Origin of the sequence: Streptomyces cinnabarinus (genome assembly GCF_027270315.1) — a bacterium.
Classification (GTDB): domain Bacteria; phylum Actinomycetota; class Actinomycetes; order Streptomycetales; family Streptomycetaceae; genus Streptomyces; species Streptomyces cinnabarinus.
This window is the reverse complement of record NZ_CP114413.1, coordinates 7,062,386-7,119,586: the sequence shown is the minus strand read 5'-3', so window position 1 is coordinate 7,119,586 and position 57,201 is coordinate 7,062,386. Positions and strand designations below refer to the sequence as shown.

Genomic DNA, 57,201 nt, shown 5'->3' with positions numbered 1-57,201 from the left:
GCGACCGCCTCGTGCTCCAGCAGGGCGCTCTCCAGCTCGAAGGGGCTGATCTTGTAGTCGGAGGCCTTGAAGACGTCGTCGCTGCGCCCGATGTACGTCAGATAGCCCTCCTCGTCCCGCGACGCGACGTCTCCGGTGCGGTAGTAGCCGCCCGCCATCGCCTCCGCCGTACGGTCCGCGTCGCCGTGGTAACCGGTCATCAGGCCGACCGGGCGGGCCGACAGGTCGAGCGCGATCTCGCCCTCGCCGGCGCCGGGCGCGCCGGAGACCGGGTCCAGGAGTTCGACCCGGTAGCCGGGGCTGGGGCGGCCCATGGACCCGGTCTTCAGCGGCTGGCCGGGGCTGTTGGAGACCTGGACGGCGGTCTCGGTCTGCCCGAAGCCGTCCCGGATGGTCACGCCCCAGGCCCGTCGGACCTGCTCGATGACCTCGGGGTTCAGCGGCTCCCCCGCCGCCACGGCCTCGCGGGGCGGGGTGGCGAGCGCGGACAGGTCGGCCTGGATGAGCATGCGCCAGACCGTCGGCGGGGCGCAGAACGTGGTCACGCCCGCGCGGTCCATCTCCGCCATCAGCCGGGCCGCGTCGAAGCGCGTGTAGTTGTGCAGGAAGACGGTCGCCCCGGCGTTCCACGGCGCGAACAGGTTCGACCAGGCGTGCTTGGCCCAGCCCGGGGAGGAGATGTTCAGGTGCACATCGCCGGGCTTGAGGCCGATCCAGTACATGGTGGCGAGGTGGCCGACCGGGTACGACAGATGGGTGTGCTCGACCAGCTTGGGCCGGGCGGTGGTCCCGGAGGTGAAGTAGAGCATCAGCGGGTCGTCGGCGCGGGTCGGGCCGTCGGGCGTGAACCCGGCGGGCGCGTCGTAGGAGTCCTCGTACGACAGCCAGCCCTCGCGCGCGCCGCCCACGACCACCCGGGTGTAGTCGCCGGGCACCTCGTCGAACTTCCCGGTGTCCTCGGCCCGCACGATCACCTGCCGGACCCGCCCGCGCGCCACCCGGTCGCGCAGATCGGCGGGCCCGAGCAGCGGGGTGGCCGGGATGACGACCGCGCGCAGCTTCATCGCGGCCAGCGCCGTCTCCCACAGCTCGGTCTGGTTGCCGAGCATCACCAGCACCCGGTCCTCGGCCCCGACGCCTCGCGCGCGCAGCCAGTTGGCGACGCGGTCGGAGCGGGCGGACAGCTCGGCGAAGGTGAGCCGGGCCTCGGTGCCGTCCTCCTCGACGATGTGCAGCGCCGTGCGGTCGTTGCCCTCCGCCATGACGTCGAACCAGTCGAGCGCCCAGTTGAACAGCTCGGGCCGGGGCCAGTCGAAGCCGGCATAGGCCGTGGCATAGTCCTCGCGGTGCTCCAGCAGGAAGTCCCGTGCCCTGCGGAATTCCTCGGTGGCCGTCATGTGTCCTCCTCGGTTCCGGACCATTGCCCGGCGGCTCCCTGCCATCGTGTAATCCGTGATGCAGGTCTCACTACCCCCAAATGGGGGTGTACGCCGCAGAGGAAGGGCGGGCAGTTGACGGCAGATGGCACCGGAGCGGTGGAGATCCGCGGCGCGCTGGTCCGGCTGCGGCGCACGACCGGGCTCCCGGTCGCGTTCGGCGGCCTGGTGGAGTCCGTCCGCCCGCAGATGCTCATCAGCGAACTCAACGGCACCGCCACGCACTCGCTGAGCCGTCTCGCGGTCACCTCCGGCACCGGCCTCGGCGGCCGCGCGGTCGCCCTGGCCCGCCCCTGCGCGGTGACCGACTACTCCTCCTCGCGGCAGATCAGCCACGAGTACGACAGCGCCGTCGCCACGGAGGGCCTGCGCTCCGTGCTCGCGGTCCCGGTCGTCGTACGGCGGCGGGTCCGCGGAGTCCTCTACGGCGCCCTGCGCACCGCGCAGCCGCTCGGTGACCGGACGCTGTCCGCGGCGGTGGCCGCGGCGCGGGACGTGGAGCAGGCGCTGGTGGTGCAGGAGGCGGCGCGTGACCTGCTGGCCGTGGCTGCTCGGCCGGAGCCGGAAAGGGGTGGCGCCGGGTGGGAGCAGGTCCGCGAGGCGCATGCGGCGCTGCGGGCGCTGGTGCCGAGGATCTCCGATCCGGGGCTGCGTTCGGAGTTGCTGTCGGTGTGTGGGCTGCTCACCGCCGAGGGGCGGGCGTCGTCGGTCTGTCTCGCGCCTCGGGAACTCGATGTGCTGGCCTGTGTGGCGGCGGGGGCGACGAATGTGGTGGCCGGCGAGCGGTTGGGGTTGCGGGCCGAGACGGTGAAGGGGTACCTGCGTTCAGCCATGCGGAAGCTGGGGGCGCGTACGCGGGGGGAGGCTGTGGTCGCCGCGCGGCGGGCCGGGCTGTTGCCGTGACGCTCCGCTGGAAGTGCCACGCGAGGCCGTCGATCGACTGCTGCGCCGTCGTGGCTGGTCGCGCAGTTCCCCGCGCCCCTGGGTGGGTTGCACTTGCCCTTTCATTCATCCATCCCCTGAGCTGTTATTTGCCTCACTCGACAGGCACTCCGTAATTCAAAGACCCATTGCCTAATATTGGCCCGGACACGACACAGGGAGGGGAGCGGTGACCGTGCCACGGGAGTTCAGCGAGCCTGCCAGATCCCGCTCCGACCTGGTCATCGGCCGGGACGAGCCGTTCACCGCCGCGCGTGCGCAGCTCGCCCGGGGCGGCAGCGTCCTGCTCCACGGGCCCGCCGGAATAGGAAAGTCGACCGTCCTGCGGGCATTGGCCGTCGAATACGGCGAAGCGGCACGGACCGTGTTGCGCTGCTCGGCCACCGAGTCCGAATCCCATCTCCCCTTCCTCGCCCTCGCCGACCTCCTCGGCCTGGTCCTGGACGAGGTCTGCGACAAGCTGCCCGCCGCGCAGCGCACCGCCCTGGAGTCGGCGCTCACCGGCCGCGGCGAGTCCACCCTCCAGCGCGACGGACTCGCCCTGCGCCTGGCCGTGCTCTCGGCCCTGCGCGCGCTGGCCGCCGAGGGCCCCGTCCTGATCGTCGCGGACGACCTCCAGTGGCTGGATCCGGCCAGCGCCGAACTCCTCGGCTTCGCCGCCCGGCGGCTCGGCGACACCCAGGTCCGGATGCTGTGCGCGGCCAGAACCGAGGACCAGGAGTACGACAGCCATCTACGCGCGTCCCCGCCGGACACCCTCGCCCTCCGGCTCGGCCCGCTCTCCCGCACCCAGACCGCGGCCCTGCTCGACCACCGCGGCTACACCGGCCTGCCCCGCACCACGGTCCGCGACATCCACCGCACCAGCGGCGGCAATCCGCTCTTCGCCCTGGAACTCGGCCGCGCGCTCGCCGAGAACCCCACCCCGCCCCGGCCCGGCGAGCCGCTGCCGGTGCCGACCTCGCTGCGCGCCCTGGTCCTCAACCGGCTGGAGATGCTCTCGCCCGCCGCCCGCCACACCCTCCTCGTGGCCAGCGCCGGGGCCCGCCCCACCCTGGCCCTGCTGCACGCGGCGGGCCGCACCGACGCCGAGGCGGAGACCGCGCGGGCGGCCGGACTCGGGCTGCTGGCGACGGACTCGGAGGGTCCCGCCGTACGCTTCGCGCATCCGCTGATCTCGGCCGCGCTGTACGCGGAGGCGCCCGCGCAGGAGCGGCGGGCCGCGCATGCCGCGCTGTCCAGGGCGGCCTCGGACCCCATCGAGCGGGCCCGGCATCTGGCGCTCGCGACCACCGGCACCGATCCGGCGGTGGCCGCCTCGCTGGCGGAGGCCGCCGCGCTGGCCCGGGATCGCGGGGCGCCCTCGGTGGCAGCCTCGCTGGGCCGGCTCGCCGCCCGGCACACCCCGGCGGAGGACGGCCCGCAGGCGCTGCTGCTCCAGGCCGCCGAGGACGCCATCACCGCCGGTGAGCTGGACCTCGCCCGGGACATCGCCCGCGAGGTGCTCTCCGGTTCGACGGTGCCCGCGGAGCGGGTGCGGGCCTGGATCGTGGTGATCGAGACCGCCGGTCACGCGATGACCGAGGTCGACGCGGTCTTCCCGCAGGCGCTGGCCGACGCGGGCGACGACCCGAGACTGCTCGCCCGGATCCACTACCAGCTGGGCTGGCGGGCGCTGCTGGTGGACGGCGACTTCGATCCGGCGCGGGAGGAGACGGCGTACTCGGCGGAGCTGGCGGCGCGCGGCGGCGACCGGTACACCGAGCTGATGGCGCTCGCCTTCCAGGCGCAGATCGAGACCCTGATGGGCCACCCGGACGCGCCCCGGACCATCAAGCGCGCGCTGAAGGAGCCCCAGGACCCGCGGGTGGCCAGCCATCACAACGGCGCCGGGTACGCCCGGTTCCGCTGGCTGATGATGAGCGACCAGCTGCCCGACGCACGGGCCACCGTCACCGCCCTGCTGCGGGAGGTGCGGCGGCGCGGCTCGGTGGAGAGCGAGGTGCACTTCCTGCGCGGACTGGCCGAGACCGAGCTGCGCACCGGGCACTGCGCCCGCGCCCTGGACCTCGCCCGGGAGAGTCTGCGGCTGGCCCGGGACACCGGGATCGGCGAGGTCGCCTCCGCCGTGCTCACCTCGCTCGCGGAGGCGGCGGGCGGCGAGCTGGACCGGGCGCTGGCCCTGGCCCGGGAGGCCCTGGACCACTCCGAGCAGGACGGCGACCAGATGTATGTCTCCCGCGCCCTGGCCGCCCTCGGGCACGCCCAGTTGGTGGCCGGGGACGCGCCCGCCGCGGTGGCCTCGCTGCGCCGGGTGCGCGAGCTGGAGCAGGGGCTCGGCATCACCGACCCGGCGCGCGGGCGCTGGCACGGCGATCTCGCCGAGGCGCTGGTGCGGATCGGGGAGACCGAGGAGGCGCAGGACGTCATCGACACCGCCCGCGCCCGCGCGCTGCGGCTGGGCCGGGAGAGCGTGCTGGCGGTGCTGGACCGCGCGGAGGCCATGGTGCGCGCGGCGCGCGGCGAACGGGACTCCGCCGCCGTCCAGTTGACGTCCGTGCAGGACCGGCTGGCCAAGCTCGGCTACGGCCTTGAGGAGGCGCGGGCCGCCTTCGCGCTGGCGGCCCTGCGGACGCACCGGCCGGGGCCGACCTCGTACGACGAGGCGGCCCGGCTGTTCCGGCGGTGCCGGGCGCTGCCCTGGCTGAGCCAGGTGGAGTCGGCCGCGACGATGCCGCAGCCCGCGGAACCGGCCCCGGCCCCGGCCGCCGCGCTCGACGCGCTGGACTCGCTCGCCTCGATGGAGCGTCAGGTCGCGGCGCTGGTCATGGAGGGCGCGACGAACCGGGAGATCGCGGCCCGGCTGTTCATCAGCGTCAAGACCGTGGAGGCGACGCTGACCCGGGTCTACCGCAAGCTGGGGATCCGATCGCGCGTCGACATCGTCAGACTGGCGGCGGGCCGTCCCGGCAGCTGAGATCCGCGCGATTCACCGGCAGCGGGGGTTTGGCGGGGGCCGACCGAGGGTTTTCCCTGCCCAACTCCCTTAGGGGGTTCCCTCCTTGGGAAGGGGATTCAACCAGTTCTAGCGTATGCCCTGTGCCGCTCGCCGGGCACACGGGAGTCGGTCCCGCGACTCCCGTGCTTCACCCCCACACCCGCGCGACCCCCCACCGGCCATCAATGAGGAGACTCATGTTCGGGCTCACCCGTGCCAAGAAGACCGCGGCCGCGCTCGCGGCCACCGCCGCAGCGGCCACCGCGCTGATCGGCGTCGCCCCCACCGCCGCCGCGGCTCCCCAGCCCATCGTGGGCGGGTCGACGACCACGACCACCGCGTACCCGTTCATGATGCAGATCACGGACTCCTCGCAGAACCAGTTCTGCGGCGGCACGCTCGTCTCCGCCACGAAGGTCGTCACCGCGGCCCACTGCATGGTCGGCGAGAGCACCAGCAGCGTCAGAGTCGTCGGCGGCCGCACCTATCGCAACGGCACCAACGGCACGGTCAGCCGGGTCAGCAGGATCTGGATCCACCCGAGCTACACGGACGCCACCAACGGCGACGACGTGGCCGTGCTGACCCTGTCGACGTCGATGCCGTACACCACGGCGCCGTACGTCTCCTCGACCCAGACGGGCGTGTACGCGGCCGGCACCACCGCCCGGATCATCGGCTGGGGCACCACCTCGGCGGGCGGCAGCTCCTCCAACCAGCTGCGCACGGCGACTGTGCCGATCGTCTCCAACTCCAGCTGTGCGAACTCCTACGGTTCGGACTTCATCTCGTCCGACATGGTCTGCGCCGGATACACCTCCGGCGGCGTGGACACCTGCCAGGGCGACAGCGGCGGTCCCCTGCTTGTCGGGGGCGTCCTGGCAGGGATCACTTCCTGGGGCGAGGGCTGCGCGGCGGCTGGTTACCCGGGTGTCTACACCCGGCTGACCACCTTCTCCAGCCTGGTGACCGCGCAGGTCAACTCGTAACCCGGAAAGACTCCTGAGTATCCCTCAGGTGCAATACCAGGGGGCGTTGCGGGCCTCCACGAGCGGCCCGCAACGCCCTCTATCCATGTCCTGCCGTCTTATGAGGGCAGGACGGTCCCGAAGCGGATGTCGTACGACGACTCCGGGTGCATGACCTGAAGCATGTGCGCCCCTTCCGTCAGGACCTCCGCGCGCTGGGCCTTGGTGAGGTCACCGAAGGGCTCGATGACGAGGGCGCCGTCGATGATCCGCCAGACGCCCGCGAGGAAGCCGTCGACGAGGAACGGGCAGTAGACGGTGTTCACCTGCCAGGTGCGGCCCCGGTTCGCGGGCGGGATCACCCGGGTGCGGTCGGCGTGGGAGAGCAGCAGGTTGTCGAACTCGGGCAGGAAGCGGGGCGGGGCCGGGGTGGCCGGGTCGGGCCTGGGGGCGTCGGGGAGGTCGAACAGCTCTACGCCGTTCTCGTCCCGGAAGGTGATCAGCTCCGGGCGCAGCCGCTCGAAGGCGGGGCGGGTCCGGGTCAGCCCGCACCAGGTCTGGAAGTCCTTGACCGAGGCGGGCCCGAAGGCGGCGAGATAGCGCAGGACGGTGGCGTCGACCGACGCGGCGGGCTCCTCGGCGCGGCCGAGCCAGTGCTCGACGGTGGTCAGGGAGACCTGGGCGCTGCGGCCCCACACTCCGCGCGGGGTGACCTGGACCAGCGGCAGCTTGCAGCGGGCGGCGACGGCCAGGGACTGCGGATCGGCGTCCGGCCACTCGGCCCCGAGCGCCTCCCGCAGTTGCTTCATGGTGCGCGGCGCCTCCTCGACGAGGTCGCGGGCGAGGACCGCGAGCCGGTCCAGGTCGACACCGACGAGGCCCTTGCGGAAGAGGTTGATCTCCCGGGTGCGGGCGGGCTGCACCAGGGGCCGCAGGATGAGGCTGTCGTCGGCGCTGTGCAGATGGATGGTCGAGCGCATGGTGACGATCCGCACGGTCTCGCGCCGTTCCAGCGACCCGGCGAGCTCCTCGGGCCGGAAGCCGTCGAGGCGGGCGGCGAGCGCGTAGTACGGCGGCTTGACCTCCTGCGCCTGGAGGCCGACCAGGTGCTCCACGGCGGCCTGCGCGGACATCGGGGTGCGGCGCAGCAGCAGTTGCCGGTCCAGGGTGGCGCGGTTGAGGGCGCGGGTGCCGAGAACGGGGCCCTGGGCGGTCGTCGTCTTCGTCATGTCCCGCACGCTAGTACCGGTTGCGGACAGATACGGTCCGCGATGCCACGTTCCGTCCGCGCTCGCTCGGCCGGGTCCGCCGTATAGCCTGCTAGGGCCTGTCGTTTGGATCAGGCCGGCTGCAGGAAACGGTGCAGGTCGGCCGAGCCGAGCGGGGTCTGGTGCGTGCAGCTGCAAGGCGGAGGAGGGCGTCGACGCGGAGCGTCGGCAACCGACGACAACGCCGCAGCTGTGCGTGCCAGACCCCGCGACGCCGGACTGATCCAAACGACAGGCCCTAGCTGGGAGATCACCGGGCGTCGGCCGAGAGGCAGCCACGATGGCGAAGAACCACCGGAAGTCCGTCTGGCGCCGCGCCCTGACACCCCCGGCCGGCGCCCCGGAGCCCACGACGCCCCCGGACGGGCCCGCGCCCGCCGAGCCGGAGCCGGCGAGCATCGTGCAGGCGGCCCTGTACCGGGACGGGGTGCGGGTCTCCTCCCCCGCCACGCTCGCCGAGACCTACCGCGAGCTGCGCGAACAGCCGTCCGGTATGGCCTGGATCGGGCTCGCCCGGCCGCCGGAGTCCGAACTGAAGTCGCTGGCCGCCGAGTTCGACCTGCATCCGCTGTCGGTCGAGGACGCGCTGGAGGCCCATCAGCGCCCGAAGCTGGAGCGGTACGGCGACACCCTGTTCGTGGTCCTGCGCGCGGCCCGCTATCTGGACGCCCCGGAGGAGGTCGACTTCGGCGAGCTGCACGTGTTCGTCGGGCCGGACTTCGTCATCACGGTCCGCCATGGCGCGGCGCCCGATCTGTCGGCGGTGCGCCGCCGCATGGAGGAGACTCCGGAGCTGCTGAAGCTGGGCCCGGAGGCGGTGCTGTACGCGATCCTCGACGCGGTGGTCGACGGGTACGTCCCGGTCGTCGCGGGCGTCCAGAACGACGTCGACGAGATCGAGACGGAGGTCTTCCGCGGCGACCCCGCCGTCTCCCGCCGCATCTACGAACTCTCCCGCGAGATGGTCGAGTTCCAGCGCGCCACCCGCCCCCTGGTCGGGATGCTGCACGGCCTGATGGCGGGCTTCGCAAAGTACGGCACGGACGAGGAGCTCCAGCGCTATCTCCGTGACGTCGCCGACCACGTCACCCACACCAGCGAGCGCGTCGACTCCTTCCGCCAGGCCCTGACCGACATCCTCACCGTCAACGCCACCCTGGTCACCCAGCAACAGAACGCGGAGATGCGGGCGTTGGCGGAGGCGGGGTTCGCCCAGAACGAGGAGATCAAGCGGATCTCCTCCTGGGCGGCGATCCTGTTCGCCCCGACGCTGGTCGGGACGATCTACGGCATGAACTTCACGCACATGCCGGAGCTGCACTGGGTGCTCGGATACCCCTTCGCGATCGCCCTGATGGGGATCATCTGTGTGAGTCTGTACGTCATCTTCAAGCAGCGGGACTGGCTCTAGCCGCCGGGCCGGAAAGTGACCGAGGTGCCGGTGAAGCGGGCCTCGATTCCGGCCGGGGTGGGGGTGACCGAGCGGAGGTGCAGGCCCTCGGGGATGTTGCGCAGGGGGACGGGGGTCTCCAGGGCCTTGTCCAGCAGCGTCCTGAGGGGCGGGAGCAGCTCGCCGTCGACCGCCTGGACGTCCTTGAAGGCGATGCGGTTTCCCGGTGCCGCCGAGACCGCCGCGCTCACGGTGACGTCACCGGCGAGCGGCAGCGTGGCCGTCGCGTTGACGCGGCCCGGTTCGTCGCCCCGCGACACGGTGACGCCCAGCGCGGCCGATACGTCCTCGTACGACAGGAACGCGGTCGCGTCCACACTGTCGGCGTGTGCTTCGTCGGCGTCGCCGGAGGTCCGCAACTCGTCGAGGGCGACGGTGAGTTGGGTGACCGGGAGCGGGCGGTCCGCTCCGTCGGCGGGGATGTCATGGGCGGTGAGGTCGACGTGCCGCAGACTGCCCCCGGCCAGTTGGGGCAGCACCGGGAAGCCGCTGACCCGTACCGAGGGCCGTTCGGCGGTCCCCATGCCGTCCTGGAACGCCTCGGCCGTACGGCTCTCCGCGCGGGCCGCGGCGAACCGGTCGGCCACGACGGCGCCCAGCAGGACGGCCACCAGGGACGCGGCGACGACGATCCCGCGCCGCCGCCTCGCGCTCGGCGGGCTCGCGTGGACGGCCTCGGTGCAGCGGGGGTCATCGGGGTGGGGCATGAGGTTCCTCTCCGGGGCGGCTCAGCAGGTCTCGTACACGGGTGACGGCGAGGTCGTGGTCCACGCCCATCGCGATCAGCGCGGCGGTCGCGGCACCCGTGCCCTCGTCGGCCCAGGTGCCGTCGTTCACGCACTCCAGGAGCCCGAGCAGATACCCCTCCAGGGCCCGGCTCAGCGGGCCGGGCGGCACGGATGTGTGGAACAGGCCCTGCCGCCGGCCGCGGGTGATGATCGCCTCCGCCGTCGCGCGCGCCGGGGCGAGGACCTCCTCGACCCGCTCGGGCCCGAGGTCCTGGGGCGCGAGCCGGAGGAGCATGCGGTAGCGGTCCCCGACGGGCCACACGGCGAGGACGAAGCGCGCCAGGGCCCGGGCGGCGTCCGGCTCGGGTTCGGCCGGGGCGTCGAGCGCCTGTCGCAGGGCCGCCGCGGCCTCCGCCACCAGCCCCTCGACCAGGGCGGACCGGCCGTCGAAGTGGCCGTAGACCGTGCGCCGCACCACGCCCGCCACCTCGGCGATGTCACCGAGGCTGCTGTCGGGGTCGCGGCCGAGTGCCTCTCGGGCCGCCTCCAGGATGCGGGCCCTGGTGCGACGGGGTGCGCGCCTCATGAGCCGATAGTTGCACACCGATGAGCAATAAACTAGCCTGCACATCAGTGGGCAATTAACTTCCCGTCCTGCCCCGTCCCACCCCGCCCTGTCCTGCCCAGGAGCTTGCGATGCCTCTCGTTGCCGACACCCCCGTGGAGAAGATGCCGGGCCCCTACCCGCGCCGCTGGTGGGCCCTGCTGGTGCTCTGCCTGAGCCTGCTGATCGTCGTCATGGCGAACACCTCGCTGATCGTGGCCGCGCCCGACATGACCCAGGACCTGGGCCTGTCCAGCAGTGACCTCCAGTGGGTCATCGACGGTTACACCGTCCCGTACGCGGCGCTGATGCTCGTGCTCGGCGCGATCGGCGACAAGTACAGCCGCCGCGGCGCGCTGGTCCTCGGGCTGCTGGTCTTCGCCGCGGGTTCGGTGATGGGCGGTCTCGTCGAGGAGACCGCCCTGGTCATCACCGCCCGCGCGATCATGGGCGTCGGCGCCGCAGTCGTCATGCCGGCCACCCTGTCGCTGCTGGTCGCGATGTTCCCGCGGGCCGAGCGCGCCAAGGCCATCACGGCCTGGTCCGCGACCTCCGGACTCGCCATCGCCGCCGGTCCGCTGACCGCGGGCTGGCTGCTGGAGAGCCACGCCTGGGGCTCCACCTTCCTTGTGAACGTCCCCGTCGCGCTGCTCGGCGTCGTCGGCGCGCTGCTGCTGGTACCGCCGTCGAAGGCCGCGGGCATGGGCCGGATCGACTACGTCGGCGGTCTGCTGTCGATCGTCTCGGTCGGCTCCCTGGTCTACGCGACCATCGAGGGCCCGCACTTCGGCTGGGGCGCGGGACCGGTCACCGCGGCCGTGGTCGCCGGCGCCGGCCTGCTCGCCTTCGTCGCCTGGGAGCTGCGCCACCCCAACCCCATGCTGGACGTACGGAAGTTCACCGAGCGCCCCTTCAGCGGCTCGATGCTGGCCGTGCTGTTCTTCTTCTTCGGCACCTTCGGCGCGATCTACTACTCCACCCAGTTCCTCCAGTTCGTGCTCGGCCACAACGCCCTGGAGACCGGCGTACGGCTGCTGCCGCTGGCGGGTGCGGTGTTCGTCGGCGCCGCGGTCACCGGGCGGCTGGCCCCGAAGCTGGGCGTGAAGGCGGTCGTGGGAACCGGCATGGTGATCGGCACCGCGGGCCTCTTCCTGCTCACGCAGATCGAGTCGGGCTCCACCTACACCGCCTTCGTGGCGCCGCTGGTGCTGCTCGGGTTCGCCATCGGGCTGAGCCTGTCCCCCGCCACCGACACGATCATGGGCTCCTTCCCCGAGTCGGAGCTGGGAGTCGGCGGCGGCGCCAACGACACGGCACTGGAGCTGGGCGGCTCCCTGGGCATCGCGGTCCTCGGCTCGCTCCTCGCCACCGCCTACAAGGACAAGCTGACCGAACTGGTCGGCGGCCAGCTCCCCGCCCCGGCGCTGGACACCGCCAAGGACTCGGTGGGCGGCGGACTCGCGGTCGCCGAGCAGGTCGGCCGGAACCCCCAGGGCGGCGCCGAGCAGGCCCATGCCCTGCTGGGCGCGGTGCACGAGTCCTTCGCCCACGCCATCGCGCAGACCAGCCTGATCGGCGGGATCATCATGGCCGTCGGCACGGTGATCGTCTTCGTGGTGCTGCCCGGCCGCAAGGCCACGGGGAAGCGGCACCAGGAGACGGCGGCTACGGAGGACGCGCGGAACTCCGAGACCGCGGGCGTGCGTTGAGCCCGCCTCCCAGGAACGGCCGTGCCTGAGCGGCGCACGGCCCTGGGGACGGTGCCGGGAGGGACGCCCGGTACCGTCCCTTCTATGTCCGTTCTGCCGCTACGTCCTCGACCACGAGGCGTGCGTGCTTCTCAGGTACCCCGGCCGCGATGAGCAGGACGACGGCGGCCCGGGTGCCGTCGTCCTCCAGCGCCCCGGAGTTGACCTCCTCCAGCAGGGCCACGGTCATCGCCTCCAGAGCGGCGCTCAGCACCGCGGGCGGCAGATGGGTGTGGAAGACGCCGTCGCCCTGGCCCCGTTGCAGGATGGCGGTGGCCGCGGCACGGGCGGGCTCGATGATCTCGGTGACCCGCTCCCTGCCCAGATCCCGGTGGGCGAGCGCCAGCAGCATCCGGTAGCGGTCGCCCACCGGCCACATCGACAGCGCGAACCGCGCGAGTGCCCGCTCGGCGGGTTCCGCCCCCTCCCCGGTCGCCTGCGGTGCGCTCGCCACGGCGGCCCGCAGTGCCTCGCCCGCCTCCTCGGCCAGCGCCTCCAGGAGCGCGGCCCGGCCGGGGAAGTGGCCGAACAGGGTGCGCCGTACGACACCGGCGGCACGGGCCAGTTCCTCCAGGGTGATGTCGGGGTTGCGCCCCAGCTCCTGGCGCGCGGTGGCCAGGATGCGCGCCCGGTTGGACCGTGCGTTGCGTCGCTGGGGCACACGGCCTGCAGGCTGGGACACGGCTGGACCTCGATGGACATCGGAGGGGAACGAACTCTTGCATTCTGGCATGCGGGCCACCGGCGGTGGCCGGGCCGATCACCGCGGCGATCGGCCCGGCGCGCACTCCAGAGCTTCGGGAATCGAGGGTCCCGGCCGATCGGGCGTCAGCTCGGCGTTCAGCTCACCGCCTTGGCGACCAGCTCGCCGATCCGGGCCGCGTCGGCATCGGTGAGCCGGGGAAGGGCGAAGCCGGTCGGCCACATGGTGCCCTCGTCGAGGTGCGCGGTGTCGTTGAATCCGAAGGTGGCGTAGCGCGCGTTGAACTTCTGCGCGCTCTGGAAGAAGCAGACGATCTTGCCGTCGCGGGCGTAGGCGGGCATGCCGTACCAGAGCTTCGGGGCCAGTACGGGGGCGTTCTCCTTGACGACGGCGTGGATGCGCTCGGCCATCACGCGGTCCGAGTCCTGCATTTCGGCGATCTTGGCGAGCACGGCCGCCTCGTCCTCGGCCGCCTTCTCGGCGCGCGAGGCGCGGCGCGCGGACGCCTTCAGCTCCTTGGCGCGCTCCTTCATCGCGGCGCGCTCCTCGGCGGTCCACTGCTCGGCCGCGCTGTCGGTGGTCTTCTCCGCGGTGCGCTGGGTGTTCGTCATGGCCGGTTCCTTCCGGTTGTGTCGGTCAAGGGGGCGCTCTGCCGGGTCGTGGCGGCGAGCCGGTTGAGCAGGTTGGTGGTGCCGATCAGCAGGATCAGCGCGGCGAGCTGCCGCTCGTCGTAGTGGGTGGCGGCCCGGTCCCAGGTCGGGTCGCCGACCGCGTCGGGGCGGTCGGCGAGCCGGGTCGCGGCCTCGGCCAGTTCCAGGGCCGCCCGTTCCGCGGGGGTGAAGTGCGCGGTGTCCCGCCAGGCGGCGAGGGCGAGCAGTCGCTCGTCGCCCACCCCGGCCTCGCGGGCCGTCCGGACGCCGTCCTCGACGTCGGCGCCGCAGCCGTTGACCTGGCTGATCCGCACGTGCACCAGGGCCAGCGTCCGGGGGTCCACGCCGGCCGCGTGCACGGCCGCCATGATCTCCTTCAGGGGCCGGGCCGCGTCGGTGAGGACGTCGGCGGGGTTCCGCATACGGGACCGCACTGCGCTCTCCTTCGCTTCCGGTTCGGTGCCCCTCGCCTCGGGGCGTGACTCCATAACAGCCCGGCCCGTCCGTGCGGACCATGGCGATGGAACACCGTGGGACAGCACAACAGCCCTTGACCTGCGACGACTTGACTGGGAAGACTTCATGGCCAGTGGGACGAACAGGCGGGGGAACAACCATGAGCACGCACGAACCACAAGCGCAGGCGGATCCGCAGGAGGAGCTGGCGGCCCGGCTGCGCATGATCCAGGAGCTGTCCGGACTCGGGGTCCGGGCCCTCGCGCGGGACGCGGGGCTCAGCTCCTCGTCCCTGTCGCGGTACCTCAACGGGCAGACCGTGCCGCCGTGGCCCGCGGTGGTCGCGCTGTGCCGCCTGGTCAAGCGGGACCCCCGGCCGCTGCGCCCGCTGTGGGAGCGGATCTCCAATCCGCTTCCGGCGCCCCCGAAGAGCAGCCGCCAGGCCCAGCCGCACCCCCGCAACGACCTGCCGCGCGACATGCCCGACTTCACCGGGCGCGAGGAGGCGCTGGCCGCCGTGTTCGCCGCCGTGGACAGCCATCGCGCGGTCTCCGTCGACGGTATGGCGGGCGTCGGCAAGACCTCCCTCGCCGTGCACGCGGCGCACCGGCTCGCCGCCGGCTTCCCCGACGCGCAGCTCTATGTGGATCTGCACGGCTTCACCGAGGGCCGCCCTCCGCTCGATCCCGACTCCGCGCTGCGGATGCTGCTGGGCGCGCTGGACGTCCCCTCCGAGCGGGTCCCGCAGCAGGGTGTGGAGCAACTGGCCGCCTGCTGGCGGTCGGAGCTGGCGGGGCGCCGGGTCGTGGTGGTCCTCGACAACGCCGCCGACGCCGACCAGGTCCGCCCGCTGCTGCCCGGCGCCGGTGCCTCCGTCGCCCTGGTCACCAGCCGCAACCGGCTGCTGGGCCTGGACGAGGTGCCGCCGGTCTCGCTCGACGTACTGAGCCCCGCGGAGAGCGCACGGCTGCTGGCCCGGGCGAGCGGCGAGCCGGACGGCTCCGGCGGCAGGCTGGCCGGTGACCCGGAGTCCGCGGCCGAGGTGCTGCGGCTGTGCGGCCGGCTGCCCCTGGCCCTGCGCCTGGCCGGAGCCCGGCTGCGGCACCGGCCGGGCTGGACGGTGGGCATCCTGGTCGAGCGGCTGGCGGAGGGGAGCGACGAGTTCGACACCGCCTTCGCGATGTCGGTACGGCAACTGGACCGGCCGCACGCCCGGTTGTTCCGGCTGCTGGGCCTGCTGCCCGGGGAGTCGTTCGACGAGTACGTGGCGGCGGCGCTGGCGGACGTCCCGGTGCGCAGCGCGCGGGCGATGCTGGAGGACCTGGTCGACGCGCACCTCGTGCAGCAGCCGACGGCGACCCGCTACCGGCTGCACGACCTGGTGCACCAGCACGCGCGCCGCGCCTCGGCGGAGACGGACTCGCCGGCCGAGCGGGAGCGTGCCCTGGTCCGGGTGCTGGACTTCTACGTCCATACGGCGGCCGCCGCCGACGCCGCGATGCCGTTCGTGGCGCCCGGCCGTGCCGTCTCGGCGGGCCCGGCCCCGGCGGAACTCCCCCGGTTCGCGGACAAGAACGCCGCCTTCGCCTGGCTCACCTCGGAGTACGGCAACCTGATCGCCGTGTTCGAGACGGCCGCGGCGGTCGGCGCCGACGCCCACGTCTGCGAACTGCCGCGCTATCTGCGGGCGTACTTCGCGCGGCGCTGCGGCACGACGCATCTCAACGTCCTCTTCGAGCGCTCACTGGCCGCCGCCGAGCGGCTGGGCGATCCGCTGCACCTGGCGCAGGCGTACAGCGATCTGGGCTTCGCCCGGTACAACGCGGGGCGGACGGCGGAGGCGACCGAGGCGTACGAGGCGGCCGGGCTGCGGGTCGTGGAGGCGGGCGACACCCGGGCGGAGGCCGAACTGACGCTGCGCCGCGGCTACTTGAGCTGGGACGCGGGGCAGGTCGAGGAGCCGCTGGAGCTGTTCCGGCTGGCGGGAAAGCTGTACGCGAACGCGGACTGTCCCGAGGGCACGGCCCACGCGGCCGCCGCCGAGTCCTGGGCGCTGCTCCAACTGGGCCGGCGCGAGGAGGCGGCCCTGCTGGCCCGTCAGGTGCTGGACGTCCCGCACCCCGACGCCGCGTGGCCGCCCGCGCTGACGGCCCGGATCGTCCTCGGGGTGGCGCTGGCCCGGGAGACGCCGGACGCGGCGTCGGAACACCTCCGTGCGGCGCTGTCGCTGGCCCGCGAGGACGGCCATCTGCACAACCAGGCCTGGTGCCTGAACTGCCGGGGTGTCGCGCTGCGGCACATGGGCCGTTACGAGGAGGCGCTGGCCAGCCACCGGGAGGCGTTCGCGCTCCTGGACGAGCTGTTCGAGGAGCACTGGAAGATCCACTTCCTCAACGGCTACGCCGAGACCTGCCGCTTCGCGGGCCTGACCGACGAGGCGCTGCGGCTGCACCGGCAGGTGCTGGAGCTGGGCCCGCGGCTCGGCAACCGGTACGAGGAGGCCCTCGCCCACGAGGGGATCGCCGGCGTTCTGGAGGGGACGGACCCGGCGGGGGCCGCGGAACACCGGGCGGCCGGGCGGGCCGTACTGGAAGCGCTGAATAGCCGCTGACCTGCATGGATGCCGCGTGAGCGGCATCACCGGACCGACTATACATCTCGTGTATACGCGCGACGTATAGTCTCGGCATGCCTTCTCCGACCAAGAAGATGAAGAAAACGGGGGCCGCGTTCCTCGCCGCCACGATGTTGTCCGCCGCGATGGCATTGACGGGGTGCACCCGGCTGGAGACGACCTCCCCCGCCTCGGCCCGCGCCGACGCCAAGGCCGACGTCCAGGCCCGGGCGGGGACCGTCGACTGCCGTGAGGCCAAGTGCATAGCGCTGACCTTCGACGCGGGGCCCAGCGAGAACTCGCCGCGGCTGCTGGACATCCTGAAGGAGGAGCAGGTCCCGGCGACCTTCTTCCTCCTCGGCAAGCGGCACATCGAGAAGTACCCGGAGCTCGTCAAGCGGATGGCCGACGAGGGCCACGAGATAGCCAGCCACACCTGGGACCACAAGATCCTCACCGATCTGGACCGGGAGGAGATACGTGAGGAACTGGAGCGCCCGAACGAGGAGATAGAGCGCCTGACCGGGCGCCGCCCGACCCTGATGCGCCCGCCGCAGGGCCGCACCGACGACACCGTGCACGAGATCTGCCGGGAGCTGGGGCTCGCCGAGGTGCTCTGGAGCGTGACGGCGAAGGACTACAAGACCAATGACTCGGCGCTGATCAAGAAGCGCGTCCTGGACCAGTCGGACCGGGACGGGATCATCCTGCTGCACGACATCTACCGGGGCACGGTGCCCGCGGTGCCCGGGATCATCGACGCGCTGAAGAAGCAGGGGTATGTGTTCGTGACCGTGCCGCAGTTGCTCGCGCCGGGGAAGGCCGAGCCCGGCAAGGTCTACCGGTGAGGGGCTGGGGCCTGTCGTTTGGATCAGGCCCGGTGCAAGAAGCGGTGCATGGCAACTGAGCCGCGCGTGCCAGGGCCCGCGACGCCGGACTGATCCAAACGGCAGGCCCTAAGTGGTCACCAGGTCAGGCGGAGTCGGTACGGGGAGCGGTGGATCATCGTCGGCCGCATCGTGACCGGGTCGTCCTCCGCCAGCCTGAGGCCCGGCAGTCTCCGGGTCAGCGCCTCCAGGGTGATCCTCAGCTGTTCGCGGGCGAGTTGGGAGCCGGGGCAGCCGTGCGCGCCGAGCCCGAAGGCGAGGTGGCGGCCCGGGGCGCGGGTGATGTCGAAGGCGTCGGGCCGGGGATGGCGCTCGGGGTCCCGGTTGGCAGCGCCGAAGGCGACGAACAGGGCTGCCCCGGCCGGGAGTTCGGTGCCGGCCAGGGTGACCGGGCGGGTGGTGACCCGGCGGAAGCCCTGAAGGGCGCTGTCGTAGCGGGCGGCCTCCTCCACCGCCGCCGGGATGCGGTCCGGCTCGGCGCACAGCAGCGCCCACTGGTCCGGGTGGCGCAGCAGATGCAGCACGGTCGTGCCGAGCAGCGCGGTGGTCGTCAGATGCCCGGCGAGCAGCAGGTTCTGCAGGTGCGCGACGAGCTCGTGGCGCTGCTCCAGGGACACCTCGTCCGCGCCGGGCGGCAGGACGGAGGCGACGAGTTCGCTGCACAGGTCCTCGCGCGGCGCTGAGTGCCGCCGCCGTGCGTAGCCGTCTAGGACCTGCTGCATGGCGACCACGTCCTCGGCCGCGGCGACCTGCTCGGTCTCCTTCAGGGGCCGGAACAGCAGCTCCTCGGCGCGGTGTCCGCCGTGCACGACGGCGGGCACGTCCGCCGGGTCGATACCGACGATCCGGCCGATCACCTCACCGGGGAGCCGGTGGGCGTAGCCGGACATGAACTCCACCGAGCCGTCCGCGGCGAAGGAGTCGATCAGCGCCGCGGCCCGCTCGGCAGCGTACGGCAGCACCGTGCTGACCCGGGCCGGGGACAGACCGCGCACGATCGGGGTGCGCAGCCGCTGGTGCAACGCCCCGTCGGCGGTGACGACGACGGGGCGGCCGCCGAATCCGCGGCCGAGCACGGCGAGCGCGGCGGGCGCGGGCAGCACGTCCGGCCGTAGCGCGTTGGCCGAGGAGAAGTCCTCGGGGCGGCGCAGCACTTCACGCACGTCGGTGTCCCGGGCGACCAGCCAGGCGTCGAGTTCGGCGACATGGGTCAGGCCACCGGTATGCCGGGCGCGGGCGTAGTGCGGGTAGGGGTCGCGCTGCAACTCGTCCAGTCTTCCGTGCGGTCGACGGTCCACGAGACGCCCTCCGGGCCGGTGGTGGCGGTAGGGCTCATGGTGCCGTACGGGTGTGCGGCTGGGTAGGCGGTGATTCGGCCGCCGGGTCAGAACACCAGGGACCAGCCTTCCCGGGCCGCCTGTTCGGCGGTGTAGGAGACGCCGTGCACCTTCAGCCCCTCGGCGTCGAAGAGGTTGATCTCCCCTCCCCTGTTGCCGAGTCCGGCGTCCTCACCGAGGGCGACCAGCAGGCTCACGCCCGCGGCCAGCGGACCGGAGGGCACGGGGACGCGCTTGCCCTGGCGCCCGCCGACGGTCCAGCCGGTCAGGTCCACGGGGCCGGGCGAGGCGTTGATCAGGGTGACGGTCTCCGCCTCGGGCGCCGGACCGCGCGGGTTGACCAGCGCGGCGACGACCCGGACCGGACGCGTCCCCGGCTCGGGGCGGGAGCCGTCGACCACGTCGAGGGCGTGCCCGGTGAGGTCGTCGGTGTGCCAGGACTGGCTCTGGAAGGCGAGGAAGATCCCGACCCAGCGCTCCTGCGCGGGGAAGTGCAGCAGCATGCCGCCGTCCTGCCAGACCCCGTCGTCGCCGCGGAAGCGCCGGCTGTTGCCCTGGTTCATGTGGACGTCATGGACGCCGTTGCCGGGCCGGAAGTCGAACACCTTGTCCCGTACGCCGTTCTCGGGCCCCCAGCGCTCGCCGAAGACGTGCACCCGGGCCTGCGGGTCGTCGACCGCACGCCGCACGTAGTGGTCGAGGAGGTCGGCGAGGTCGTTGTCGGGCCCGGAGAGGTCCGGGGGCAGCTGGCGCATCCCGGCCGGGTCGAAGAGGTTGCCGCGGACGAAGTCCAGGTTGGCCCCGCCGGATCCGGAGGGCAGCGTGCTCCAGCCGCCCGGCAGCCCGGTGAGCCGGGCGGTGACCGGGTGGCGGAAATCGTCGGCGACGAAGTACAGCAGCTCCGAGGGCTGTTGCTGGGACAGGACGTTCACCGCGGCCCGGTAGTGCGTGCCGTGATCGTCCGTCAGGTGGATCTGGTAGTGCGGCGTGTCGGTGGCGCCCTCGCGCCGGGTGTCGACGGCCCGTGCGATCAGGACGCCGTAGGACTTCAGTGGCATGTCGACCAACTCCCCCTGTGGGCGGGCGGACTGCCCGTCCGATGAGGGAAGCCTAGGGCGGGCGGGCAGCCGTGCACCGGGGTTCGCGCGGGGCCACGTCACCTGTACGCCTGCCCGTCGACAGGGTGTTGGTCCATGTGTGTGAGCCGTATACGACAGGGCCGTTGAGCTGGCCGGATTCCTTAGGATCGGGCAGTGGTCAACTTTCAGCTCGAACGCACGGTGCCGCTTTCCCTCGACGAGGCCTGGCGCCGCCTCACCGACTGGCCCCGCCATGGGCGGGTGGTCCCGCTGACCCGGGTCACCGTCGTCACTCCGGGCCCGGACCGGAAGGGCACGGTCCTCGTGGCGCGTTCGGGCCTCGGCCCGCTCGCTTTCGACGACCGGATGGAGGTCACCGTGTGGCGTCCGCCGACCGAGGAGGCGCCCGGTCTGTGCCGGCTGGAGAAGCGGGGCCGGGTGGTGCTGGGCTGGGCGGAGATCGAGGTGCGCCCCGGACCCGGCGGACGGGCCCGGGTGGTGTGGCGCGAGGAGCTGCGGCTACGACTGCTGCCGGGACTGTTCGACGGGCCGCTGCGGTCGGCGGCGCGGTATGTGTTCGGGCGGGCGGTGAACAGCCTGCTGCGGATGCCCTGAGAGCGCCTGACAAACTGGACCGCATGATCCCAAAGCAAGTCGTGGAGACGGAAGTTGACGAGGTCGAGCAGCTCGCCGCGGACGCCCTGCGCTGGTTGACGGCGCAGGCACGCCCGACCGGGGACGGCGGCCTCGGCTGGCCGGTACGGCCCTCCGACGCGACGACCGAGGCCATGTTCTACGACGGCACCGCCGGGATCGTCCCCGCGCTGCTGGAAGGCTGGCGGCACTTCGGTGACGACGCCTACGCGGACACGGCGCTGCGCGCCGCCCGAGGTCTCGGGGCGGCCGTCGAGGAGACCGGGGACAGCTCCCTGTACTTCGGCCTCACCGGCATGGCGATCGCCCTGCGCGCCGTCCACGACGACCTTGGCGACGCCGCCTCCGGTGCCGCCGCGGACCGGGCGATGGAGCTGGTGCGCTCCCGCTTCGACGGGACGCGATGGGGCGAGCTGTTCGAGCTGATGGGCGGCAACGCCGGGATCGGCCTCGGGGCGCTGGCGCTCGGGGACGTGGAGTTCGCCGTACAGGCGGTGGAGCCGTACGCGGACGCGGCGGAGCGGACCGCGGCCGGGGTGCGGTGGGCCCACCGGCCCGGGGCGACCGGGCGGATGCACCACGTCTCGCACGGCACCCTCGGGATCGTGTGCGCGCTGGCCGCGATCGGTGCCACGGCCGGTCGCGCGGACCTCACCGAACTGGCGCTGGCGGGCGCGGCGGACGTCGTCTCCCGTGACGAGGCGGGGCCCGACGGGTTCCTGGTCCCCCATTCCGACCCGCGGCACGCGGGCGAGCGGACCGCCCGCCACAACTACGGCTGGTGCCACGGCCCGGCCGGTGACGCCCAGGTCTTCCGCCTGCTGCGGGACGCTCTGGACGACTCCTCCTGGCCGGAGTTGGCCGACCGCTGCTGGCACACCGTCGTCCACTCCGGGCTGCCCGCGCGGCTGACCCCCGGGTTCTGGGACAACAGCGGGCGCTGCTGCGGCACCGCGGGCGTGCTGGCGCTGGCCTGCGACCGGATCGCCGAGCAGGCGGAGTCACCGGAGTTCGCCCGGGTCCTGGTCGCGGATCTCGCCTCGCGGGCCACCCGGGACGCGGACGGTGCCCGCTGGTCGAACGTGGAGCACCGGGCCACGCCGAGCGAGCTGGAGGCGGAGACCGGCTGGGCGATGGGCAACGCGGGCATCGCGCGTGAACTGCTGCGCTGGGTACGGCTGAACAGGGGCGGCGCCCCGGACTACGCGTTCGCGTGGCCCGACCAGCCCGCGGTGCGGCGCGCCTCCGGTCAGGCCACCGAGCCGATCCGGCCGGCCGGGGTCGAGGCCGCCTCGTGATGGATCGGGGTGTGGGCGCCGGTCAGTGAGACCCCGCTGCCGCCCCGCCGGTTCGCCACGATCTCGGAGGCGATGGACAGGGCGGTCTCCTCGGGCGTACGGGCGCCGAGGTCGAGGCCGATCGGGGAGCGGAGCCGGGCGAGTTCCATTTCGGTGACGCCGACCTCGCGCAGTCGTTCGTTGCGGTCGAGGTGGGTGCGGCGCGAGCCCATCGCGCCGACGTAGGCGACGGGCAGCCGCAGGGCCAGTTGAAGCAGGGGTACGTCGAACTTGGCGTCGTGGGTGAGCACGCACAGGACCGTACGGGCGTCGACGTCGGTGCGCTCCAGGTACTTGTGCGGCCACTCGACGACGATCTCGTCGGCCTCGGGGAAGCGGGCCTCGGTGGCGAACACGGGCCGGGCGTCGCAGACCGTGACGCGGTAGCCGAGGAACTTGCCGATCCGCACCAGCGCCGACGCGAAGTCGATCGCGCCGAAGACGATCATCCGGGGCGGCGGTACGGACGCCTCCACCAGAACCGTGAGCGGTGCTCCGCAACGAGAGCCCTGCTCTCCGATCTCCAGGGTGCCGGTACGGCCCGCGTCCAGGAAGGCACCCGCCTCGGCGGCAACCGTGCGGTCCAGCTCGGGATGGGCCCCGAAGCCACCGTCGTAACCGGGGCCATCCTCGTAGCCGGGCCCACCGTCGTACGACTCCCCGTCCGGGCGGACCACCAGGGCGCGGCCCATCAGCTCCGCCGGGCCCGAGACGACCCGCGCCATCGCCGCCGCCTCACCACGGGCGGCGGCGGCCAGCGCGGCCCTGATCACCGGACGGGCCGGATCGGCGGCCCGTACCGGGGTGACCAGGATGTCGATGATGCCGCCGCAGGTCAGTCCGACCGCGAAGGCGTCCTCATCGCTGTAGCCGAACCGCTCCAGTACGGTTTCGCCGTCCTGGAGGGCCTGTTGGCACAGGTCGTAGACCGCGCCCTCCACACAGCCGCCGGAGACCGAGCCGATCGCCGTGCCGGCGGTGTCCACCGCGAGCGCGGCGCCCGGTCGGCGGGGCGCGCTGCCGCCGACGGCGACCACGGTCGCCACGGCGAAGTCACGCCCCTGCTCGACCCACCGGTGCAGCTCTTCGGCGATGTCCAGCATCTCTCGGTCTCCTTAGGGCAGTTGTGGAGGGCCGGCGGCTAGTGGACGCCGAGCCAGCTCTCTATGGGGTTGAGGGCGAAGAACACCACGAAGATCACCGTCAGGGCCCACATGAAGGCCCCGATCTCCCGGATCTTGCCCTGCGCGGTCTTGATGGCCACGTACGAGATGACGCCGGCGGCCACACCCGCGGTGATGGAGTAGGTGAACGGCATGATCACGACGGTGAGGAAGACGGGGATCGCGGTGGCGCGGTCGCCCCAGTCCACGTGCCGGGCGTTCATCATCATCATGGCGCCGATGACGACCAGGGCCGCGGCCGCGACCTCGCCGGGCACGATCGCCGTGAGCGGGGTGAAGAAGAGACAGGCCGCGAAGAACAGTCCGGTGACGACCGAGGACAGGCCCGTGCGGGCGCCCTCGCCGACGCCGGTGGCCGACTCGACGAAGACCGTCTGGCCCGAGGCGCCGGAGACACCGCCGATCGCACCGCCCGCGCCGTCGATGAACAGCGCCTTGGACAGGCCCGGCATCCGGCCCTTGTCGTCGGCGAGCTTCGCCTCGGTGCCGACGCCGATGATGGTGGCCATCGCGTCGAAGAACCCGGCGAGCACCAGGGTGAACACGATCATGCCGACGGTCATCGCGCCGACCTCGCCCCAGCCGCCGAACTCGACGTCACCGAAGATCGAGAAGTCCGGCATGGAGACCGCGCTGCCGTGCAGTTCGGGAGCGCCGGCCGCCCACTGCTTGGGGTCGATGGCGTCGAAGGCATTGAGGATGACGGCCAGTACAGTGCCGCCGACGATGCCGATCAGGATCGCGCCGGGGACGCCGCGGGCCTGGAGCATGAAGATGGCCAGCAGGGTCACGGCGAACAACAGCACCGGCCAGCCGGCCAGTTCGCCCGCCGGGCCGAGGGTGAGCGGGGTCGACTCGCCCTGATGGACGAAGCCGGCCTTGGAGAAGCCGATCAGGGCGACGAACAGGCCGATGCCCATGGTGATCGCGTGCTTCAGCGCGAGCGGGATCGCGTTCATGATCATCTCGCGCAGGCCGGTGACGACCAGCAGCATGATGACCACGCCGTACATCACACACATGCCCATGGCCTGCGGCCAGGTCATCTGCGGGGCGACCTGCGAGGCGAGCACGCCGGAGACGGAGAGGCCGGCGGCGAGGGCGAGCGGCACCTTGCCGAAGAAGCCCATGAGCAGCGTGGTGAGGGCCGCCGCGAACGCGGTCGCGGTGATCAGGGCCTTCTGCGCGAGGGTGTCCCCCGCCGCGTCCTTGCCGGACAGGATCAGGGGGTTGAGCAGGAGGATGTACGCCATCGCCATGAAGGTGGTGACGCCGCCGCGCACCTCGCGCGCGACCGTGGACTGTCTCCTGGATATGTGAAAGTACCGGTCGAGCCAAGACCGTCCGGCCGGGACGAGGGTGCCTTCACCCGCGTCGTCGGCAACGGTCTTCGGCTCCAGTGACTGCTGGGTCATGTGGGCCTACTCCCAAGGTTCACAGGGGCACCCGTATCGGGAACCGCAGGCGCGGTCACGGGATTTGGGAAGGTGCTTCGGCCGCACGACCCGGGGGACGGCCCGAGACGAACGAACTGGATCCTCCGGGCGGCGCGGCGAAGTGTGACGTTCCCGGCGCCGCCCGGAGAGACTTGCGTGGTGCCAGGACCTGTCGTGGCGACAGGCCCCTTACGCCGTACCCGTGAGGTGTTCGGGCCGTACCGGCGTCCTGTCCAGCTCCAGTCCCGTGGCGTTGCGGATCGCCGCGAGCACGGCCGGAGTCGAGGACAGGGTGGGGGCTTCGCCGATGCCACGCAGCCCGTACGGCGCGTGGTCGTCGGCGAGTTCGAGCACATCGACCGGGATGATCGGCGTGTCGAGAATCGTGGGGAGCAGATAGTCCGTGAAGGAGGGGTTCCTGACCTTCGCGGTCTTGGGGTCGACGATGATCTCCTCCATCACCGCGATGCCCATGCCCTGGAGGGTGCCGCCCTGGATCTGGCCGAGGACGGACAGCGGGTTGAGCGCCTTGCCGACGTCCTGGGCGCAGGCCAGCTCGATGACCTTGACCAGGCCGAGCTCGGTGTCCACCTCGACGACGGCGCGGTGCGCGGCGAAGGAGTACTGGACGTGGCCGTTGCCCTGGCCGGTGCGCAGATCGAAGGGCTCGGTCGGACGGTGCCGCCACTCGGCCTCGACCTCGACGGTCTCGCCCTCCAGCACGTCGACCAGGTCCCCGAGGACCTCACCGCCGTCGGTCACGACCTTGCCGCCCTCCAGGAGCAGCTCGGCGGTGGCCCAGGCGGGGTGGTAGGAGCCGAACTTGCGGCGCCCGATCTCCAGGACCTTCTCGCGGACCAGCTCGCAGGAGTTCTTGACGGCGCCACCGGTGACGTACGTCTGCCGGGAGGCCGAGGTCGAACCCGCCGAGCCCACCTGGGTGTCGGCCGGGTGGATCGTCACCTGGGTGACGCCCAGCTCGGTGCGGGCGATCTGCGCGTGCACGGTGACGCCGCCCTGGCCGACCTCCGCCATGGCGGTGTGCACGGTGGCGACGGGCTCACCGGCGATGACCTCCATGCGCACCTTGGCGGTGGAGTAGTCGTCGAAGCCCTCGGAGAAGCCGACGTTCTTGATGCCGACCGCGTAGCCGACCCCGCGCACGACGCCCTCGCCGTGCGTGGTGTTGGACAGACCGCCGGGCAGCTGTCGTACGTCGGAGCCCTCGCTGGACTCCCACTGGCGCTCCGGCGGCAGCGGCATCGCCTTGACGCGGCGCAGCAGTTCGGCGACCGGGGCCGGGGAGTCGACCGGCTGCCCGGTCGGCATGATCGTGCCCTGCTCCATGGCGTTGAGCTGCCGGAACTCCACCCGGTCCATGCCCACCGCGTCGGCGAGCTTGTCCATCTGCGCCTCGTAGGCGAAGCACGCCTGGACCGCGCCGAAGCCGCGCATGGCGCCGCAGGGCGGGTTGTTGGTGTAGAGGGCGATGGCCTCGATGTCGACGTCGTCGATGACGTACGGGCCGACCGACAGGGACGAGGCGTTGCCGACGACGGCCGGGGAGGCGGAGGCGTAGGCGCCGCCGTCCAGGACGATCCGGCACTTCATGTGGGTCAGCTTGCCGTCGCGCGTGGCGCCGTGCTCGTAGTAGAGCTTGGCGGGGTGGCGGTGGACGTGCCCGAAGAAGGACTCGAAGCGGTTGTAGACGATCTTGACCGGCTTGCCGGTGCGCAGCGCCAGCAGACAGGCGTGGATCTGCATCGAGATGTCCTCGCGACCGCCGAAGGCACCGCCGACACCGGCCAGCGTCATCCGGACCTTGCTCTCGGGCAGGCCGAGGACGGGGGCGATCTGCTTGAGGTCGCTGTGCAGCCACTGGGTGGCGATGTAGAGGTGGACGCCGCCGTCCTCCTCGGGCACCGCGAGGCCGGACTCGGGGCCGAGGAAGGCCTGGTCCTGCATGCCGAAGGTGTACTCGCCGCTGACGACGAAGTCGGCCTTCCTGGCGGCCTCTTCGGCGTTGCCGCGGACGATCGGCTGGCGGTGCACGATGTTCGGGTGCGGGACGTGGCCGATGTGGTGGTCGTCGCGGCCCTCGTGGACGAGGATCGCGTCGGGGGCGGTCGCGGAGGCCTCGTCGGTGATGACGGGCAGTTCGCGGTACTCGACCTTGATCTTGGCGGCCGCGCGGCGGGCGGTCTCCGGGTGGTCGGCGGCGACGATCGCGACCGGCTCGCCGTGGTGGCGTACCTTGCCGTGCGCGAGGACCGGGGTGTCCTGGATCTCCAGGCCGTAGTTCTTCATCGCGGCCGGCAGGTCGTCGTAGGTCATGACCGCGTAGACGCCGGCGGTCTTCAGCGCCTCGCTCGTGTCGATGGACACGATCTCGGCGTGGGCGACGGTGGAGCGCAGGATCTGGCCCCAGAGCATGTCCTCGTGCCACATGTCGGAGGAGTACGCGAACTCGCCGGTGACCTTGAGGGTGCCGTCCGGGCGGAGCGTGGACTCGCCGATGCCGCCCTTGGTCTGGGAACCCTGGGTGATTTTGGTGGGAGCGCCGTTGGTGGGCATCAGGCTCAGACCGCCTCTCCCTGCCGGGCGGCCGCGAGGCGGACCGCGTCCATGATCTTCTCGTAGCCCGTGCAGCGGCACAGGTTGCCCGAGAGGGCCTCGCGGATGTCCGCGTCGCTCGGGTTGGGGTTGCGCTCCAGCATCTCGTCAGCGGCGACCAGCAGCCCCGGGGTGCAGAAGCCGCACTGGACGGCGCCGGCGTCGATGAACGCCTGCTGGATCGGGGAGAGTTCGGCACCCTCACCGGTCTGCGAGTCCTGCCCCTTGGCGGACCAGTGCTGGGCGTCCTGGACGGACGTACCGCAGGCGCCGGAGGCGCAGCCGCCGTGCTCGGCACGCTGCTTGGCGTACTCGGCGAGCCCCTCGACGGTGACGACCTCGCGGCCCTCGACCTGACCGGCGGCGACGAGGCACGCACACACGGGCATGCCGTCCAGGCGCACCGTGCACGACCCGCACTCGCCCTGCTCGCAGGCGTTCTTCGAACCCGGCAGGCCGAGCCGCTCGCGCAGCACGTACAGCAGGGACTCGCCCTCCCAGACGTCGTCGGCTTCCTGCGGACGTCCGTTGACAGTGAAGTTGACACGCATCAGGCGACTCCCTCCGTGTGAGCGGCGGTGCCGCGGTAGGACTCCCAGGTCCAGGTCAGCGTGCGGCGGGCCATGACGCCGACCGCGTGGCGGCGATAGCTCGCGGTGCCCCGGACGTCGTCGATCGGGTTGCAGGCGGCGGCGCACAGGTCCGCGAACTGCTTGGCGACCGACGGGGTGATGATCTTGCCGTTGTCCCAGAAGCCGCCCTCTTCGAGCGCCGCGTTCAGGAATTCCTCGGCGGCCTTGGCCCGTACGGGGGTGGGCGCGGCGGAGCCGATGCCGGTGCGCACGGTCCGGGTGTCCGGGTGCAGGGCGAGCCCGAAGGCGCACACCGCGATCACCATGGCGTTGCGGGTGCCCACCTTGGAGTACTGCTGGGGCCCGTCCGCCTTGGCGATGTGCACGGCGCGGATCAGCTCGTCGGGCGCCAGCGCGTTGCGCTTCACGCCGGTGTAGAACTCATCGATCGGGATACGGCGGCTGCCGCGCACCGACTCGACCTCGACCTCGGCGCCGGCCGCCAGCAGGGCGGGGTGGGCGTCGCCGGCCGGGGAGGCGGTGCCGAGGTTGCCGCCGACGCCGCCGCGGTTACGGATCTGCGGGGAGGCGACCGTGTGCGAGGCGAGGGCGAGACCCGGCAACTCGGCGCGGAGGTTCTCCATGATGCTCGTGTAGGGCACGGAGGCGCCGAGCCGGACGCTCTCCTCGCCGACCTCCCACTCGTAGAGGTCGCCGACGCGGTTGAGGTCCAGGAGGTACTCGGGCCGGCGGTGGTCGAAGTTGATCTCGACCATCACATCGGTGCCACCCGCAATCGGCACAGCGGTGGGGTGCTCGGCCTTTGCGGCGAGCGCCTCCTCCCAGCTGGCGGGGCGAAGGAAGTCCATGACCGGCTCTCTTCTTCGTCTCGTGAGTCGTGCAGATTGAGCCAATCCGTGTGCGGCGGGCCAGGCTCGTTCATGTGCTGTTAACGCGGAGTGAGGTCAGTACACAGCGCTGTGCTCCACCGGGGTCAGTCACGGAAACCATGAAGGAGTTGGCTGGCCAGGCTGGTCATCTTGTAGATTCGTATGAACGGAGGGCATCAGTAACCTCCTGGTTTTCCTCTGGAAACGTGCGACGCACACCACGTGACCTGGGACACAGCCGAAACGCGAGCCACGGGACGGCGAGCGGCGCTCACCGGTCCGCCGGACGGGCCCCGGACCTCACCCATACCTAGATCCATCGTAGATTTCGAGACAAAGAACGGCGGCGACGAAATGCGGCTGCGCGCACTGCTGGACACGGACGCGCTGGGCCTCAAGCTGCTCGGCGGCGAAGAGGAACTGGACCGCACCGTCCGGGGCGTGATGACCACGGACCTGCGGGACCCCAGCCGCTATCTGGCGGGCGGCGAGCTGGTGCTCACGGGCCTCGCCTGGCGCCGCGACTCGGCGGACTCCGAGCCGTTCGTCCGGATCCTGGCGCAGGCCGGGGTGGCCGCCCTGGCGGCCGGCGAGGCCGAGCTGGGCGATGTCCCCGAGGACCTGGTGGCGGCCTGCGCCCAGCACCGGCTGCCGCTGTTCGCGGTGCACGAGTCGGTGGCCTTCGCCTCGATCACCGAGCATGTCGTACGGCAGGTCTCCGGCGAGCGCGCCGGGGACCTCGCGGCGGTCGTGGACCGGCACCGCCGCATGATGACCTCGGGCCCGGCGGGCGGCGGCCCGGACGTGGTCCTGGACCTGCTCGGCTCCGACCTGGACCTGCGGGCCTGGGTGCTCTCCCCCACCGGACGGCTGATCGCGGGCTCGAAGGTGGGCGGCCCGGCGCTCCCCGCCGACCTGTGCGCCAAGCTCGCCGCCGAGCACCTGGCCGCCGCCCGCACGGGCCGGCGCGGACCGCACCGGATGGTGCTCGGCTCGACGCCGTACTCCCTGTTCCCCATCCGCAGCACCGGCCGCTCCCCGCAGGCCGCGCGGGATGTGCGCGAGACGGTGCTGTCGGACTGGCTGCTGGCGGTGGAGGCGGACGCCGGGGACTGGCCCGAGGAGCGGCTCGACCTGCTGCAGGGCGTCACCCAGCTGATCGCGGTCGAGCGGGACCGCCGGGACGCGGCCCGCACGGTGCGCCGCCGGCTCGCCCAGGAGGTGCTGGAGCTGGTCCAGACGGGCGCCGCGCCCGCCGAGATCGCCGCCCGTCTCAGGGTGGCCGCCCCGGTGCTGCTGCCGGGCCTGGGAGCGGCCCCGCACTGGCAGGTCGTGGTGGCCCGGGTGGAGTGGGACGGCGGGGAGGTGGAGGGCGGTCCGGTGGCGCAGTCGCTGCTGGAGGAGATCCTGGTCGACCCGCTGACCACCGGCCCGGAGCCCTCGGACCGCATCGCCGTGGCGCACACCGGCGACGAGGCCATCGCGCTGGTCCCGCTGCCCGCGGTCTCCGCCGAGCACGACGGCTCGGAGGAGGGCATCCTCGCCGATCTGCTCCTGGAGTCGGTCCGGGACCCGCTCTCGGCCGGTCTCGACGACGACGGCCGGGTCACCCTCGGCGTCAGCGCGGCCGTTCACTCGGCGGAGGGGCTGCGCGGGGCGCTGGAGGAGGCGCGGCACGCCCGCCGGGTGGCGGCGGCGCGTCCCGGGCGGGTGTGCGCGGCGGGCCACCAGGAACTGGCCTCGCACGTACTGCTGCTGCCCTTCGTCCCCGACGACGTGCGGCGCGCCTTCACCGCGCGGCTGCTGGACCCGCTGCGGGACTACGACCGGCGTCACCGTGCCGAGTTGATCCCGACCCTGGAGGCGTTCCTGGACTGCGACGGTTCCTGGACGCGCTGTGCGACCCGGCTCCACCTCCACGTCAACACGCTGCGCTACCGGGTGGGGAGAATCGAGCAGTTGACGAGCCGGGACCTGTCCCGTCTTGAGGACAAGCTGGATTTCTTCCTGGCGTTGCGGATGAGTTGAACCGAGGTCATCCGGGCGGGCCCCGAGGTTAGTGGCTGTCCCATGACTTTGTGAAATCCTTCACCTACCCCCTTGGCCAGCATGGTCAACAGATGCTGGAATGCGCCCACCACCAAAGCTCAATGGCGTGCTCGGGGAGGGCAACGTGGCGCATTCCGCCATGTCTGGTTACGGAACGACCGCCGGTGACGATCCACTCCAGACCGCGGTATGGCGGCTGCGCTCACGCGCGTGCTGGGCCGACGCGGCGGCGCTGCTACGTCCGGACACCCCGGCGGCCTCCCTCCAGCGGGCCTCGCTGCTGGTGGAACGGTGCCTGTACACCGAGCAGGGCTGGGAGGACGCGGAGGACGCGCTGCGTACGGCGGAGGCCGTGGCGCACAGCGACGAGGAGCGCGGCGCGGCCGCTTGTGAACGAGGGCAACTTGCCTACGCGGCCACGCTGCACACGGTCCGGGACCGGGCCGACGAGGCGCGGGCGGCGCTGGGCCGGGCGGCGGCGCTGATCCCGCCGGGGGCGTCGGGGCGGGCGCTGCTGGACTACCGGCGGGGGCTGCTGGCGGAGAACCTGTCGCACTCCCCGCAGGCGGCGCGGGCGGCCTACCGCCGGGCGCACGCGGCGGCGACGGCGCACGCGGATCCCCTGCTGCTCTCCTTCACCTGGCGTCACCTGGCCGGACTGGCCCTGCGGGAAGGCGAGTTGGCGGAGGCGCGGCACGGCTTCGCCGAGTCCCTGCGGATCCGCGAGGAGTTGGGCTACCTGGTCGGCACGGCGCCGGCGCTGGCCTCCCTGGCGGACACCGAGCCGGAACCGGAGGCCTCCCGGCTCCGCGAGGAGGCGCGTCGGCTGTTCCGCCTTCTGGGCGGTGTACCGACGTGGCTGGCCCGCCACTTGGCGACCCAGGGGCCACCGGCGACGGGGGCGGCGACGGCCTGACCCGAGGGGGCGTCAGGACGCCCCGGCGAAGTGCTCCCCCACCAGCGCCCGCACGACATCCAGGTCCCGGGCGATCAACGCCTCCAGCAGGGCCGTGTGTTCGGCCGCGTCGGCGATCAGGTCGGCGCGGCCGCGGGTGGGCGGGGTGCCGACCAGGGGCCACTGGGAGCGGCGGTGCAAGTCCTCGGCGATGTGGACGAGTTGTTCGTTGCCCGCGAGGGACAGGACCGCCGAGTGGAAGGTCCGGTCGGTCTCGGCGTAGGTCGCGCGGCAGCCGCCGGCGGCGGCCCGTACCGACGCCTCGGCGAGGGGGCGCAGATCCGCCCAGCGCTCCGCCGGGACCGTGCGCGCCAGCCGGAGCATCACCGGCACCTCGATCAGGGCCCGCACCTCGGCCAGCTCAGCCAGTTCGCGCGCGCCCCGCACCACCACCCGGAAGCCCCGGTTCGGCACGACCTCCACGGCGCCTTCGAGGGCCAGTTGCTGCATGGCCTCGCGGACCGGGGTGGCGGAGACGCCGAAGCGGTCGCCGAGCACGGGGGCCGAGTAGACCTCGCCGGGCGTCAACTCCCCGGCCACCAGCGCGGTGCGCAGCGCGTCGAGGATCTGGCCGCGCACCGAGGACCGCTGCACGGCCACCCGGGGGCGCGGGATCGGCGCCTCGCTGTGGGTGTGCTCGCCGCGGACCCGGTCCACCTCGGCGGCGGCGGGCTGTACCGGCACCCGGGCCGCGCCCCTGACCTGCGCAAGCCCCGCGATCCGGGCGGCCCGTGCGTCGGTGGAGCCCTGCGCACCCTGGTTCACGGGCTCCTCCTGGGGACGTTTCGGTACTTGGGGTCATTACGGCGGGTTGTTACTTGTCCGTCAAGCACCATAAGCGCACCGGGCGTCAGTTCAAATCCAGGCGATCTTGGGTAAGGTAAGGCTTACCTCAAAACCGCATCACTTCAGGAGACCCGGATGCCCGTGCCCCGTTCGGCCACCGCGGACGCGTACATACGGCTCACCGAGGTCCTCCCGTCACTCGGGGTCACCGAGCTGGGCTCCGCGGACCCCATGCCCACCGGCTCCGGCTGGGTCTCCGCCGCCGAGCTCGCCGCCGCCGAGGGCCCGCTCGACGCCTTCCTGGCCTGGGACGACGCCCAGATCCTGCGCGACTACGAGCAGCGCGCCCGCCCGGACGTCACGGCCACCTTCGGCCTCCACCGCTACGCCTGGCCCGCCTGTCTGCTGATCACCGTCCCCTGGTTCCTGCACCGCCGCGTCCCACGCCTGCCCGTGACACATGTCTCCTACGACCGCACCGCCCCCGGCCTCGCCATCGGCCGGCTCGCCGTCCGCCCCACCGCCGGCTTCGCCTGTCTGCCCGGCGACCCGGCAGCGAGCCTGCCCGGCGCCCGGGTGGTCCCCGACGAGGAGGCCCTGCGCACCGAGGTCCGCGCGGCCGTCGCCGAGCACCTCGAACCCGTCCTCGCCGGATTCGGCCCCCGGATGCGCCGCCGGGGCCGCGCCCTGTGGGGCATGGCGACCGACGAGATCGTCGAGAGCCTGTGGTACGTCGCCCATCTGCTCGGCGAGGAGGAACGCGCCACGCGCGAGCTGGAGCTGCTGCTGCCCGGCTCGACCAAGCCGTACGCCGGTTCCGCCGCGTTCCGCGTGCTGACCGGCCCGAACGGCGAGTCGCTGCCCACCCGGGACCGGGTGAGCTGCTGCATGTTCTACACCCTGCGCCCCGAGGACGCCTGCGCCACCTGCCCGCGCACCTGCGACGCCGAACGCGTCACCAAGCTTCTGGCGACGGCGAGTTGAGCCACGCGCGCGGTCTTGAGCACCCCGCGCGCTCCCCTAGGATCGACTCCCCGCGACCCGTCGCAGGATTACGGGGGTTTCACAACTTCCTCACTTGTCGCGGGAACTTTCCGTGGAACCACCCGTACGGGTAGTCTTATTCGAACTCAACTCCCGCCCCTCACGCGGCAGTTCGAGCAGAACGCCGCCCTGGGCATCCCCTTGCACTTCCTTGGCGGCCTCTTGCCCCGAAACCCCCTGAGGGCCGGAGGGATTGGGCCACTATGGCGGGCGTTACGCCCTATCCCAATGCAAGGGACCCCAGATGAGACTTACCGACATATCGCTGAACTGGCTGCTTCCCGGCGCCGTACTGCTCCTGGGCACGCTGGCGGCGGTGGCGGTGCTCGCGCGCGGAAAGCGCTCCTCGGGGAAGGACACGAGTGCCGACGACTCGTGGGAGCGCAGCGAAGAGCGCCGCAGGCGCAAGGAGGCCGTATACGGCACGGTCTCCTATGTGCTCCTGTTCTGCTGTGCCGCGGTGGCGGCGGCGCTCTCCTTCCACGGACTGGTCGGATTCGGCGAGCAGAACCTCGGCCTCACCAACGGCTGGCAGTACCTGGTCCCGTTCGGCCTCGACGGGGCCGCGATGTTCTGCTCCGTGCTCGCGGTGCGCGAGGCGAGCCACGGTGACGCGGCGCTCGGCTCCCGGATACTCGTATGGACGTTCGCGTTCGCCGCGGCCTGGTTCAACTGGGTGCACGCGCCCAGGGGGCTCGGCCACGACGGCGCCCCGCACTTCTTCGCCGGCATGTCCCTGTCCGCGGCGGTGCTCTTCGACCGGGCGCTGAAGCAGACCCGCCGGGCCGCCCTGCGCGAGCAGGGCCTGGTCCCGAGGCCGCTGCCGCAGATCCGCATCGTCCGCTGGCTGCGGGCGCCCCGGGAGACCTACAGGGCCTGGTCCCTGATGCTCCTGGAGAACGTGCGCAGCCTGGACGAGGCGGTCGAGGAAGTGCGCGAGGAGAAGCTGAAGAAGGACGAGCAGCGGATGCGGCGCCGCGAGGCGCATCGCGTGGAGCGCGCCCAGCTGCGGGCGATCAGCCGCGGTCACCGCGGGTTCGTCGGCCGCGGCGGAGGCCGCCAGGTCGAGATACAGGCGGTGGAGCGCGGCTCGGACCGGGTCACCGCGGAGCCTGCCATATCGACGCCGGAGCAGCTGCCCGTACGTACGCGTCCCTCACTTCAGCCCGTACGCAAAGGTTCTGACCCGGTGACTGTCGATCTCACCGCGGAGGACGACACCATGGCCCTGCCGCGTCTTGACTCCCTGGAGCGCAAGCTCAAGGACCTGGAGCAGCAGTTCGGCTGAAAACCGCTCTCCGGAGGCGGGTCACGGGAGGGGAGTACGGCAGGCGCCGTACTCCCCTCCCGTCGTCATGCGGCCTCCGCGTCGAGCTCGAACCACACGGCCTTGCCCACCCCGTGCGGCCGTACCCCCCACGCGTCCGCGAGGGACTGCACCAGCACCAGGCCCCGGCCGTGCGTACCGTCGTCGGCGGTCGGTACGCACAGCCGGGGCCTGCGAGCCACGAAGTCCCGCACCTCCACCCGTAGTCCACGGGGTCCCACGGTGGCGGTCAGGACCGCGTCGCGGTCGGTGTGGACCAGTGCGTTGGTGACGAGTTCGCTGGTCAGCAGCTCGGCTATCTCGGAGCGTCCGGGCCTGCCCCAGTCGTGCAGCAGCTCCCTGAGCTCTTTGCGCGCCGCGGGCACCGCCCTGAGGTCGGCGCGCCCGAGTCTGCGCCTGAGCCCGCAGGTCGGCGCCCGTTCCGCGACGCCGTCCGCCGTATCCTCCGTGTCCGCCGAGAAGGCCCCGATCGCGATGGGACCGCCCCCTCGTGCCTGCCTCTTCATGACCCCCGCCCGCGTGCCGATGTCGTTCCCCTCCTCGAACACGTTCACGGGATCCATGCCCGCTCGGGCACGGGGCAGTCATGTCGAATCGTCAACTACCAGACGTTCGGCCACGAAGGGGTCGCGGGCGGATGAACGGCCGGGCGCACGACTGGGGAAGCGGAGGTTCCGCGTGCGGTTGAGTACAGGATTCACCCTGGTGGGCACGGGGACGGCGAACCCCGTGGAGACGGGACACGGCCGACAGGTGAAGCGCCGGCCCCACGGCCGACCAGGGGGCATCGGCCGAACTGCGCATCCCCGTCTGCCGATCCGGCCGTATCCGACCGCCGGGGCGGGATACGCGGGGCCGCCCTCCCGACCCCCGTGGCGAGAGGGCGGCCCTGGTGCCCCCCGGCGGTGCTGTGGTCAGTAGAGCTTGTTGACGGCCTTGGTGGTGGTCTTCTTGAAGGCGGCCACCGGAGCGTCCGAGAAGTCGCCCATCTGCGACCAGTCCACGACCGTGACGGTCCTGCCGTCCCGGCCGACCGAGAGCAGCCCGATGTCGGTGGCGCCCCAGGAGGTCTCGGTGTGCAGACCGTGCACGCGGGCGCCCTCCTCGACGGGCAGCGAGCCGTAGGACTTGTACCTGGCCTCGACCTCCGGGTCGGCGGCCTCGATCCGCCCCGCGCAGGACTTGATGTGCTTGTTGAGGCTGCTCGCGAGGGCCTTGGCCTTGGCGTTGGTGCCCACGACGACGGTCAGCTGCCGGGCGCTGGTGTCCAGGTCGGTGCGGAACGGGCGGTAGCTGGAGTCATGGGCGAGCAGCGCGTCCCCCAGGCAGAACCGCAGCTCGACCGGCACGCCGCCCTTGACCTTTCCGGCGGTCCAGGTGGACGAGGGGTGCGGCGGGAGTTCGGAGGCCGACAGGAAGCGGGGCGAGTTCGCCGCCTGCGGTGCGGCGCCGGCCGGTACGGTGAGTGCCGCGCCGACGGTGAGGCCGGCGAGGGCGCATACGGTGACCGCGCCTGCTCGGGTGCGCTTGGGCATGGGTGTCCCCCGTGGGTAAGTGTGGGTGCGGGTCGTCGTCACCGCGCCGCCGGCTGGTCGGTCCGCCGGTCGTCGGTGCGACACCAAGAGCATCAGCGGTCACAGGACCCGGACGCAACAGGGGATGCCGCTTCCCTGCCGGTGGAACCATCCCAGGCCGTCTGACGTGCAGGTATATGGGGTGCCTGGGATGCCGTCCCGGGCGGGAGCACACGGGGGAAGGGTGTCGGCACAGGACGAGGTAGCCGAGTTCGCGGCGCTGCTGCGGCAGTTCAAGGAACGGACCGATCGCAGTTACGGCTCGCTGGCCCGTCGGCTGGGCATGAACACCTCCACGCTGCACCGCTACTGCGCCGGGGACGCGGTCCCCCAGGACTTCGCCCCGGTGGAGCGCTTCGCCGCGCTGTGCGGGGCGACGGCGGAGGAACGCATGGAACTCCACCGGCGGTGGCTCCTGGCGGTGGCGGCTCGGCAGCGGCCCCGGGGGGCGGTGGCGGGGGCGGAGGAGACCGAGGGCGCTGGGGCGGAGCCGGAAGCCGAGGTCGCCGTCGAACCCGAACCCGAAGTCGGCGACGCGACGCCCGAACCGGTGTCCACCCCACCGCGCCCCCGCCCCTGGTACCGCCGCCGCAGGATCACCGTCGCCGCGGCCGTGGGCTCCGTGCTGCTCGCGACCCTGGGCACACTGACCGCGCTGGACACCGACCGGGGCGAGCGGGGCGGCGGGAAGGGCGGGGCCGCGGCGTCCCGGACGTCCGTGCCGGGCGTCACGAAGAGCCCCTCCCCCACCGCCTCCGCCTCGCCCTCAGCCACCAACCCGTCGCCTTCGAAGAGCGGTTCGGGGAAGCCCTCCTCGTCCACCACCGAGCCGGGCACCGGCGCGCCGCCCTCGAAGGGCGCGAACGCCGGCGGGACGCCGCTCACCTGGAGCGCCGACTCGCATATGTGGGCGCAGGGCTGCGGGCACGACTACGTCATCGACCGGCCCCCGGCGAAGGTGGCGCCGCCCCCGCCCCCGCAGGACGCCCGGACCTGGGCCGGGTCGCAGGGCGCGGTGCACGGGCGGAACACGATGGTGCGGATCTCGGTGCAGGGCAAGTCGTCCACGGCCGTGGTGCTGGAGGCGCTGCGGGTCCGGGTGGTCGGGCGCGCGGCGCCCGTCGAGGGCAACTCCTATGCCATGGATCAGGGTTGCGGCGGAGCGGTGACCCCGCGTTTCTTCGACGTCGACCTGGACAAGGACCGCCCGATCGCCCGCCCGGCCGACGGCAACGACTCCGGCACCACCATCCCGGCGATGCGCCTGCCCTACCGGGTCTCCGCCGAGGACCCCGAGGTCCTGCTGGTCACCGCCGGCACCGAGGGCTGCGACTGCCGCTGGTACCTCGAACTGGACTGGTCCTCCCAGGGCCGCACCGGCACGATCCGCATAGACGACGAGGGCCGCCCCTTCCGCACCACCGCGATCGAGGGCCTGCCCCGGTACATGTACGACACGCTGAACCGGAAGTGGGGGCCGTACAGCTAGGGCCGCGGCATGTTGCGGAGGTTGGAGCGGGCCATTTGGAGCATGCGGCCCACTCCGCCGTCGAGGACGATCTTCGAGGCGGACAGGGCGAAGCCGGTGACCATCTCGGCGCTGATCCTCGGTGGGATGGAGAGGGCGTTGGGGTCGGTGACGATGTCGACCAGGGCCGGGCCCTTGTGCCGGAAGGCGTCCTTGAGGGCGCCGGCCAGCTGCTTGGGCTTCTCCACCCGGACGCCGAAGGCACCGCAGGCGCGGGCGACGGCCGCGAAGTCGGGGTTCTTGTTACCGGTGCCGTACGAGGGCAGTCCCGCGACCAGCATCTCCAACTCCACCATGCTGAGCGAGGAGTTGTTGAACAGCACGACCTTCACCGGCAGGTCGTGCTGCACGAGGGTCAGGAAGTCGCCCATCAGCATGGCGAATCCACCGTCGCCGGACATCGACACGACCTGGCGGCGGCGGTCGGTGAACTGGGCGCCGATCGCCATGGGCAGCGCGTTCGCCATCGAGCCGTGAGAGAAGGAACCGATCACCCGGCGACGGCCGTTGGGCGTGATGTAGCGGGCGGCCCAGACATTGCACATCCCGGTGTCGACGGTGAACACCGCGTCGTCGTCGGCGAGTTCGTCCAACACCGAGGCGACGTACTCGGGGTGGATCGGGACATGCTTCTCGACCTTCCTGGTGTACGCCTTGACGACGCCCTCCAGCGCGTCGGCGTGCTTCTTCAGCATCTTGTCGAGGAAGCGCCGGTTCTCCTTGGCCCGCACCCGCGGGATCAGACAGCGCAGCGTCTCGCGCACATCGCCCCACACCGCGAGGTCCAGCTTGGAGCGGCGGCCGAGGTGTTCGGGCCGGACGTCGACCTGGGCGATCTGCACGTCGTCGGGCAGGAAGGCGTTGTACGGGAAGTCCGTGCCGAGCAGGATCAGCAGATCGCATTCGTGGGTGGCCTCGTAGGCCGCGCCGTAGCCGAGGAGGCCGCTCATCCCGACGTCATAGGGGTTGTCGTACTGGATGTGCTCCTTGCCCCGCAGCGCGTGTCCGACCGGGGACTTGATCTTCTCGGCGAACTCCATGACCTCCGCGTGCGCGCCCGCGGTGCCGCTGCCGCAGAAGAGGGTGACCTTGTCGGCCGCGTCGATCATCCGGACGAGCCGGTCGATCTCGGTGTCGCCGGGGCGGACCGTGGGCCGGGTGGTGACCAGGGCGGTCTCGACGGGCTTGGCGGGGGCGGGCCGGTCGGCGATGTCACCGGGGAGGGCGACCACGCTGACGCCGGAGCGGCCGACGGCGTGCTGGATGGCGGTCTGGAGCAGCCGCGGCATCTGCTGCGGGCTGGAGATCAGCTCGCTGTAGTGGCTGCACTCGGCGAACAGCCGGTCCGGATGGGTCTCCTGGAAGTAGCCGAGGCCGATCTCACTGGAGGGGATGTGCGAGGCGAGGGCGAGGACGGGGGCCATGGAGCGGTGGGCGTCGTAGAGGCCGTTGATGAGATGGAGGTTGCCGGGGCCGCAGGAGCCCGCGCAGGCCGTGAGCCTCCCGGTGATCTGCGCCTCCGCGCCGGCCGCGAAGGCGGCGGTCTCCTCGTGGCGGACGTGCACCCACTCGATGCCGGAGGTGCGGCGCACCGCGTCCACGACGGGGTTGAGGCTGTCGCCGACGACGCCGTAGAGGCGCTCGACCCCGGCGCGGACGAGGATGTCGACGAACTGTTCCGCGACGTTCTGCTTGGCCATGGCTGCGGGTGCCCCTTCGGTCGCCTCGGGTCGCCTTCGATCCCTTGGGTTCCATTGGAGGCACAGGGCCGGGCGCTTCGCTCGGTCAGCTCTCCCAGACGGCGGCGGCCGTACGGTCGTCGGCGTAGCCCTTGACCCGGACCTGGGTGTCGGCGAGGAAGGCGGCGAGGCCGGGCGGGGTGGGGCCGGACCAGCGGCCGGTGAGGTGGTGGGCGAGTTCCGCCTCACCGCGCAGGGGTTCGGCGAGCCCACCGGTGCACATCAGCAGCGTGTCACCCGGACGGGCCACCGAGGCGCGGAAGCGGAAGGGCTCGCGGGCCGGTTCGGGGGCGGGCTCGTAGGGGCTCGGCGGTGTGGGGATGCCCAGGTCCATGGTGAGCCGGTCGCCCTCCGGCGTCTCGGACGGCGGCGAGCCGAAGCCCACGACGGCCTCGCCGACGGCGTCCGTGACCCGGGGCTCGATGTCCTGCCACTCGCCGTCCCGCAGACGGAACAGGCCGCCCTCGCCGACGCCGAAGAAGACCCGGGTACGGCAGTCGGGGTCGGCGGGCAGCAGAAGACAGCGCAGGGTGGCCGCGTACTCCTCCGGGTCGATGCCCTGTTCGGTGGCGCTGGCGCGGAGTTTGCCGAGGCTGCGGTCGGTGAGGCGGTGCAGGCCGGACTTGAGGTCGCCGCGGCGGGCGGCGCGCAGGTCCTCGGCGAGCCGGGCGTGACTGCGGCCGACCGCCCTGCCGATCCAGAAGCAGGCCTCGGCCGCGGCGCGGTGGGCGCCCGGGGTGGCGCGGGCGCCGGTGGCCATGGCGACGAGCACCAGCGCGGTGTCGCCGGAGCCGAAGCGGGCGGTGAGGAGGGAGTCCCGGCGCGGTTCGCCCCGGTAGCGAGCGGAGTCGCCCCGGACGGAGGCGGCGCGGAGGGTGCAGGTGCCGTAGTGGGCGCCGTCGAGGACCGTGTCGGCGACGAGGTCGTCCAGGTCGTCGGGGTCCGCGGGAGGGAGGGCTGTGGGTTCGGCCGCGTAGGTGGGCGGGCCGGAGCCTACGTAGTCGACGAGGGACGGCTGCTCGGTACGCGGCGCCGGGATCGGCGTCGGGGGTGGATCGCTCGCCCGCGCCGGCGGGGTGCCGCCTTGCTTGGGGACGGGCGCCGCCCCAGTGGTCACCGTCGTCGCCGCCGAGGCGAACCTGTCGTCCAGGGAGTCCTCGGCCGCCGTAGGCCCCGTGTCCGCCCTGGTGTCGTCGTACAGCTGCGTCCACCAGTCGTCGTCCCGACCGGTGGGCCTTCCCCCCTGCTGGCTCATGCCCCTAATTGTCCACCGGCAGAGCCGGATGAAAACGGGGCAACCCGAAAATCGGGTGAGGGGGCGAACAGGGTGACGAAAAGGGGAGAAGTGAGTCGCCGCGTGGCCCGGCGCCGCTGACCTGCGGGGGTCCCGGGGCTCCGGCACTCTGGTCAGATGGGAGTGTGGGATCTCCTGCTGGTCGGCATGGTCATCCTGCTCGGCCTGTGCGGAGTGCTCGTGCCCGGTGTGCCGGGATCGTGGCTGGTGTGGGCCGCGGTCATGTGGTGGGCGCTGAAGGATCCGCGGCCGGAGGCGTGGGTGCTGCTGTGCGCGGCGACCGTCGCCCTGTTCCTCTCCCAGGTGGTCCGCTGGGCCCTGCCGCCCAGACGGCTGCGCGAGAGCGGCGCCACCCGCCGGATGGGCGTGTACGCGGGCGCGGGTGCCTTCCTCGGCTTCCTTCTGCTCCCGGTGATCGGCGCCATCCCCGGTTTCATGGGCGGCATCTATCTGGAGGAACGCCTGCGCCTGGGCCGCCACGCGGAGGCGCGGGCCGCCCTGCGCACGGCGATGCGCTCGGGCGGCTCCAGCGTGCTGGCGGAACTGTTCACCTGTCTGCTGATCGCGGGGGCGTGGCTGGGCCTGGTCATCTGGGGCTGACGGCCAGTCCCACTACAGCGCGTGTTCGAGCGTGAGCAGGGCCGTCTTGCGCTCCAGGCCGCCCGCGTACCCCGTCAGGGAGCCGTCCGCGCCGATCACCCGGTGGCAGGGGCGGACGATCAGCAGCGGGTTGGCGCCGATCGCGCCGCCGACGGCCCGGACGGCGGCGCGGGAGGCGCCGATCCGCGCGGCGATCTCGCCGTACGTGGTGGTGGCACCGTAGGGCACGGTGTCGAGCGCGGCCCACACCTTCCGGCGGAACTCGGTGCCCTCGGCGCGCAGCGGCAGCCGGAACTCCTTCAGCTCCCCCGCGAAGTAGGCGGCGAGCTGCTCCTCGACGTCCCGGAAGGCGCCGGGGTCGTGCAGCCAGCCTTCCTGGACCGTGCGGCCGCCTTTCTGGCCTGGCACGGACAGCGAGGTCAGCGCGCAGGTCTCCGGGTCGGCGGTGAGCAGGAGCGAGCCGACGGGGCTGTCCAGGCGCGTCCACTGCATGGTCATGACGGTCACTCCAACTCCCCTGCCACGCGCAGGTGTTGTACGGCGTAAGAGCGCCAGGGGCGCCAGTTGTCGGGGATGTCCATGCCGGGCGGGGCGACATCCGGGTCGCCGAGGGCGCGGGTGCGCACGACGGCGACGGTACGGGGGTCGAGGCCGGGCAGCGCGAGCAGCGCCGCCTCGGTGTCGTCCCGGTCGGCGCCCGCGTCCAGGCGTACGGCGCCGTCGGCGAGGGCGGCGGTGAGCGCGCCCAGGGTGCCGTGCGGCTCGGCCTCGGCGAGGACGGCCGGTTCCGGGAAGAGGTGGGTGAGGCTGCCGCAGGGCGAGTCCAGCGCCTTCCCGTAGGCCCGCACCAGCCGCTCGGCACCGGCGGGCCCGACCAGCGCCCGTACGGCGAGTTCCTCGGGGTCGGCGGCGCCGGGTGAGCGGAGTCCGGGGCGGGCGGCGACCAGCGGGGCGAGCCGGGGGTCGGCGCCGAGCCGCTCGTCCACGGCGTAGGGGTCGGCGTCCAGGTCGAACAGGCGGCGCAGGCGCTGGACGGCGGTGGTGAGGTCGCGGGGGTCGGTGAGGTGGAGGTGGGCGTCGAGCCAGCCGCCGGGGTGGGTGCCGGTGTCGGTCCTGGTGCTGCCGGGCAGCTCGTCGACGGCGACGATGCCGGTGCCGTGCGGCAGGCGCAGGGTGCGGCGGTAGGTGCGGCGGCCCGGGATGCCGCTGACGTCCTCCACGCCGGGTACCGCTTCGGCCTGGAGCAGGTCGAAGACGGCGCCGGAGCGGTAGGGGCCGCGGTGGGCGAGCCTCAGCGGGATACCGGCGGTCGGGGCGGCGGGCCGGCGGGAGGCCCCGGTGGCGGCGCGGCGCAGTTCGCTGGGGGTGCGGGCGTAGACGGTCCGGATGGTGTCGTTGAACTGCCTGACGCTGGCGAATCCGGCGGCGAACGCGATCTCGGTGATCGGCAGGCCGGTGGTCTGGAGCAGGACGCGCGCGGTGTGGGCCCGCTGGGCACGGGCCAGCGCGACGGGTCCGGCGCCCAGCTCGCCGGTCAGCTGCCGCTGCACCTGGCGGGGGCTGTAGCCGAGCCGTCCGGCGAGCCCGGCCACGCCCTCCCGGTCCACAACCCCGTCGCCGATCAGCCGCATGGCCCGGCCCACGACGTCCGCGCGGACGTTCCACGCGGCCGAGCCGGGCGCGGCGTCCGGGCGGCACCGCCGGCAGGCCCGGAATCCCGAGCCCTGCGCGGCGGCGGCGGTCGTGAAGAAGCGGACGTTACGGCGCTTGGGGGTGACGGCGGGGCAGCTCGGGCGGCAGTAGATGCCGGTGGTCTCGACGGCGAAGAAGAACTCGCCGTCGAACCGGGCGTCCCGGCTGCGCACCGCCTCGTACCTGGTGTCCTCGTCCATCACGCGTACCAGTCTCGGTCAGTTCCGAGGCCGGCGCTGGCGGGATTCGGACACCACGATGACCTCCCCGGGCTGCTTGGTGTCACAGCCGCCCGTTGCGCTTCACCTCCATGGCCGCCCGGCCCTCCGCGTGCTTGCGCTTCCAGTCCCGGCGGATCTCGGCGCGCAGCCGGGCGTCCGTCTTGGCGACGATGCGCTGGTTCTCCCGGATCAGCTTGCGATAGCTGTCGAGCCGTCGCTCCGGCAGCTCGCCGGAGTCGATGGCGGCGAGGACCGCGCACCCCGGCTCGCTCTCGTGGGCGCAGTCGTGGAACCGGCACCGCCCGGCCAGCTCCTCGATCTCGGCGAAGACCTGCCCGACCCCCGACTCGGCGTCCCACAGCCCGACGCCGCGCAGCCCCGGGGTGTCGATCAGCACCCCGCCGCCCGGCAGCGCCAGCAGGTTCCGGGTGGTCGTGGTGTGCCGCCCCTTGCCATCGACGTCCCGGGCGGCTTGGACGTCCATGACGTCGGCCCCGAGCAGCGCGTTGGCCAGGGTCGACTTGCCCGCGCCGGACTGGCCGAGCAGCACGGACGTACCGCCGCCGACGACGGCGGTGAGGACGTCGAGGCCCTCGTCGAGATGGGCGCTGACGGTCAGCACCGGCACCCCGGGCGCGGTCGTCTCGACGTCCTGCACGAGATGGGAGAGCGTCACCGCGTCCGGCACGAGGTCCGCCTTGGTCAGCACGACCACGGGCTGCGCGCCCGATTCCCAGGCCAGCGCGAGGAACCGTTCGATGCGCCCGAGGTCGAGTTCGACGGCGAGCGACACCGCCACGACGGCGTGGTCGACGTTGGCCGCGAGGATCTGCCCCTCGGAGCGCTGGGAGGAGGTGGAGCGCACGAAGGCGGTACGGCGCGGCAGATACGTCCGTACGTAGCGCGGGTTGCCGCCGGGTTCGACGGCGACCCAGTCACCGGTGCACACGACCCGCAGCGGATCGTGCGGTGTGACGAAGGCGGTGTCGGCGCGCAGCATCCCGTCGGCGGTGACCACGTCGCACTGCCCGCGGTCGACCCGGACGACCCGTCCGGGCAACAGCCCTTCGGCGTCGTGCGGGGTGAACGCGTCGGCCCATTCGGCGTCCCAGCCGTAGGGAGCCAACGCGGAGAAAACAGAGGTGGAAGTCAACGAGGTGACCCTTCACAAGGGTGGGCCCCGGCGGTGTGTGGTGGGTCAGCCGGTGGCCACGGAGGTGGACGTGATGGATTCCTGGATGCGGGCAGCGCCCATCGCAATGACAGCCATCGGTCGACACCTCCTTCACAGCACGCTCGTAACGAACTCCGTCACAGTACCCGGGGCCCACCACGGGCCGTCAATCGAATTAATCAGGCCGTGCCGCACTCCCGGCCGTTCAGCTCGAAGGCGTGCGGCGGGGCGTTCCTGCCCTGCCAGGACGCGATGAAGCCGAAGCTCAGAGTGCCGTCGGCGGGGACCGTCCGGTTGTACTCGGCCGCGGTCGCGGTGACCCGGGAGCCGTTCTGGCCGAAGCTCGCGTCCCACATCTGGCCGATGTGCTGGCCGTCGCGGAAGGACCAGGCCACGCGCCAGGTGTCCAGGGGCCGTTCGGTGGTGACGGTGACGGTGGCCTGGAAGCCGTCGGGCCACTGGTTGACCAGGTCGTAGCGGACCCGGCAGTCGGCGGGGGCGCTCGTCTCGGGGCCGGCGCCCGCCGTGGTGGTGGAGGTGCCCTGGGGCTCGGGGTCGGGGTCCTCGCTGGCCGTGGCGGACCCGGTGGCGTCGGCGGAGGCCGGCGGGGAGTCGCTCGCGCCGGTGTCCGTGTCCTCCGCGGAGGGCTCGAAGGACGCGCCGGGGTTGTCGGCCACCGGCTGACGGTCCCCGGGGTCACCGGCCGCGTCGCCGCCGGAGCCGGATCCGCCGAACGGCATCAGCGACACCCCGAGGGCGAGCAGGGACACCAGGACGGCCGCGACCAGGAGCCCGCCGCGCACCGCCTTCGCCTTCTGCGCGGCGAGGTCGGCGGCGCCGTCCGGGGCGGGAAGTTCGGGGCGTCCGGCACCGAGGCGGACCTCGGCGGCGCGGCGGCGGCGCTCCAGGTAGGCGAGGCCGCCCCAGCCGATGACGCCGCCGGCCAGGGCGGCGGGCAGTCCGAGGCCGTGCAGCCGCAGACAGGCGGCGGCCTCGGAACAGTCCACGCAGGTGGCGAGGTGGCGGGAGAGGTCGTCCGGGGTGTCGGCGATGGGTGAGCGGGTCACCGCGTCGAGCAGCCGGACATAGCCGCGGCACTGCGGGTCCTTCGGCGCGTCGAGATGGTTGCGGTGGCAGCGGTCCCGGAACAGGCCGCGCACCTGGGCGAGTTCGTCGGAGAGGGTGGCGGGGTCGAGGCCGAGCCGGCGGGCCACCACGGACAGCGGCAGCGCCTCCACCTCGGCCAGCCACAGCAGTTCGGCGTCCGGCTGCTGCATGTCGCGCAGACCGCGCAGGGCGAGCGGGCGGCTCTGCGGGGGTCCGGAGTAGCGGGCGGCCTTGGTGGAGTTGAGCCACAGCCGCAGATCGGGGTCGAGCCGGTTGCCCCGGCCCGAGACCTCCCAGTCGGCCGCCGTGGTGCGTACGGCGGTCAGCAGCAGGGGTATCCGGGGCAGTCGGGGGGAGCGGCGGCCGGCGTAGCGGGTGCCGTAAGACTCGGCGGCGCGGACCTCGCGCATACCGGTCGAGAACGCCTCCGTGGCCAGTTCATGGGCCGCGGTGGAGCCGGCCGTGCACAGGTCGGCGTACGAGAGCACGGCGTCCCAGCACTCGGAGAACAGCGCGGCCTCGGTGGCGTCCTGGGGGGTCGGCAGGTCGGGCATGGGTCTCCTGCATCCATAGCGAGGTCAACTCGCCATATTGGCAATGGAGTTGGGGGGAACCTCGCGGCAGAGCACGACCCTTTCACGTATTCGACACAACTGACAAGCGCGCTATTCAAATGTCACGGGCGCCCGTCCGGCCCCTCGGCTCCGAGGAGTTGTACAGATCCCGGGCGCCCCGTGCTCACCTTCCGTCACACAGGTGTCGGCTCCGCGGCGGGCAGACTATCCATGAAGGAGCTCACCGAGAAGACCGCGCGGCCAGGTCCGGGCGGGCCGTAGCCGGGAGGCGAGGAGAGACCGAACTCCTCCATCGTCTGCCGATACGCCTGGAGCAGCCGGATGTGGTACTCCAGCGGGGCGCCCTGCGGGTTGGCCTTGCCCAGCGGGGTCGTAGGCTCCGGGCACCAGGTGGTGAAGCGGGGCGTGATGCCCTGGGACATGAAGAACCGCAGGCCCTCGGTGGTCGACGCGATCGCCTCGTCGACCGTCTTGAACCCGAAGGGCTCGGCCATCTCCACGCCCGCCACGAAGTTGGGGATCACATTGCGCGCGCCGAAGATCTCCGCCGAGTCCAGGATCCGCTTGTGCCACTCGTCCCGGCCGACGTACCGCTCCTTGCCCGGGCAGTACATCTTGAACAGATACTCGTCCCACACCTCGTAGTTGGGGTGGTAGATCTGCACGCCGTAGTCCTTGAACCGCTGGACATCGTCACGCGGCAGCGCCTGCGCCACGACCTTGCCGATCCACCGCCCCGGGAACCGCTCCTCGATGGCCTTGGCGTACCGCCCGTAGAAGTCGGCCTCGTCACGGCCGCCGACGGTCTTGGTGATCGCGCCGCCGGTCAGCGTGTACGCGGTGGACGCCTTGGCGGTGTCGTACCGGTCGATGATCTCCAGCGCCTCCAGCACCTCCTCCACGTCCTTGACCCCGGTGTACGGCCGCCCGGCCGCCTTGTGCTGGCGCCAGTTGTGGTTGATGTCGCAGTACTGGCACTCCTCCTTGGCGCCGAAGTACTGGCAGACCCGGAAGACGGTGAGGTAGATCAGATAGCCCCACTGGATGGTCGGGGCGACCTCCATCACGGACTTCCCGTTGGAGAGCTTGTGCCGGTAGTACTCCGGCATCGGCGGCACACCGACGTCGGAGATCCGCTTGCCGTCGAGGTACAGCCCGAGCATGCCGTCCTCGTCGGCGGCGACGCGATAAGGCGACGACGGATTGACCCGCACGGACACCACGGTCCGCCGCAGGTCGTACGGCCCACCGGTGAGGATGATCTCCTCCGGCGGCCGGCGCAGCGCGGCCTCGCCCAGCTCGGGCAGGGTGCCGTGGTCGAAGGAGAAGATGAAGTACGACTTCGGCTTCACCTCGCCGGCCTCGTTGTCGCTCAGCGCGGACGCGTCGAAGGCGACACCGCCGCGGAGCAGGTCCTCCTTGAAAACGGCCTCCCGCGGCACATGCGGAAACCGCTCCATCAGATCCTCGACCAGCGCGGTACGGCTGCCCATCCCGTGTCTCCTCCCGGCTCAGGCGTTCGACTCCTCACGGTATGCCCCTGCGTGCCCGAGGCCGGTACCGGGTCCCTCGTCGGCCCGTCGCCGGGGGCCCGAGGTGTTTTGACGTTCCCACGCAAACGCGTCACCTCATCTGATATGCATCGCTACACGATGTGTCGCGGCAGCACCGCGGGGGGACGGGTGACGGCTTCGGGCAGCGCTCAGCTGCTCTTCGTGCACGGGATCGGCGGCCTGCGGGACGCCGATCGGGAACGGCGGGCGTGGCTGGATTCCCTGGCCGACGGGGCGCGCAGGGCTGGGCACAGCGACGCCGTCTCCCGGCTCACCCAGGGGTGGCCGGCCGATGTGCGGTTCGCCGACTACAGCGACCTGTTCCTGGACCGGGGGGCACAAGGGGACACCTTCGGGCCGTCACAGAACGACGAGGCCTTTCTGTCCCGCCTCGTCGCGGAGCTGACCGAGGAGCTCGCGCACCAGGCCTTGGAGCGACAGGCTCCGGATCTGCTGAGGATGGTGGAGAACGCCCGGCAGCAACTGTCGGACGAGCAGACACAGGGCATCGGCGAGCCCCTGCGGATCCTGGCCGGCGTCCTGACCACGCTGCTCCAGATACCGGGGCTGCGCCGGGCCGCCCAGTGGGCGAGCGGACGTTCCCTGCTGGGGCAGCTCTCCCAGGTGGGCCGCTATCTCGGGCGGGGCGAGCCGGACGGCGGCGGCCGGTGCCTGGACACACGGGTCCGGGATCGAGTGCTCCGGGGCCTGGATCCCGGGCGTCCGCTCGTGGTCGTCGCCCATTCGCTGGGCACCGTGGTGGCCTTCGAGGCCCTTCAGCACTACTCGGGACCGGTCCGGCTGCTGATCACGCTCGGCTCCCCGCTCGCCACGGCCACGGCGGTGCTGCACCGGATCCACCCACGTCCTCCGCGCACCCCGGAACCCGTCGAGCGGTGGCTGAACTTCTGGGACCGGGACGACATCGTCGTCTGCCGCCCCCGGATCCAGGACTGGATGCTGCCGAACCGGGCAGGCGTGCTGCCCGACAGCCACCGGGTCGACTCCGACGGGATCTGGGTGCACACGGCCACGAAATACCTGCGGCAGACCGCTGTCGCCGGGCCCGTCGTCGAGGCGCTGAAGCGATGACGGCGGCGAGAGCGCGGCATGTTCTGGTCGTCGCGGCCCAGTGCCGTTCCATGGGCCGGCTGACGGGGCTCGTGCGGGCGGCGCGGGATCTGCACACCGTCCTGACCGATCCGTCGCTCGGCGGCTGCACCCGGCGGATCGGCGACCACCGGTCCCTGCTGATCGGCGACGACCTCTCACCGGAGGACGTCCGCACGGCCATGACCGAGGCCCGCGCCCGGGCGCGGGCCGACTCGGCGGTGCTGGTGGTGGCCCTGCTCGGACACGGGTTCACCCCGCCGCAGGAGACCGACCTGTACTACATGGTCGGCGAGTCCACGACCGAGGACACCGGCTCCGCCGTACCCGTCGGGCAGTTGCTGTCCGACGCCGCCGACACGGTGGGCGTGGACGGCGTCATCGCCCTCGTCGACACCTGCCACGCCAGCGGCGCGATGCCGGACGCCCGCCGGCTCGCGGGCGGGGTGCGGGCGGGCCGGGCCCGGCTGGCCGTGCTGACCGCCGCGGTCGCCGGAGAGGCCGCCCGCGACTTGAAGCTGACCTTCGCCGTGACCGAGGTGATACGGGAAGGACTCGCCGACGCCGGCGGCGCGCTCTACGTGGACCGCACCCTCACCGAGACACTGCGCAGACGGGTCGGTCCCCAGACCGTGGGACGCGCCGAGTACGACAACGACCCCTGCGCCCTGCAGAGGCTGTGGCTGGCCCGCAACGCGCGGCACACCGCGGTCGCGTCCGGGGAGAGCGTAGGACCCCTCGGGCGCCAAGTGCTGCGGGAGGCGGTGGAGATGTGGCGGACACCGGCCGGCAGCCTCCCCGAGCGGCTGACCCCCACCGTGCTGGAGGAGCTGCGCGACTTCGCCGTCGCGGGCCGGGCCGAGGGCGAGGCGGACCCCGTATGGCGGGAACGGGTGGTCGAGGTGACCACGGCGCTGCGGGAGTGCGTGCGCCTGTCGGACCTCGTGGAGGACGCGGTGGGCGACACCCTCACCAGCGACCTGCTGCGCACCGCCGGGCGACTGGCCGGTCTCCCGCCCCTGCCGGAGGGCGGGCGGCTGCTGCCCGGCCTGCTGGAGTACGCCGCCCTCAGGGCCCAGCCGGCCGACGGCGAGCCCGGAGCGGGACTGGCCCGGTTCCTCGCGGCGGTCGCCGACCTCACCGGACTCGGCGGCGAGCACAGCCCGCTGCGCGCCTGGGCCCGCGAGCACCGGGTCACCACCTGGTTCAACGACGCGCTCAGGGACTTCGCTGCGGACCGCGAACAGCAGCGGCTGCGGCTGGTCATCAGCCTGGCCGGAGGGTGGACGGGCTGGCCGGAGGAGGTGGAGGCCCATCTCGTGCGCGGCGGCACCGAGCGCCCGGCACAGTGGACCTCTCCCCGGGTCTCCCCCGACCGCGCCGGGGCGGTCCGGGCCATCGAGCAGGCACTGTCCTGGGCACGCGGCCAACTGCCCGCCCCGGACCTGCTGGTGAACGTGGACGTGGCCGCGCCCGCCCACCTGGTGGCCGAGTGGTGGCCCGAGGAGGAGACGGTCGGTCACCACTTCCTGGGCGCCCATCACACCGTCGTGGTCCGCTGGAGCGGCCGGCTCGACCCCGCCAAGGGCAACGCGGAGGCCAACGACGCCGCGCGCAAGTCCCTCCAGGCCATGGCCGCCTGCGGGCAGGTCCCCGTGGAGTGGGTCGACGCGCGAATCCTGCACGACCGCGGCGGACTGGAGTTCGCGCTGCGCGCCGGGCAGTACGCCACGGCGGTGGGCGTGGACCACCACCCCGAGGACCTGCCGGACCTCCTGGACCTGTTCCTGCCCTACGCGCCCATCGTGCTGTGGCCCCGCCCGGACGTCCCCGCGGCGGACGACCGCATGCGGAGTGTGGTGCGGCAGCAGTGGCACACCCTGCCGGGGGGCTTCGCCGACGCCTACCGCGACCGCTGGAAGGCTCATCAGGACTGTCCGACGTGTCTGGGTGACGTCCGGGCTGTCTGGCACGACGAGCACTGGCTGGAGTTCTGCCGCCCGTTCGAACGACGTGTCGTCACCGCGCTGGAGGAAGAGTCGTGACCTGGAAGCCCTATTACCAAGGGGACGGGGTACAGCGACGGGCCGCGCTGGCCCCGCCCCCGCCGTGGCGGACCTTCCCACGCGCCTCCCAGCACCGCGAGTACCAGCCACCGGAAGGGCTCGCCGACGCTGTGAACGCGGCGCTGCACCTGCGCCGCCCGCTGCTCGTGACCGGGCCGGCCGGCTCCGGGAAGTCCACGGTCATCGAGCAGGTCGCGCACGAGCTGGCCCTCGGGCCGGTGCTGCGCTGGCACATCACCTCGCGCAGCACCCTTGCCGAGGCGCTCTACCGCTACGACGCCCTGGGCCGCATCCACGCCCAGAGTCTGCGCGGCGCCACCGGCCGGACCGCCCGCCAGCACCGCCTCGCGGGCCGGCACGGCGACGACATCGCCCCCTTCCTCCAGCTCGGCCCCCTGGGCACCGCCCTGCTCCCGGCGGAGCGCCCCTGTGCCCTGCTCATCGACGAGATCGACAAGAGCGACCTGGACCTGCCGGGCGACCTGCTCGACGTACTGGAGCGCGGCGAGTACGAGATCCCGGAACTCGTCCGCCACCGGCGGCACAAGGTCGCCGTCCGGCTCTGGGACAGCCGGGACACGGCGACCGTCGAGCGGGGCCGGATCCGCTGTACGGAGTTCCCGTTCATCGTGCTGACCAGCAACGGCGAGCGGGACTTCGCACCGGCCTTCCTGCGCCGCTGTGTCCGCTACACGATGCCACCGCTGACGGCGGACCTGTTGCGGGACATCCTGCGCGCGCACTTCGGCGAACTGCCCGACGACGACGCCCTGGAGCTGATCAGGGAGTTCGTCGCCCGCGCGAACAGCGGCCACCACCTCGCCGTCGACCAGCTGCTGAACGCGGTGGCCCTGCTCACCGGGGACTCGGCGCCCGAGGGCAGGCAACGCCAGGACCTGCACGACCTGTTGCTCACCGAGCTGTCCCGTGCCTGAGGGCGGCCTCGACCGGCTGCTCGCCGCGCTGGCGGCGTGCGCTCCGGCCGGCGCGGACGCCCGCACCCTGGCGGACGCCGTCTGGCTGGCCGCGGCCCGCTCGGCCGCCGACCGCCCCGGACCCGCGGCCCCCGCCGAGCACTCCTCCGCGCGGACGGCCGCAGCGCCGGCCGCGGCGCCGCGCCAGTCGCCCCCGCCGCCGGCCGCGCCTTCGAGCGACCCGGACGTCTCCGCGTACACCCCCGGCGGCGGTGCCCGGGTGCGCGGCACGCCGCTGTCGGTGGGCCGTGCGGAGGCGCTGCCCGAGACACTCGCCGTCGGCCGGGCGCTCCAGCCGTTCCGCCGGGCCTGGCGCGGCGGCAGCCGGTCCCGGCTGGACATCGACGCCACCGTCGACCACTACGCGCGCGGCGGTCCGCTCGTCCCGCTGTTCTCGCCCCGTGCGGAACGGTGGTTCGAGGTCGTCGCACTCGTGGACACTTCCCTGTCCATGACCATGTGGGAGGAGACGGCGCAGGCCCTCACCCGACTCCTGGACGGCCTCGGCGTCTTCCGGAAAGTGTCCACCTGGAAGTGGACCTGGGCCGACGGTCAGCCGGGCGTACGTGACCACGGGGGCGCCCGGGTTCCGCCGGACCGCGTACCGCACCACGGCAGCGGAGCCCACGGCCGACGACTGCTGCTGGTGTTCACCGACTGCGCGGACCGCGGCTGGCACGGCCCGGCACCCTGGCGGTTGCTCAGCGACTGGGGGCGGCGCGTCCCCGTGCTCCTGGTCGACCCGCTGCCGCCGCGCCTGTGGCGGCGCTCTGCCCTGGACCTGCCCGCCGTACGCGCCACCGCCGCCCACCCCGGCGGCCGCAACAGCACCCTGCGCCACCGGGTCCCCCTGCGCTGGCGTCCGCACTCCGGCGCGTCGGAGGGACTCGGTCCCTGGCAGGCGCTGCCGGTCGCCGCCTGCACCCCGCACTCCCTGGGCCGCTGGGCGAAGACCGTGATGGGCACCGACCCGGTCGGTTGTGACGCCGTCCTCGTCCCGGCCACCGGGCGTCCTCCGCAACCCAGGCCCGCCCACGGCGACCCCCCGGTCGACCCCGAGGCCCTCGCGGACGCCTTCGTCCGTACGGCCTCGGCGCCCGCCGTCCGGCTCGCGGTCCTCTGCTCCCATCTGCCCGAACTCACCCTGCCGTTGCTGCACGCCCTGCGCGAACAGGCGGTACCCGAAGCCCGGTTGGCCGATCTCGCCGAGGTCCTCACCAGCGGACTGCTCACCGTGACCCACGTCCCGGGGCACGATCCGGTGCTGACCTTCCGCGAGCCGGCCCGTGCCCGCTTGGGCGCACAGCTGACGACGCACGACGCCTGGGAGGTCCTGCGCGCCTTCACCCGGCATCTGGAAGCCCACCCGCACGCTCCGCACGGGATCGCCGCGGTCGTCCATCTGCCGGAGGCGGTGGCCCAACTCCCAGCTCAGCTACAGCCCTTCGCCCGGGCGTCGTTGGCGACGAGGCGGCGGCTCGGGGTGGGCGGGGGTGCGGAGGCGGCGGGTCCGGGGCGGAGTGAGGAACTCCCGGCGACGGTGCTCATCAGCAGGATCGGGCGGACGACCGAGCTGAGCGGGGGTACTCATCTGGAGCATGTCGGCACGGGTGTTCTTCTGGGGCCGCGGCTGATTCTGGCCGTGGCGCCACTGGATGGCGAGCTGATGGCGATCAGGGCCCGTGGTCGGCGGGTGGAGGAGTTCGACGAGGCCTGGTGCCAACCCATATGGCACAGCAAGGCCACCGGGGTCGGTGTCTTCCTCGCCAGTTCCGACCTCGTCGACCCCGGCAACTTCACCCCGCCTGCCTGGACCGAACCTCTCGGGGCGCCGTCGGCCACGCCGTGCCGCCTCATCGTCCCCCCACCTCCTGGAGGATCACCTGACGTCGTGCTCGGTGTCCTGCGCCGCGTCCCCTCGGGCGAGCTTGTCTTCGAATCCGCGAGTGGGCGGCGGCTGTCCGCGCCCATCGGGGCTCCCGTATTCCAGACGCGCGAGTTGGTGGGGCTTGCCAGGGCGCCCCTCCCACCGGACAAGTTCACCGTCGTCGGCATCAGCGAACTCGAGCATCAACCGGGCTTCCTGGACGCCGTGCGCTCGCACCTTCCCCTCGGCGGCGCCCCGAAGCGCCCCTCCCGCTTCCTGATCGGGGACCTCCCGCGCGCACCGCGGGGAGGGGCCGCCGTCCTCGCCGAGGAACTGGCCGACCAGGACTGGTCCGAACCGATCGTGCTGGGCGGCGAGTTGGCGGATCAGCGACGGTATGCCGCCTCGGGCCTTCTGCGCCGGGAATGGGACGAGCGCACCGTGGACCTGGCCGTCTGGGTCAGCGGCAGCACCGTGGCCGAGATCCGCACCCGGTACGCCGAGGCGGAGGCGGTGATCGCGGGGACCGCCACGGCCGACACCGATGCCGGTGTCCAAGCCTTCTTCGACCGGCTGCGCACCATGCGCCGACCCTGGATCGTCGTCGTGGACGGACTGGACGAGCCGGTGCTCCCCGAAGCGGTAAGGCCGCCGCTCACGTCGTTGGGACGGGTCCTGGTCACGGGGACGGGCCCGCGGTTGCGTGCCTTCGTCCCCCGGCCGTACCGCCCGTCACGGGTCCCCGCCGCAGGGTCCGTCCGGACCACGGAATCCCCGTACTTCTTCCTCAGCTGGGCGCGGACCGACGCTGAAGACCCTTACGTCAACCGCTTCTACAACGACCTGATGACCGAGCTGTCCGCCCGGGTCGAGGACTTCTTCGAGCAGCCGTCCTTCGAGGAACTCTCGCGGCTGAGCCGTACCGTCGGCTCCTGCCGGACCTTCGTGGCGCTGTACTCACCGGCGTACTTCAACAGCCCGCGCTGCGGAAGCGAGTTCGCGGCCTTCACCGAGAGACTGGGGCGGCATCAACGGTTCAGCGGGGTCGACGCCCGCGCGCTCGTCCCCGTCATGTGGGCGCCCCAGCCCGTGTCCCTCCCCGACAGCGCGGCACGGTACCAGTGGCTGGAGCCCGAGATGGGTGAGGAGTACGCCCAGCACGGGCTGCGGCACCTGCTGCGCACCGAGCCGAACGGCGAACCGTATCGCCGGGTCGTCGCAACCGTCGCGCGCGCGGTCCGCACCGCGGCGGAACACTATCGCCTGCCCACCACGCCCGACCTCGACCTGGCCTCCGTCCTCCCGGCCTTCCGTGCCCAGCCGGTGCCCAGACCGTCCGCACACGCCCAGGTGTTCCTTTCGCCCGGTGCCACACCCCTCGTGCGGCGCGCTGAGCGGGTCATCGTTGAGCAGGGGCTGACCATGTCCGTCGGCAGGATCGACGGCTCACTCGCCGACCGCCTCGACGAAGCCGAGCGCCTCTCCGGGATCAGCATCCTGATCATCGACCCGCGGGACCTTCGCGCCATCGAACTCCAGGAGGCCCTCGACGACTTCGCCCGCGCGAATCGCCCGCTCACCGGGGTGATCGTTCTCCGGGAGGACGATGAGGTCGACCTCCCGGACGAGCTGAGGAGGGTGTTCTCGGATAGGCGGGCGCGCCGCAAGTACCCGCTCTTCGTCGGCGTGACCAGCGACGGGTTCGACCATCGGCTCACCGACCTGGTCGCGGTCGCCACCAACCAGCTCATGGACGTGGCGCCCCCGCGCCGGCTGCCGAGCGGTCCTCCGGCCCCGCCCCTGCTGGGCATGCCCGACTTCCTTGCGCCCCCGCCGAGAGACCGCGAAGCCCATGACGACTGAGACCGGCACCAGGGGCAGAATCGTCACCTTCTACTCGTTCAAGGGCGGTGTGGGCCGCACCATGGCGCTGGCCAATGTCGGCTGGATCCTTGCCTCGGGCGGGTACCGGGTCCTCGTCGTGGACTTCGACCTGGAAGCCCCCGGCCTGCACCGCTACCTTCAACCGTTGCTGATCGACGCCGACCTGAGGTCGACCGACGGCATCCTGGAACTGGTCCAGGGGTACGTCCGGGAGGTGCTCAGGCCGCCGTCCGAGGACGAGCCGGACGACGAGGACTGGCTCCGCACCTGGCTCCGGCCCAGCCGGTATGTCACCGGGACCGGCCTGCGCCTGCCCTCCGGTGGCCGCCTGGACCTGATGCCCGCCGGACGGCAGCAGGTGAGCTACGCGGCAGCCCTCACCACCTTCAACTGGTCCCGTTTCTACGAGGCACTCGGCGGCGGCGTGTTCCTCCAGGCGCTGCGCGGGCGGTTGGCCGAGGCCTACGACTACGTCCTGATCGACAGCCGGACCGGAGTCGCGGACACCGCTGCCATCTGCACGGTCGCGCTGCCGGACGTCCTCGTCGCGTGCTTCGCCTACAACGCACAGAGCATCGAAGGCACAGCCACGAGGGCGCAGGCCGTCCGACGGTCGGCTCCGCGGCCGGTACGAGTGCTGCCGACGCCCATGCCGGTCGAGGACCACGAACTGGAGCGGCTCGAACGAGCGCGCGACCTCGCCCGCGAGACCTTCGCTCCCTGTCTGTCCTGGCTCGACCCGGACGACCGCGAGCGCTACTGGGGCGAGGTCGAGATCCCGTTCCGAAGCTTTCACGCCTACGGAGAGATCCCCGCGACGGTGTCGGATCGCCCACGCGACCCCCACACCCTGCTCGCCGCCTACGAACGGCTCGCCTCCTGGATCAGCGACGGCGCCGTCACCTCACTGGCTCCGCTCCCGCCGGAGGAGCGCCAACGGCTGATGGCGGCCTACCGCACCCGGACCCCGTACCCGGACTACCCGTCGAGGTAGGTTCCAGGCAGCGTGACCGCGGATCTTCGAACCTCGGGAAGGGGCCGCATGACCGGGACCGTGACCAACTGGGCCGGCAACATCACCTACGCCGCCAAGGAGCTGCACCGGCCGCGCTCGCTCGATGCGCTCAGGGCGCTGGTGGCCGGGAGTGGGCGGGTGCGGGTGCTGGGGAGTGGGCACTCGTTCAACGAGATCGCCGAGCCGGGGGCGGATGGGGTTCTCGTGTCGCTCGCCGGGCTGCCCGCACCGCTCGACGTCGACACGGCCGCCCGGACCGTGCGGGTCGGTGGCGGGGTGCGGTACGCGGAGCTGGCGCGGGTCGTGGACGGGCAGGGGCTCGCGTTGCCGAACATGGCGTCACTGCCGCACATCTCCGTTGCCGGGTCGGTCGCCACCGGTACGCATGGGTCGGGGGTGGCCAATGGCTCGCTCGCCGCGCCTGTGCGGGAGGTGGAGCTGGTCACAGCCGAGGGGGACAGCATGCGGATCGGGCGGGACGATGCCCGTTTCGGCGGTGCCGTCACCTCCCTC

At 72.5% G+C, this 57,201-nt stretch carries 45 protein-coding genes (2 of these 45 only partly in view); 21 read left to right on the top strand and 24 right to left on the bottom strand.

Going from position 1 to position 57,201, the window contains the following annotated elements; all coding sequences use genetic code 11:
- Positions 1-1,397 carry the 5' portion of an AMP-binding protein gene (locus STRCI_RS32220; protein ID WP_269662474.1) on the bottom strand. 271 nt of this gene lie to the left of the window's left edge, so only the first 1,397 of its 1,668 coding nucleotides appear in the window; its start codon is at positions 1,395-1,397; the stop codon falls past the left edge of the window.
- Between the two features lie 114 nt (positions 1,398-1,511).
- On the opposite strand from STRCI_RS32220, the gene STRCI_RS32215 reads away from it, so the two are divergent.
- The 3 genes from STRCI_RS32215 to STRCI_RS32205 all read left to right on the top strand — a co-directional run bounded on the left by STRCI_RS32215 (position 1,512) and on the right by STRCI_RS32205 (position 6,365).
- Positions 1,512-2,339 carry a helix-turn-helix transcriptional regulator gene (locus STRCI_RS32215; protein ID WP_269662473.1) on the top strand — a complete coding sequence of 276 codons (828 nt, stop codon included), beginning with the start codon at positions 1,512-1,514 and terminating at the stop codon, positions 2,337-2,339.
- 208 nt (positions 2,340-2,547) lie between these two features.
- Positions 2,548-5,355 (top strand): ATP-binding protein, encoded by a 2,808-nt coding sequence (locus tag STRCI_RS32210; protein ID WP_269662472.1) that lies wholly within the window; start codon positions 2,548-2,550, stop codon positions 5,353-5,355.
- 218 nt (positions 5,356-5,573) lie between these two features.
- The gene (locus STRCI_RS32205) at positions 5,574-6,365 is read left to right on the top strand and encodes a S1 family peptidase (RefSeq protein ID WP_269662471.1); all 792 of its coding nucleotides are present in this window, start codon (positions 5,574-5,576) and stop codon (positions 6,363-6,365) included.
- Between the two features lie 98 nt (positions 6,366-6,463).
- Here the strand turns inward: STRCI_RS32205 and STRCI_RS32200 are convergent, their stop codons facing one another.
- Positions 6,464-7,573, bottom strand: a complete 1,110-nt coding sequence (locus STRCI_RS32200; protein WP_269662470.1) for a winged helix DNA-binding domain-containing protein — start codon at positions 7,571-7,573, stop codon at positions 6,464-6,466.
- Positions 7,574-7,892: 319 nt separating this feature from the next.
- Here STRCI_RS32200 and STRCI_RS32195 point away from each other — a divergent pair, with 319 nt between their 5' ends.
- Complete coding sequence (locus STRCI_RS32195; protein WP_269662469.1) at positions 7,893-9,023, top strand: magnesium and cobalt transport protein CorA; 1,131 nt, start codon at positions 7,893-7,895, stop codon at positions 9,021-9,023.
- Here STRCI_RS32195 and STRCI_RS32190 read toward each other — a convergent pair.
- Entirely contained in the window at positions 9,020-9,769 is a 750-nt protein-coding gene (locus STRCI_RS32190; protein ID WP_269662468.1) for an LmeA family phospholipid-binding protein, read from the bottom strand. The genes STRCI_RS32195 and STRCI_RS32190 overlap by 4 nt on opposite strands.
- A complete protein-coding gene (locus STRCI_RS32185; RefSeq protein ID WP_269662467.1) occupies positions 9,753-10,376 on the bottom strand; it encodes a TetR/AcrR family transcriptional regulator in 624 nt (207 codons plus the stop codon). Before STRCI_RS32185 ends, STRCI_RS32190 begins: the two co-directional genes overlap by 17 nt.
- A gap of 110 nt (positions 10,377-10,486) precedes the next feature.
- Here STRCI_RS32185 and STRCI_RS32180 point away from each other — a divergent pair, with 110 nt between their 5' ends.
- Entirely contained in the window at positions 10,487-12,103 is a 1,617-nt protein-coding gene (locus tag STRCI_RS32180; protein ID WP_269662466.1) for an MFS transporter, read from the top strand.
- Positions 12,104-12,185: 82 nt separating this feature from the next.
- Here the strand turns inward: STRCI_RS32180 and STRCI_RS32175 are convergent, their stop codons facing one another.
- The 3 genes from STRCI_RS32175 to STRCI_RS32165 all read right to left on the bottom strand — a co-directional run bounded on the left by STRCI_RS32175 (position 12,186) and on the right by STRCI_RS32165 (position 13,929).
- Positions 12,186-12,875: a TetR family transcriptional regulator gene (locus tag STRCI_RS32175; protein ID WP_418953396.1), complete on the bottom strand. Its 690-nt coding sequence runs from the start codon at positions 12,873-12,875 to the stop codon at positions 12,186-12,188.
- 107 nt (positions 12,876-12,982) lie between these two features.
- Complete coding sequence (locus STRCI_RS32170) at positions 12,983-13,456, bottom strand: iron chaperone (protein ID WP_269662464.1); 474 nt, start codon at positions 13,454-13,456, stop codon at positions 12,983-12,985.
- A complete protein-coding gene (locus STRCI_RS32165) occupies positions 13,453-13,929 on the bottom strand; it encodes a carboxymuconolactone decarboxylase family protein (RefSeq protein ID WP_269662463.1) in 477 nt (158 codons plus the stop codon). The genes STRCI_RS32170 and STRCI_RS32165 overlap by 4 nt, the downstream gene beginning before the upstream one ends.
- A gap of 182 nt (positions 13,930-14,111) precedes the next feature.
- On the opposite strand from STRCI_RS32165, the gene STRCI_RS32160 reads away from it, so the two are divergent.
- Positions 14,112-16,562, top strand: a complete 2,451-nt coding sequence (locus STRCI_RS32160) for an ATP-binding protein (RefSeq protein ID WP_269662462.1) — start codon at positions 14,112-14,114, stop codon at positions 16,560-16,562.
- Positions 16,563-16,639: 77 nt separating this feature from the next.
- Positions 16,640-17,413, top strand: coding sequence for a polysaccharide deacetylase family protein (locus STRCI_RS32155; RefSeq protein ID WP_269662461.1), 774 nt, complete (start codon positions 16,640-16,642; stop codon positions 17,411-17,413).
- A 116-nt stretch (positions 17,414-17,529) separates the two neighbouring features.
- On the opposite strand, the gene STRCI_RS32150 is transcribed toward STRCI_RS32155, so the two are convergent.
- Both STRCI_RS32150 and STRCI_RS32145 read right to left on the bottom strand, forming a co-directional pair.
- A complete protein-coding gene (locus STRCI_RS32150) occupies positions 17,530-18,750 on the bottom strand; it encodes a cytochrome P450 (RefSeq protein ID WP_269662460.1) in 1,221 nt (406 codons plus the stop codon).
- 86 nt (positions 18,751-18,836) lie between these two features.
- Positions 18,837-19,847 carry a DUF2278 family protein gene (locus tag STRCI_RS32145; RefSeq protein ID WP_269662459.1) on the bottom strand — a complete coding sequence of 337 codons (1,011 nt, stop codon included), beginning with the start codon at positions 19,845-19,847 and terminating at the stop codon, positions 18,837-18,839.
- Positions 19,848-20,042: 195 nt separating this feature from the next.
- Between STRCI_RS32145 and STRCI_RS32140 the strand changes: the two genes are divergently transcribed.
- Positions 20,043-20,483: an SRPBCC family protein gene (locus tag STRCI_RS32140; RefSeq protein ID WP_269662458.1), complete on the top strand. Its 441-nt coding sequence runs from the start codon at positions 20,043-20,045 to the stop codon at positions 20,481-20,483.
- Between the two features lie 23 nt (positions 20,484-20,506).
- Positions 20,507-21,820, top strand: coding sequence for a lanthionine synthetase LanC family protein (locus STRCI_RS32135; RefSeq protein WP_269662457.1), 1,314 nt, complete (start codon positions 20,507-20,509; stop codon positions 21,818-21,820).
- On the opposite strand, the gene STRCI_RS32130 is transcribed toward STRCI_RS32135, so the two are convergent.
- The 5 genes from STRCI_RS32130 to STRCI_RS32110 all read right to left on the bottom strand — a co-directional run bounded on the left by STRCI_RS32130 (position 21,772) and on the right by STRCI_RS32110 (position 28,533).
- Entirely contained in the window at positions 21,772-22,962 is a 1,191-nt protein-coding gene (locus STRCI_RS32130; protein ID WP_269662456.1) for an XdhC family protein, read from the bottom strand. The two genes, STRCI_RS32135 and STRCI_RS32130, sit on opposite strands and share 49 nt — an antisense overlap.
- Positions 22,963-23,000: 38 nt before the next feature.
- Positions 23,001-24,458, bottom strand: a complete 1,458-nt coding sequence (locus STRCI_RS32125) for an NCS2 family permease (RefSeq protein ID WP_269662455.1) — start codon at positions 24,456-24,458, stop codon at positions 23,001-23,003.
- Between the two features lie 210 nt (positions 24,459-24,668).
- On the bottom strand, positions 24,669-27,053 hold the full coding sequence (locus STRCI_RS32120) for a xanthine dehydrogenase family protein molybdopterin-binding subunit (RefSeq protein ID WP_269662454.1): 2,385 nt from the start codon (positions 27,051-27,053) through the stop codon (positions 24,669-24,671).
- Positions 27,054-27,058: 5 nt separating this feature from the next.
- A complete protein-coding gene (locus STRCI_RS32115) occupies positions 27,059-27,643 on the bottom strand; it encodes a (2Fe-2S)-binding protein (protein ID WP_269662453.1) in 585 nt (194 codons plus the stop codon).
- The gene (locus STRCI_RS32110; RefSeq protein WP_269662452.1) at positions 27,643-28,533 is read right to left on the bottom strand and encodes an FAD binding domain-containing protein; all 891 of its coding nucleotides are present in this window, start codon (positions 28,531-28,533) and stop codon (positions 27,643-27,645) included. The genes STRCI_RS32115 and STRCI_RS32110 overlap by 1 nt, the downstream gene beginning before the upstream one ends.
- Positions 28,534-28,908: 375 nt before the next feature.
- Between STRCI_RS32110 and STRCI_RS32105 the strand changes: the two genes are divergently transcribed.
- Positions 28,909-30,582, top strand: a complete 1,674-nt coding sequence (locus tag STRCI_RS32105; RefSeq protein WP_269662451.1) for a PucR family transcriptional regulator — start codon at positions 28,909-28,911, stop codon at positions 30,580-30,582.
- A 160-nt stretch (positions 30,583-30,742) separates the two neighbouring features.
- The gene (locus STRCI_RS32100; RefSeq protein WP_269662450.1) at positions 30,743-31,519 is read left to right on the top strand and encodes a hypothetical protein; all 777 of its coding nucleotides are present in this window, start codon (positions 30,743-30,745) and stop codon (positions 31,517-31,519) included.
- A gap of 12 nt (positions 31,520-31,531) precedes the next feature.
- Here the strand turns inward: STRCI_RS32100 and STRCI_RS32095 are convergent, their stop codons facing one another.
- Positions 31,532-32,323, bottom strand: a complete 792-nt coding sequence (locus STRCI_RS32095; RefSeq protein WP_269662449.1) for a GntR family transcriptional regulator — start codon at positions 32,321-32,323, stop codon at positions 31,532-31,534.
- Between the two features lie 156 nt (positions 32,324-32,479).
- Between STRCI_RS32095 and STRCI_RS32090 the strand changes: the two genes are divergently transcribed.
- Both STRCI_RS32090 and STRCI_RS32085 read left to right on the top strand, forming a co-directional pair.
- Entirely contained in the window at positions 32,480-33,328 is an 849-nt protein-coding gene (locus STRCI_RS32090; RefSeq protein ID WP_269662448.1) for a (2Fe-2S)-binding protein, read from the top strand.
- A 304-nt stretch (positions 33,329-33,632) separates the two neighbouring features.
- Complete coding sequence (locus tag STRCI_RS32085; RefSeq protein ID WP_269662447.1) at positions 33,633-34,676, top strand: DUF2637 domain-containing protein; 1,044 nt, start codon at positions 33,633-33,635, stop codon at positions 34,674-34,676.
- A 65-nt stretch (positions 34,677-34,741) separates the two neighbouring features.
- Here the strand turns inward: STRCI_RS32085 and STRCI_RS32080 are convergent, their stop codons facing one another.
- Positions 34,742-35,221, bottom strand: a complete 480-nt coding sequence (locus STRCI_RS32080; RefSeq protein WP_269664701.1) for an ATP-binding protein — start codon at positions 35,219-35,221, stop codon at positions 34,742-34,744.
- A gap of 408 nt (positions 35,222-35,629) precedes the next feature.
- Positions 35,630-36,250 (bottom strand): hypothetical protein, encoded by a 621-nt coding sequence (locus STRCI_RS32075; protein ID WP_269662446.1) that lies wholly within the window; start codon positions 36,248-36,250, stop codon positions 35,630-35,632.
- Between the two features lie 190 nt (positions 36,251-36,440).
- Here STRCI_RS32075 and STRCI_RS32070 point away from each other — a divergent pair, with 190 nt between their 5' ends.
- Positions 36,441-37,778 (top strand): helix-turn-helix domain-containing protein, encoded by a 1,338-nt coding sequence (locus tag STRCI_RS32070; protein WP_418953395.1) that lies wholly within the window; start codon positions 36,441-36,443, stop codon positions 37,776-37,778.
- Here the strand turns inward: STRCI_RS32070 and STRCI_RS32065 are convergent.
- Both STRCI_RS32065 and STRCI_RS32060 read right to left on the bottom strand, forming a co-directional pair.
- On the bottom strand, positions 37,775-39,517 hold the full coding sequence (locus STRCI_RS32065; protein ID WP_269662444.1) for a pyruvate dehydrogenase: 1,743 nt from the start codon (positions 39,515-39,517) through the stop codon (positions 37,775-37,777). The genes STRCI_RS32070 and STRCI_RS32065 overlap by 4 nt on opposite strands.
- An 85-nt stretch (positions 39,518-39,602) precedes the next feature.
- On the bottom strand, positions 39,603-40,811 hold the full coding sequence (locus tag STRCI_RS32060) for a protein phosphatase 2C domain-containing protein (protein ID WP_269662443.1): 1,209 nt from the start codon (positions 40,809-40,811) through the stop codon (positions 39,603-39,605).
- 156 nt (positions 40,812-40,967) lie between these two features.
- On the opposite strand from STRCI_RS32060, the gene STRCI_RS32055 reads away from it, so the two are divergent.
- Positions 40,968-41,450, top strand: coding sequence for a DUF456 domain-containing protein (locus STRCI_RS32055; protein WP_269662442.1), 483 nt, complete (start codon positions 40,968-40,970; stop codon positions 41,448-41,450).
- A 12-nt stretch (positions 41,451-41,462) separates the two neighbouring features.
- On the opposite strand, the gene STRCI_RS32050 is transcribed toward STRCI_RS32055, so the two are convergent.
- The 5 genes from STRCI_RS32050 to STRCI_RS32030 all read right to left on the bottom strand — a co-directional run bounded on the left by STRCI_RS32050 (position 41,463) and on the right by STRCI_RS32030 (position 47,712).
- A complete protein-coding gene (locus STRCI_RS32050) occupies positions 41,463-41,948 on the bottom strand; it encodes a methylated-DNA--[protein]-cysteine S-methyltransferase (protein WP_269664700.1) in 486 nt (161 codons plus the stop codon).
- Between the two features lie 5 nt (positions 41,949-41,953).
- Complete coding sequence (locus tag STRCI_RS32045) at positions 41,954-43,342, bottom strand: DNA-3-methyladenine glycosylase 2 family protein (protein ID WP_269664699.1); 1,389 nt, start codon at positions 43,340-43,342, stop codon at positions 41,954-41,956.
- 82 nt (positions 43,343-43,424) lie between these two features.
- Positions 43,425-44,516 carry a ribosome small subunit-dependent GTPase A gene (rsgA, locus tag STRCI_RS32040; protein WP_269662441.1) on the bottom strand — a complete coding sequence of 364 codons (1,092 nt, stop codon included), beginning with the start codon at positions 44,514-44,516 and terminating at the stop codon, positions 43,425-43,427.
- A gap of 200 nt (positions 44,517-44,716) precedes the next feature.
- Positions 44,717-46,198: a cellulose-binding domain-containing protein gene (locus STRCI_RS32035; RefSeq protein ID WP_269662440.1), complete on the bottom strand. Its 1,482-nt coding sequence runs from the start codon at positions 46,196-46,198 to the stop codon at positions 44,717-44,719.
- A gap of 194 nt (positions 46,199-46,392) precedes the next feature.
- Complete coding sequence (locus tag STRCI_RS32030) at positions 46,393-47,712, bottom strand: radical SAM protein (protein WP_269662439.1); 1,320 nt, start codon at positions 47,710-47,712, stop codon at positions 46,393-46,395.
- A 189-nt stretch (positions 47,713-47,901) separates the two neighbouring features.
- Here STRCI_RS32030 and STRCI_RS32025 point away from each other — a divergent pair, with 189 nt between their 5' ends.
- The 6 genes in view from STRCI_RS32025 to STRCI_RS32000 are tightly spaced (at most 48 nt apart) and all read left to right on the top strand, a layout consistent with a single transcriptional unit that may run on beyond the window.
- Complete coding sequence (locus STRCI_RS32025) at positions 47,902-48,864, top strand: lipase family protein (protein ID WP_269662438.1); 963 nt, start codon at positions 47,902-47,904, stop codon at positions 48,862-48,864.
- Positions 48,861-50,927, top strand: a complete 2,067-nt coding sequence (locus tag STRCI_RS32020) for a vWA-MoxR associated conflict system protein (RefSeq protein ID WP_269662437.1) — start codon at positions 48,861-48,863, stop codon at positions 50,925-50,927. The genes STRCI_RS32025 and STRCI_RS32020 overlap by 4 nt, the downstream gene beginning before the upstream one ends.
- Positions 50,924-51,883 carry an AAA family ATPase gene (locus tag STRCI_RS32015; RefSeq protein WP_269662436.1) on the top strand — a complete coding sequence of 320 codons (960 nt, stop codon included), beginning with the start codon at positions 50,924-50,926 and terminating at the stop codon, positions 51,881-51,883. The genes STRCI_RS32020 and STRCI_RS32015 overlap by 4 nt, the downstream gene beginning before the upstream one ends.
- Positions 51,876-55,652, top strand: coding sequence for a TIR-like protein FxsC (locus STRCI_RS32010; protein WP_269662435.1), 3,777 nt, complete (start codon positions 51,876-51,878; stop codon positions 55,650-55,652). The genes STRCI_RS32015 and STRCI_RS32010 overlap by 8 nt, the downstream gene beginning before the upstream one ends.
- Complete coding sequence (locus STRCI_RS32005; RefSeq protein ID WP_269662434.1) at positions 55,642-56,667, top strand: tyrosine-protein kinase family protein; 1,026 nt, start codon at positions 55,642-55,644, stop codon at positions 56,665-56,667. Before STRCI_RS32010 ends, STRCI_RS32005 begins: the two co-directional genes overlap by 11 nt.
- A gap of 48 nt (positions 56,668-56,715) precedes the next feature.
- A protein-coding gene (locus STRCI_RS32000) for a D-arabinono-1,4-lactone oxidase (RefSeq protein ID WP_269662433.1) crosses the window boundary here: on the top strand, positions 56,716-57,201 show its 5' end (the start). It continues 765 nt past the right edge of the window; 486 of the gene's 1,251 nt are visible here — the first part of the coding sequence; it begins with the start codon at positions 56,716-56,718; its stop codon lies off the right edge, out of view.

Excerpts from the sequence above, each read along its gene's own strand:
- STRCI_RS32020 (WP_269662437.1), top strand. The coding sequence starts at position 48,861 with ATGACGGCGGCGAGAGCGCGGCATGTTCTGGTCGTCGCGGCCCAGTGC.
- STRCI_RS32080 (WP_269664701.1), bottom strand. The coding sequence starts at position 35,221 with ATGAAGAGGCAGGCACGAGGGGGCGGTCCCATCGCGATCGGGGCCTTC.
- STRCI_RS32050 (WP_269664700.1), bottom strand. The coding sequence starts at position 41,948 with ATGACCATGCAGTGGACGCGCCTGGACAGCCCCGTCGGCTCGCTCCTG.
- STRCI_RS32170 (WP_269662464.1), bottom strand. The coding sequence starts at position 13,456 with ATGACGAACACCCAGCGCACCGCGGAGAAGACCACCGACAGCGCGGCC.
- STRCI_RS32060 (WP_269662443.1), bottom strand. The coding sequence starts at position 40,811 with ATGAGCCAGCAGGGGGGAAGGCCCACCGGTCGGGACGACGACTGGTGG.
- STRCI_RS32125 (WP_269662455.1), bottom strand. The coding sequence starts at position 24,458 with ATGACCCAGCAGTCACTGGAGCCGAAGACCGTTGCCGACGACGCGGGT.
- STRCI_RS32030 (WP_269662439.1), bottom strand. The coding sequence starts at position 47,712 with ATGGGCAGCCGTACCGCGCTGGTCGAGGATCTGATGGAGCGGTTTCCG.
- STRCI_RS32175 (WP_418953396.1), bottom strand. The coding sequence starts at position 12,875 with ATGCCAGAATGCAAGAGTTCGTTCCCCTCCGATGTCCATCGAGGTCCA.
- STRCI_RS32180 (WP_269662466.1), top strand. The coding sequence starts at position 10,487 with ATGCCTCTCGTTGCCGACACCCCCGTGGAGAAGATGCCGGGCCCCTAC.
- STRCI_RS32085 (WP_269662447.1), top strand. The coding sequence starts at position 33,633 with ATGAGACTTACCGACATATCGCTGAACTGGCTGCTTCCCGGCGCCGTA.
- STRCI_RS32055 (WP_269662442.1), top strand. The coding sequence starts at position 40,968 with ATGGGAGTGTGGGATCTCCTGCTGGTCGGCATGGTCATCCTGCTCGGC.
- STRCI_RS32070 (WP_418953395.1), top strand. The coding sequence starts at position 36,441 with ATGCCGTCCCGGGCGGGAGCACACGGGGGAAGGGTGTCGGCACAGGAC.
- STRCI_RS32200 (WP_269662470.1), bottom strand. The coding sequence starts at position 7,573 with ATGACGAAGACGACGACCGCCCAGGGCCCCGTTCTCGGCACCCGCGCC.
- STRCI_RS32130 (WP_269662456.1), bottom strand. The coding sequence starts at position 22,962 with ATGCTGGACATCGCCGAAGAGCTGCACCGGTGGGTCGAGCAGGGGCGT.
- STRCI_RS32135 (WP_269662457.1), top strand. The coding sequence starts at position 20,507 with ATGATCCCAAAGCAAGTCGTGGAGACGGAAGTTGACGAGGTCGAGCAG.
- STRCI_RS32155 (WP_269662461.1), top strand. The coding sequence starts at position 16,640 with ATGCCTTCTCCGACCAAGAAGATGAAGAAAACGGGGGCCGCGTTCCTC.
- STRCI_RS32065 (WP_269662444.1), bottom strand. The coding sequence starts at position 39,517 with ATGGCCAAGCAGAACGTCGCGGAACAGTTCGTCGACATCCTCGTCCGC.
- STRCI_RS32005 (WP_269662434.1), top strand. The coding sequence starts at position 55,642 with ATGACGACTGAGACCGGCACCAGGGGCAGAATCGTCACCTTCTACTCG.
- STRCI_RS32105 (WP_269662451.1), top strand. The coding sequence starts at position 28,909 with ATGCGGCTGCGCGCACTGCTGGACACGGACGCGCTGGGCCTCAAGCTG.
- STRCI_RS32035 (WP_269662440.1), bottom strand. The coding sequence starts at position 46,198 with ATGCCCGACCTGCCGACCCCCCAGGACGCCACCGAGGCCGCGCTGTTC.
- STRCI_RS32115 (WP_269662453.1), bottom strand. The coding sequence starts at position 27,643 with ATGCGTGTCAACTTCACTGTCAACGGACGTCCGCAGGAAGCCGACGAC.
- STRCI_RS32110 (WP_269662452.1), bottom strand. The coding sequence starts at position 28,533 with ATGGACTTCCTTCGCCCCGCCAGCTGGGAGGAGGCGCTCGCCGCAAAG.
- STRCI_RS32145 (WP_269662459.1), bottom strand. The coding sequence starts at position 19,847 with ATGCCACTGAAGTCCTACGGCGTCCTGATCGCACGGGCCGTCGACACC.
- STRCI_RS32120 (WP_269662454.1), bottom strand. The coding sequence starts at position 27,053 with ATGCCCACCAACGGCGCTCCCACCAAAATCACCCAGGGTTCCCAGACC.
- STRCI_RS32160 (WP_269662462.1), top strand. The coding sequence starts at position 14,112 with ATGAGCACGCACGAACCACAAGCGCAGGCGGATCCGCAGGAGGAGCTG.
- STRCI_RS32075 (WP_269662446.1), bottom strand. The coding sequence starts at position 36,250 with ATGCCCAAGCGCACCCGAGCAGGCGCGGTCACCGTATGCGCCCTCGCC.
- STRCI_RS32045 (WP_269664699.1), bottom strand. The coding sequence starts at position 43,342 with ATGGACGAGGACACCAGGTACGAGGCGGTGCGCAGCCGGGACGCCCGG.
- STRCI_RS32190 (WP_269662468.1), bottom strand. The coding sequence starts at position 9,769 with ATGCCCCACCCCGATGACCCCCGCTGCACCGAGGCCGTCCACGCGAGC.
- STRCI_RS32185 (WP_269662467.1), bottom strand. The coding sequence starts at position 10,376 with ATGAGGCGCGCACCCCGTCGCACCAGGGCCCGCATCCTGGAGGCGGCC.
- STRCI_RS32195 (WP_269662469.1), top strand. The coding sequence starts at position 7,893 with ATGGCGAAGAACCACCGGAAGTCCGTCTGGCGCCGCGCCCTGACACCC.
- STRCI_RS32090 (WP_269662448.1), top strand. The coding sequence starts at position 32,480 with ATGCCCGTGCCCCGTTCGGCCACCGCGGACGCGTACATACGGCTCACC.
- STRCI_RS32205 (WP_269662471.1), top strand. The coding sequence starts at position 5,574 with ATGTTCGGGCTCACCCGTGCCAAGAAGACCGCGGCCGCGCTCGCGGCC.
- STRCI_RS32100 (WP_269662450.1), top strand. The coding sequence starts at position 30,743 with ATGTCTGGTTACGGAACGACCGCCGGTGACGATCCACTCCAGACCGCG.